A 57,671-nucleotide genomic window follows, 5' to 3' on the forward strand; every position below is an offset into this window, starting at 1 on the left:
AGAATTCCCGGACGACTCACAAGTCGGGAGAAGAACGAAACCGCTATTCCCATCTCCGAAGGAGAGATAGAATTGACTCATGAACAAAATAGTTTTAATCTTACTTTCAACGTACAGGACTATTCACTGGCCAACCAGGTGGAATATGCCTATATGCTGAAAGGACTTGAAAACTCATGGTATACGATCAACGAGCAAAACAGCGTCACCTTCCGTAATATTCCTCCCGGCAAGTATGAGTTTCTGGTAAAAGCCCGCCTGCACAATCAGGACTGGTCGGAGGACATGACCTCTCTCAGGATACATATCAACCCTCCTCTCTGGCTGACATGGTGGGCAAAACTTATTTATATTCTGATCACTATCAGCATTATTTATACTATTATCCATGCCTATAAGAAGAAAATAGACCTCGAAAGTCTCTATACCCTGGAAAAGAAAAACCACGAACAAGAACAAGAATTGAATCAGGAGCGTTTACGATTCTATACCAACATCACTCATGAGCTGCGCACACCACTCACTCTGATTCTCGGTCCGCTGGAAGATATGCAGAAAGACACGTCACTGCCGACCAGACAGGCGCAGAAACTTTCTGTCATCCACCAGAGTGCCCTCCGGCTGCTCAACCTGATCAATCAGATTCTTGAGTTCCGGAAAACGGAAACGCAGAACAAAAAGCTATGTGTTTGCAAAGGCAACATTGCGCCCCTGATTCATGAAATCGGACTCAAATACAAAGAACTCAACCAAAAGAAAGCGATCGACTTTCAGATTCAAATAGAAAAAGAAGAGATGCCTCTGTTCTTTGACAAAGAAATCATCACCATTATCCTCGATAATCTGATTTCTAATGCCATCAAATATACGGAACAGGGAAAAATAACCTTGAGCTTGTATCCCACCACACGAAACGGAGTCACTTATACGGAGATTAAAGTCAGTGATACGGGATACGGAATCTCTGCGGAAGCCTTGCCTCATGTTTTCGACCGTTACTATCAGGAAAGCGGCAAGCATCAGGCATCCGGCACAGGTATCGGACTGGCTTTAGTCCGAAACCTTGTAGAACTGCACGAAGGCGAAATCCGGGTGGAAAGTATACAGAACGAAGGAAGTACTTTCTATATCAGTTTATTAACAGATAATATCTACCCCAACGCTTTGCATGGAGACTCTACGAAGCAAACAGAGGAGGAAATGATATCAGAAGCTGTTCCGGAAGATTCTCAAAATACGGAACCGGAAACGAGCAAGCCTATCCTGCTGATTGTAGAAGACAATGAAGATATACAGAAATACATCGCCGAATCTTTCTCCGACTCTTTCGAAGTAATCACAGGCAGCAACGGTGAGGAAGGGAAACAGCAGGCTCTCAACCGTATTCCCGATATTATAGTGAGCGATATCATGATGCCGGTAATGGATGGCATCACGTTATGCCGTCAACTAAAAGAGGATGTGCGTACCAGCCACATCCCTGTCATCCTATTAACGGCCAAAGATTCATTGCAGGATAAAGAAGAAGGATACGAAGTGGGAGCGGATTCATATCTGACCAAGCCTTTCAGTGCTTCACTGCTGCGAAGCCGCATCAACAATCTGCTTGATTCGAGAAAGAAACTGATTGCTCAATTCCAGCAGACCGGAACGAGTCATAACCCCAATTCTCATTTGGATGAGAAACGTTCCATAATCACCGAGGCGCTCAGCAAACTGGATAACGAATTCATTGAGAAAATCACGCAACTGGTTGAGGATAACCTTTCTTCGGAAAAGATCGATATCACTTACCTGTCCGACAAGATGTGTATGAGCGGCTCTACGCTCTACCGGAAAATGAAAGCGCTGACCGGACTTTCTACGAACGAATACATCCGGAAAGTAAAAATGCAGAATGCGGAACAGTTACTCCTCGAAGGGAAATATAATATCTCGGAAATAGCCTACAAAATAGGAATGAACAGCACAGGCTATTTCCGTCAATGCTTTAAGGATGAGTTTGGTGTCTCTCCTTCGGATTATCTGAAGCAGTTCACCTCCCCAACTCCTCCACCATCGTCTTAAACAACGATCTGCTGTCATTCAGCGGCATATCCGTAGCCAAGTCCCAGCTCATCATTCCCTTCAGTTGCTGGTCCATCGCATAACGTGTCTTGGCACGGATATTATCTTGCCCGTCAAAGACATACACGTCTCCCTTATAGGTTACTTCGTTTTGTGCCGGACCCGTTATCAGCCCGTCCTGCACAAAACTGAAGTAAGCCTCAGTCTTCTTTGAACCATCTTTTGTCACGCCATAAAAAGGAATACCTGCCACTAGCTTCTCCTTCGGAATGCCATAAGCCAATGCCATCTGTATATCCGAACAGTATTTCTCCATCGGGAAGCGAACCGGCGAAGGACCGTAACACTGATAAGAAATGAAGTCGACCGCAGCAATCGCCTCCTTACTAATCTTAAAACACACAGGATGCAGGGATACGCTGAACACATATTTATCTCCCAATACCTCCCTCATCTTCAGAATAGCCAGACTGTAATCTTCATACTCTTTTTTAGTCTCCGCCCATTCAAAATCCAGATCGATGCCATCGAGCTTATTCTTTTCCAGTATCTTCTTTATATTTTTGGCAAATGCAGCACGGGCCGCCTCATCTGCAACCATCGCTTTCCACTCTCCACTGGCAGCGCCCAGACGAAGTTTCGTCTTTGTTCCTTTCACGTCTGCACGGACAGACTTTATCAATTCCTCCCAGCTAGTCACTCCTTTCCCATTCTCAAAAACACGGGGATTTTCAAACGAAAGCGACCCGTCTTTATTGGGACGGACGTTCAGAAAAATCAGATCATCACTCGCCCTTAAACTCTCGGCAGAAATACGTCCGCGATTGTAGAAATTACCCCGTACATACGAACTGATAAAGCAGTTTTGTTGTGCATACAACGATAATCCGACAAATAAAAAAAGGAAAAATACAATTCTTCTTGGTACTAGCATAATGATTGATAATTAGTGGGTTTCGGTCACAAAAGTACGTACAGGCAAGGAGAACCGATGTTCAGAAATCACTATAATACTTCCAAAAATCAACAGAAAGTGCGCTATATGAAACGAAAAAAGAGAATAGTGTCGAAATAAGAGCTAGGAAAAGTAAAATAAAGTATGTTTCTTTGCAGTTCAAACCATAATCTTTTGCTATTATAACAAGAAAGGGGGCTTATGAGCAAAAATCAACGTATAGAAAACGAACAGCAGATACTAAGATTAGTATCGGAAGGCGATTCGCAGGCTTTTCGTACGTTGTATATGCATTATTATGACCGCCTATTCAACTTTGCCATGCTATTCCTCCGTTCGGAAGCAGCGTCGGAAGATGTGATAGGAGATGTTTTCTTTGTTATATGGAAAGAGAGAAGTATGCTGACTTCCATTCCCAATTTTCACCCGTACATCTATCAGGCAGTACGCAACGGATGCCTCAACGTACTGAAAAGCGGATATATCTCTAAGAGAGACGATATCCCCGACACCGAATTGCAGATAAACATATCCAATGAGACTCCTTTGGACGAACTTTCTTACAAGGAACTACATCATGCCGTGAAACAGGCCATCATCTCATTGCCGGAACGATGCCGTATCATCTTTAAAATGGCCAAAGAAGAGGAAATGAATCATCGGGAGATTGCAGAAACACTGAATGTGAAGTTATGTACCGTAGAACGGCAACTTTTACTCGCCAAAGCCAAAATAAAAGAAGCGATTAAGCCATTTCTGGAAAAACTTTAAAAAAAAATGCATTTTCCTTTTAGTAGTTTGGCACCTTGAGTTTTCTATATAGTATAAAGCTTTAGAAAACAGAAAAAAAAGATGCGCACTGAAAAAGAAGAAACAATGAAAATGGATGAGTTGATCAACAGTATCGAACTGCGATCACCAAGTCCAGGCAAAGAACACTCGGCAGAAAAGTCTTTCTCCCGACTGATGGCACGAATTCAAACCGACAACAACTCCACTGACATTTTCCGCCGACGCGCCCGTCAATACCGGGTATGGCTCGCTGCTGCCACAGTAGCCCTGCTGATTGCGATGAGCGGATGGCTATACATGATGCTGGATTCAGATCCTTCGTTCATTATAAAAAGCAATAACAGTGGAATTGTACAGAATGTGCCACTGCCCGATGGAACAGTTATTCAGCTGAATAATCACTCCAAGCTTATCTATCCCGAACGTTTTGCGGGTGATTCGAGGGAAGTGTTTCTGGAAGGGGAAGCGTACTTTGATGTAAAACATGATAAGAAACATCCATTCATTGTACGTGCCGGAGAATTGAAGATCAGAGTATTGGGAACAAAGTTCACAGTCAATGCCAGCTCACAGTCTCCGCAGATTACGGCAACTTTGCTGGAAGGTTCTATCGAGGTCAGCAACGAAAAGAAACAGATGTTGATGAAACCCAGCCAGCAGCTAAGATATGATGTCAACAGCGGTAATATGCTGCTCACGGAACTGAGCAATGCCAGTCGTGAGATACGATGGATACAGAATGTATGGGTATTATCGGAAACGCCGTTGCTCGATATCTGCCAGCGTCTGGAACATCTGTTTAACGTCAAAATCATTATCATGAATGACGAATTGATTGGAAAATCCTTCACCGGAGAGTTTTATACGAATGAGTCGCTTGAGTCGATCTTAAAAACCATGCAGACCAGTACTCCATTCAAGTATGAGCGGAAAGGGAAAAATATAATACTAAAATAAACAGAATTGTAAAACTTAAAAAACAAATAGCCTATGACGTAATACTGTAAAAGACACAGAAAAAGCGAGAAAATAGTACCAGTATCTTCTCGCTTCCAAGACTTTGCAAAATCATGGCGGTATTATATCGCCACAATCCTTAATTTCTAATTTATAAAAGTATGACAAACTTAAGAAAGTACCAAATTTCTTATCAAAAATGTTGCCACACTTCCATGAAAGAGCTTAAAAAAAGCATCTGTATGGCAATATTACTTTTAATGATCCCCTGTTTTGCCTTCGCGCAGACTACAAAGCGAGACATCAAGCTAGATTTCACAAATACTTCCATAACCAAGATTATCGAGAGTATTGAAAAACAAAGCGGATATTCTTTCTTTTACAACAACGACATCAACACCAGTCAGAAGACGTCAATAAAGATGACTTCCAGTGACATCAATCAAATCGTAGGTACGCTGTTGAAAAACACATCCATTGACTACCGGATTGCCGATAAACGCATTGTGTTGTTTCTCAAGAAAACAGCCGATGAACAGAAAAAAGCCTATACCGTCACCGGAGTAATAAATGATGCATCCGGTCCGGTGATCGGTGCCTCTATCGCAACCAAAAGCGGACAGGGAACGATTACTTCCATCGATGGTGATTTCCGTTTGAGTAATGTACATATCGGTGATGTGCTGACTATATCTTATGTCGGTTACCAGACACAGAATATCGTATTCAACGGTCAGGCAAAGCTGAACATCACATTGAACGAAGCAGCTACCGAACTGGATCAGGTGGTAGTCACCGCCCTAGGTATCAAACGTTCGGAAAAGGCGCTGAGCTACAATGTGCAGCAGTTAAGTTCCGATGATATCACTACCGTGAAAGACCCGAACTTCATGAACTCACTGAACGGTAAGGTAGCAGGTGTGACCATCAACTCTTCCGCCTCAGGCGCAGGAGCGGCGACCCGTGTGGTAATGCGTGGTGTGAAGTCAATCACCAAATCGAACAATGCACTTTATGTGATCGACGGTATTCCTATGTTCAACGTTGTGAACGAAGGAGGCGATGCCGGTATCACCGCCGACCAGCCCGGTAGTGACGCCGTGGCGGATATCAATCCGGAAGATATCGAATCAATCAATATGCTGACAGGTCCCGCCGCAGCCGCGCTTTACGGTAATGCCGCCGCTTCGGGTGTGGTACTGATCAATACAAAAAAAGGTACTCAGGACAAGACAAGTTTCAGTGTTTCGAGCAGTACGACTTTCTCCAACCCTACCATGTTGCCCAAAATGCAAAGCAAATACGGCAACAGGGACAATGAGTTCGCAAGCTGGGGAGACATCGTAAACAGCAACTACGACCCTGCCAAGTTTTTCCGTACCGGAGTCAACACGATTAACTCTGTTTCAATGTCAACCGGTACGTCCAAGAACCAGACGTACGTATCTGTATCGGCAACCAATTCGACAGGTATCCTGCCCAATAACAAGTATGACCGATATAATGTCTCCGGACGCAATACCGCAAATTTCCTGAACGACAAACTAGTACTGGACTTCGGTGCCAACCTGATTTTTCAGAACGACAGGAACATGACGGCTCAGGGACGTTATTTCAACCCGATACCTGCCTTGTACCTGTTCCCACGCAGCGGTAACTTTGACGCTATCCGTATGTATGAAACGTATAATACCGGTCTGGGCATCTACAAGCAATACTGGCCTTACGACACACAGAGTATGGAATTGCAGAACCCGTACTGGACCGCTCACCGCATGGTACGCGAGAATACCAAAAAGCGTTTCATGACGAATGCCTCCCTGAAGTGGAACATCATGGACGGCATCGACATCACCGGACGTCTGAAATATGACAAAACCGATATGCGCTCTACCGACAAACGGTACGCATCCACTATCGAGCAGTTTGCCAGCGAATACGGAGGTTATTATGACATTCGCAAGGCGTACAGCAGTTTCTACGGTGACATTATGCTGAACATCAACAAGACGTTCAATGACAATATGTGGTCGTTCAATGCCAATATCGGTACTTCCATCAATGACCAGCGTGAAGAGCAGATCGGTCACGGAGGTAATCTGAGCGGTATCTACAATTTCTTTGCCGTACACAATATAGACACATCCGCCAAATACAGAAGAATACAGTCCGGATATATCCAGCAGTCGCAGGGTGTCTTCGTGAATGCCGAAGTAGGCTATAAGAGCATGCTTTATCTGACGGCGACCGGCCGTAATGACTGGGAATCGCAGCTTGCTTTCTCCGAGGCTTCGTCCTTCTTCTATCCGTCTGTAGGTATGTCCGCCGTTGTTTCGAGTATGGCGAAACTGCCGGAATGGATTTCTTTCCTGAAAGTACGCGGTTCGTATACGGAAGTAGGTAGCTCCTTCGAGCGTTTCATCACCCGTCCGTCTTACCAGTTCAATACTGCTTCCGGTAGCTGGAACTCAACAACGATCTATCCGGCACGCAACCTGAAACCGGAAAAGACTCGTTCGTGGGAACTGGGTATCAACTCCAAATGGCTGAACAACCGGCTTTCATTCGACCTGACCTACTACCGGTCGAACACGATCAACCAGACGTTTACGGCAGACCTTTCCATCTCGTCCGGATATTCCAAAGCGTATATCCAGAGTGGTAGTATCCGCAATGAAGGTATCGAGCTGGCTTTGGGATACAGTGATAAATGGGGGGCTTTCCCCTGGGACAGCAACCTTACATTCTCCTGCAATAACAACGAGATCATGAAACTGACAGAAGGAGCCACCAACCCGATGACCGGAGAACCTATCAATAAGGATAATTACGATATGGGGCAGCTGGGTAATCTCGACGCACGTGTGAAGCTGTACAAGGGCGGTTCTATCGGTGATGTATATGCCACACACCGTATCAAGAGAGATGGCAACGGACATATCTTCGTTTCACAGGACGGAGACATCGAAATTGAATCTGTCGACGAATTCAAGCTGGGCTCTATCCTGCCGAAAGCAAATATGGGCTGGAGCAACAACTTCTCATACAAGGGCATCAATCTGGGAGTCACACTGACCGCCCGTTTCGGAGGTATCGCTCTGTCCGGTACTCAAAGCGTACTCGACCAGTACGGAGTTTCGCAGAAAACTGCCGACTATCGTGACGCAGGAGGCATCGCTGCCAACTATGGATATATCGATACGGAAAAATACTTCGATACCGTCAAAGGTTATGCCGCTTATTATACTTACAGCGCTACCAACATACGTCTGGCAGAACTGAACCTGAGCTATACACTGCCGAAAGAATGGTTCCGTGACAAGCTGAGAATGACCGTCGGACTGGTAGGAAAGAACCTGTGGATGATCTACTGCAAAGCTCCTTTCGATCCGGAAGCTACCGCCTCCACCCAATCGAACTATTACCAGAGCTATGACTACTTTATGCAGCCTACTACTCGCAATATCGGCTTTAGCGTAAAACTTAACTTCTAAAAACAACATTGAATTATGAAGAAAGTAACCCAATCTATATGCTTTGCATTATTAGCACTTCTTTTGTGCAACTGTACAGCAAAGTTCGAAGAATTTAATTCAAATCCGTACGAACCGACGGAGCTGAATCCCCGTCTGTTATTCTCGCAATTAATCACATGTATGTCATCCACCGAAGAGAATCCGGCACAGCGTAACATTACGTTCTGGGCAGGTCCTTTCGGCGGCATGCTGACTCCCTCCAGCAGCTGGAGCCGGTCACAGCACTTCTATACTTATAATGTAGACGACAGCTGGAACAAATGGTCTGTCAACTGGTACTTCGAAAAGTTCTACCCGAACTATTTCTCCATCGAGCGCTTCACTAATGCGTCGGGACACTACTATGCACTGGCCAAGATCATGCGGGTACATATCATGCAGATTATCGCCTCCATGCAGGGTCCTCTCCCTTATAGCAAAATCGAGAGCGGACAGTACAGCGTAGGCTATGACGACGAAGAGACAGCCTGGAAAGCGATGGTCAGCGATTTGGATTACAGCATCGAGACACTGACGTCACTGATGAACTCCGAACCGGGATTCAACCAGCTGACAACGGAAGACCGCATCTACGGCGGTGATTACAAGAAATGGATCAAATTTGCCAATTCATTGAAACTGCGTATTGCCATCCGTATCAGTAACGCAGCTCCCAAGTATGCGCAAGAGATCGCAGAGAAAGCGGTATCACACCCATACGGTGTAATGACCAGCAATGCCGACGACGCCTACGACAATCTGGAAGGAACCAACTACAAGAATGGTCTGGCCAGTGTCAACTCCTGGGGTGAAGTCCGCGCCAATGCTTGTGTCGTTTCCTTTATGAACGGATACGAAGACCCGCGCCGCGACGCTTACTTTACTAAAGTGAAGATAGCCAATCAAGAAGGTTTCTACGGTGTGCGCTCCGGTATCAGAGGTATCTCGACCAGTATGTTCTCCAACTACTCTACCGTCAAAGTAGAGACGAAAAGTCCGATGCTTATTTTCAATGCGTCTGAAGTAGCTTTCTTATGTGCGGAAGGCGCGCTAAAGAAGTGGACAATGGGTAAAACGGCTAAGGAATTCTACGAAGAAGGTATCCGCCTGTCATTTGCAGAACGGGGTGTTTCCGGTGCCGACGCTTACATCTCCAACGCTACCCGCAAACCGGCAGATTATGTTTGCCCGACGAATGCGGCTTACAACTACTCCAACCCCTCTAAAGTGACCGTCGCCTGGAATGAAAGCGCATCGGATAATGAGAAACTGGAACGTATCCTGACACAGAAGATGATTGCCAACTTCCCGATTGGAAACGAGACATGGGCAGACTTCCGCCGTACCGGCTATCCGGCCGTATTCCCTGCATACAATAACCTTTCGACTCAGGGAGTGACCGACGAGCGCCAACAACGCCGTCTCCGTTTCTCTGAAGACGAATACCAAAGCAACGAGGAAAATGTGAAAGAAGCGGTCAGCTTTCTGTCAAACGGACAGGATACGGATGCCACAGACTTATGGTGGGCAAAAAAGAATTAATTTAATTAACTGCTAAAAACAGAAACAGTATGAAAAAAATATTCAATATACTAATCATCGCATTCATAGCTTTCAGTTATTTCAGCTGTGATGACTGGACCGAGATAGAGGCTAAGAACTTCGAACCGGAACCGCTGTCCGAAGAGTACTACGCCGCACTGAGAGCATACAAGAAAAGCGATCATCCGCTTGCGTTCGGCTGGTTTGGAAGCTGGGGTATGCAAGGTGCCTCTTCCTTATACTACAGTCTGAAAAGTGTGCCCGACAGCGTGGATATTATTTCCATCTGGGGACCTTATGCCAATTTAACCCAGTTCCAGATAGATGAGATGAAATACGTTCAGGAAGTATTGGGTACGCGGGTTACATTTACTGTGTTCTCGCACAACATGAGCAATCTTCCGGGCGGCTTTGCCAACAAAGCGGAGAATATTCCTGCCGTGGCGAAAGCCATAGCAGATACTATCCACAAATATGGCTATGACGGAATCGACTTCGACCATGAATGTGGTAGTACAGACTTATTCTACAATCAGGATAACATGACTGCCTTATTGAGAGAAGTGCGCCAGAACATCGGACCGGACAAGTTGATTCTGGTGGATGGATTCGTATACCTCATCACAGAGGAAGGATGGAAATATGCCGACTACGGAGTGGCACAATCGTACGGAGCGTACTCACCGGACAGGTTGCAGGAAAGTTTTGACAATCTGAGGAACCGGCTTCCGTCCAACCGCTTTATCATCACAGAAAACTTCGAAAAGTATTATGCTAATGGGGGAGTCAACTACACCCATCCGGAGTTCGGGGTTATCCGGTCACTGGCCGGAATGGCTTACTGGAATCCGACAGAGGGCCGTAAAGGAGGGATAGGAACTTTCCACATGGAATACGAGTATGGCCTTGGCTACAAGTACTTGCGCGAAGCTATCCAAATCATGAATCCTGCTAAAAAATAATAAGTATAAAGTTATGAAGAAGAACAGATTATATACACTATTTATCGGAATAACACTTCTTGCCACCATCATCGGTTGCAAGGAAGAGTATACCCCGATTGGCAACCGACTCTATATCAGCGAAGCAGCCAGCGAAGCTGCCAAGAAGGTTTCTGTGAGCGTAGGAGTGAATACCCAGACCTCATTTACGGTACGTACGGGTGATAAAGTGTCGCAAGACTTACACGCAACGCTCGTGATCGACCCCAGCATACTGGATGAATACAACGAAAAGAATAAAACTTCTTATACCGTATTGCCTGACGAGAACCTTAAATGGGACAAGAACATCGTCATTCCGAGCGGAAAGGCGGAAGCCGAGCCGACCTCTGTAGTCATTACCCCGTACAGTGCGGAAGAAGGAGTAAGATATGCAATCCCTGTCAGAGTGGTGGGTGACGGAAGCGTTGCAGAAGAAAAAGTCTTCTCGAAATATATATTGCTGCTGGACAAACCTTGGGTACAGTCTACTCCATATATGAAGATGAGGTCTAAGGACAACTCGTTCGTTTGCGAACCGATTGATACGGAATGGAATCTTCCGTTGGACAACTTCACCGTAGAGTTCTGGTTCTGGATGAATGGTTTCGATGTCAACAACCAGTCTGTGATCGATTGTGACGCATTCTATATCCGACTCGGAAATACGCAGATGATTACCAGTGCCCAGATGCAGATCAATATCTGGACTGTGGGCGGCAGCAACAATAAATGTTACCTCACCGCATTTACTTTCCAGAAGAATACATGGACGCACGTAGCCATTTCTTATGACTCTGAAGCCTCGAAATGTATTTTCTACATCAACGGAAGCAAAGCGGGTGAAGCAGACGCTACCGGTGGAGCAGCCAAACCGTTGCAGAGGTTCGCATTCTCCACTACCGACAACGGCTATTCCAAAAATGACCGTATGATGGGACAGCTCCGCCTATGGAACAAAGTATTGTCACAAGCCGAAATACAGGCCAATATGTCCGGTCCTATGGCAGTTCATCCTAATATGGTAGGATACTGGAAGATGGATGAAGGTCAGGGAAATATACTCTATGACGCAACTGCCAACAAGCATCATGCTAAACCGAAGGGAGACGGAGGTTTTGAATGGAGACACGACCAGTGCTTTATGCCATAAATTTAAAGTTATGACCGATTACAGGTTCAAACAATAGGAATTATTCATTATATTTGGGGCTGTCTCCTTGCATTGACAATGAAAGGGAGGCAGCCTTACTTGTACATAAATCTTATAATCATGATAAAATCCCCCGGTTATTTTATAAAACTATCACTGACACTTGCCCCTCTGGCCGCCGGATGCCAGTCGAATACGGAAAGCACACCCGGTCAGCCCAACGTATTATTCATCCTCACGGATGATATGCAAGCCTCTTCCATCCATGCGCTGGGCAACGAAGACGTACATACACCCGCCATCGACAGCCTCATCGCCGAAGGCGTCACCTTTACCAATACATACACCAACGGCGCCCTGTGCGGAGCGCTGTCCATGCCCAGCCGTGCCATGCTGATGACCGGTCGCGGACTATACGATATTCAGGCAGACGGAATGAAGATTCCCGAAGCGCATACCACCTTCCCGCAACAATTCCGAAAGCACGGCTACCGCACCTTCGCCACAGGCAAGTGGCATTCGGACAAGGCTTCCTTTAACCGTTCCTTTCAGGAAGGCGATAATATCTATTTCGGAGGTATGCACCCTTACGAGCTGAACGGACACTGTTCGCCTCATCTCAACCGCTACGACTCCACCGGCGTATACGGGAAGGAGACGGAATTTACAGGAGAAGAGTTTTCTTCGAAGATGTATGCCGATGCCGCCATCCGCTTCCTGCAGTCACAGAAAGACGGGCAACAGCCTTTCCTTGCCTACGTCGCCTTTACTTCTCCGCACGATCCGCGCAATCAGCTCCCTGCCTATGGACAAAAGTACAGTCCGGAGACACTCGGACTGCCGGCTAACTTCCTTCCTCAACACCCGTTCGACAACGGTGAGATGGATGTACGCGACGAATTATTAGTACCCGCTCCACGAACAGGCGAACAGGTACAGAAGGAGCTTGCCGATTATTACGGCATGATCAGCGAAGTAGACGTGCAGATAGGGCGTGTGCTGCAGGCATTGAAGGAAACAGGGCAAGCGGACAATACAATCATCGTCTTTGCCTCCGACAACGGTCTGGCAGTGGGACGTCACGGATTGCTGGGGAAGCAGAACCTGTACGATCATAGTGTGAAAGTACCTCTTACGCTCATTGCACCCAACTACAAAGCGCAAAAAGGAAAAAAGAATCGTGCACTCTGTTATCTGCACGACATCGCTCCGACACTTTGCGAACTGGCACACATCCCTTTGCCCGAAAGCATGACGGCACAATCCCTCTCTCAAGTACTGGATGACTCTGCCGCCATCCACCGCAGCGACCTGTTCCTCGCTTACTCCAACTTGCAACGGGCATTCGTCAGCGAACATCACAAGTATATTATCTATAATGTAGGAGGTACTATCACCGAACAGTTGTTCGACCTTCAGCAAGACCCGCTGGAACAGCATAATCTGTTGCCCGGTCAGGAGAAGACGGCACGCAGCCTGAAAGACCAACTGGCCTTCCGCATGAAAGAAGAAAAAGACTTCTGCAACTTGTCCGATCCGCAGTGGTGGCAGGACGGACACAAACTGACATTTGAAGAAATGCAACATCTATACGTATATGAATAAACTCGTACTTACCGGTCTGCTGGCAGCCGGAGCCATGACACACCTGCAAGGCGCTCAACCTGCCGGACAACGCCCCAACATTCTTTTTATCCTGAGTGACGACCACACCTCCCAAGCCTGGGGCATCTATGGCGGAGTACTGGCAGAATATGCTCACAATGCCAACATCCGCCGACTGGCAAACGAAGGGGTAGTGCTCGACAACTGTTTCTGCACCAACTCTATCTCAGCGCCCAGCCGCGCCAGTATCCTCACCGGACTATACAGTCACCGGAACGGACTGTATACCCTTGCGGACTCACTGGACACCTCCATCCCCACCCTCGCAAAGTTACTGCAAGCCAACGGATACCACACCGGGCTCGTCGGCAAATGGCACATCCAGTCGCAGCCGCAAGGATTCGACTACTACTCCATCTTCTACGATCAAGGCGAATACCGTGACCCGACTTTCATAGAGAGCACCGACCCGTGGCCCGGCAACCGCCGGTTCGGCGAACGGGTGCTCGGCTTCTCCACCGACCTCGTCACCGAGAAAGCCATCCGATGGATGAAACAGCAGGACGGCAACCAGCCCTTCCTGATGTGCTGCCATTTCAAGGCAACGCACGAACCCTACGACTACCCGATACGCATGGAGCATCTCTACGACGGTGTCACCTTCCCCGAACCCGAAAACCTGCTGGACTGGGGACCGGAAACCAACGGCCGTTCTTTCAAAGGACAGACACTGGAAGAACTGGAACGCCGCTGGCGCATCGCATCACAGGACCCCGACAAGTGGTGGTGCCGCTACCCCGGACTGCCGTTCAGCACCGAAGGGATGCAACGGACGGCCGCCAGACGTGCTTCCTACCAAAAGTTTATCCGTGACTACCTCCGTTGCGGCGCTACCGTCGACGACAACATCGGCAAACTCCTGAACGCTCTGGACGAAATGAATATCGCCGACAATACCATCGTCATCTACGTCTCCGACCAAGGCTATTTCCTAGGCGAACACGGCTTCTTCGACAAACGGATGTTTTATGAAGAATCGGCTCGTATGCCTTTCGTTATCCGTTATCCGAAGAAGGTCCCCGCAGGAAAACGCCTGGATGATCTGATACTGAATGTCGATTTTGCACCGACGCTGGCAGAATTTGCCGGAGTAAAGATGGAGAATGTACAAGGAGACAGCTTCGTCAGCAACCTGGAAGGCAACACGCCGACCGACTGGCGAAAAGAAATCTACTATCGCTACTGGACCAATCACGCTATTCGTCCCGCGCACTTCGCCATCCGGTCAGACCGTTACAAGCTGATCTTCTATTATGCCCGAAATCTGGACATGACTGATACAGAGAACTTTGACTTTACTCCGTCATGGGACTTCTATGACTTGCAGAACGATCCGCACGAGAATCATAATGCATACAACGATCCGAAATATGCACCTGTCATCAAACAGATGAAGAAGGACTTATTGAGACTTCGCAAAGAAGCCGGAGATACAGACGAGAAATATCCGGAAATGCAGGAACTGCTTGAAAAATACTATAATAAGTAAGTGACTGGTACGGAAACTGAACTGTCGCATTTATAAATTGAACTTAGGTTCAGCAAGTGCTACAAGTGAAAAAGATAGCAGTTTTGCCCTCATGCTCTCACTATTCGCATATATCCCTTTATTCATCGGCATTTCAAGCATTGCAGCAAGTATGGTTGCAGAGTGAGAGCAAGGGTTTGCCCTCACTTTGCCATCACGGCATATAGGTCATTCATCCTGCATTATACTTTGATTTACTGGGTATTAACATCTGACGTGTCAGCTATTAACGATTGTCATGTCAGCTATTAATAATTGAGAAATCAGGTATTAACAGCTGAGAAGTCATTCATTATTGACTGAAAAATGAGTTAATACCTTCTGAGTGGACAGGTCAATCGGAGCAACTAATGCGGTCAAGTGAATGGACTCTTGCGGTCAAGTGAGCGTGATCGACAGTTTATCCAAGAAGTTTCAAGGCATGAAACATTTTGTTTCACGCCTTGAAACACTTTGTTTCATTGCTTGGAACACTTTGTGCCAACGGTTGGAACTAATGCTGAAACTACTTATTACGAATATATCTTGTAAAGAAATTGGAGAAGGTGCCATGCAAGGAATGTTTCAAGAGTCAATAGTAGGATCATTGGGAGGGGATTAAAAAGTCGGTAGTATCTCGAATCTCCTCCTTCGGGAAGGAGGAGTACCCGTAGGGGGAGGTGGTAGGTGAATACATAACTATATCATTTACAATAAAATAGGAATACACATCATTTTACCTACCACCTCGGTCTTCGACCACTCCTCCTTCCCGAAGGAGGAGATTTAAGATACTACCGACTTTATTCAATTCACCCGTATCTCATCCACAAACAGGAAAGGCGGTTCGCCTTCACCGGAATGTCCTCTAGGCAAGCCTTTGAAGGGCTCTGCCACTACCTTTATATATCGTGCAGGCACGCTGTCAAAGGATAACCGGTTCAAGTCACTTCGCTTCTCTCCCATAGCATCCGTCGGCGCCTGATAGGTCTGCCGGGATACCATTTCATACTTTTCTCCATCCAGAGAAACAAATACGGAGATGGATTGCGGCCCCATGATCCATGCACTCAAATCGGTTAAAGCGGAAACTTCTACCGAAGAAACGTGCTGAAAAGATGCAAGATCAATCACTGCGACCAAGTCAGTAGTATAGTATCCTACCCACAGACCCGTATTATGAAAGTTTATACTTCGAATCCCGTCCACCAGCACTTTTCCGTCTTCTCCCTGATAGCGTTCGGAAGGAGGATTCAACAATTGGACGGGGCGGAAAGTCGCTTTATTGACCACCACTTCCTTCGTCAGTTCATCACTGGAAAGTCCGTTGGGCAGGTAGGAGACAGCTTTCAGCGTGCAACTTTCCTCCACCCGGAGCGGAACTGTATACAAAGAAGAAGATTTCGAAGGCTTACTGCCATCCAGCGTGTAATATATTTCCGTGTCGGGCAAACTTTCCATACTTATTTCGAGGCACTTATCATCGAAAGAATCCTCATGAACGAGTGTAGAAACAGTCTTGTACGCAGCAGAAATGGTAAAGAAATGAGGGGCATACCCGTAACCCAGTTGCCCGTAACAATTCAGCATGGCAGGCAAACGATGCAGGAAGCGGGCATAAGTCCCCCGTCTTTCCTCGCTCCATGCAGCTTCCGCAAAAGCAGCCAGACGGGGCAGCAGCATATAATCCAGCAGCTGATCGCTGTCAATGAACGAAGTCCACAGGCAAGCCTGCACACCCAATATCCTTTCTTTTTCCTGTGCTGTCAGTTCGGGAGAGAAGAAAGGAGTTTCGTAGACCTTCTTCATTTCTACCAGTCCGCCAGTGGCACGGGGTTCCTGTTCGGAGTTTATCGTCTGATAATGGTTCAGATACAAGTGAGAATCAGCCGACACAATCACCGAATGTCCTTTTCGGGCAGCAGTCGTGGCACGTCCCAGTCCACGCCATGACATGATGGTGATGTCCCGGCTCAGGCTATCGGAAAGTACCTCATCCCAGCCGATCATCCGCTTCCCTATACTCCGCAGATAATCCGCTATTTCTTCATTGAAAGTACTTTGCAGATATTCCTCAGCGGTATGTTTGTCTGTGTCCTTCAAGCCTTTGTCTCTGATAGCTTTCTGACACGCATCGCATTGGCTCCACCGTTCTTTCGGCACTTCGTCTCCTCCGATATGGATGAACGGCGCGGGGAACAAGGCGGCTATTTCCTTTAATACATCTTTCACAAAAGGAAGCGTAAAGTCATTGCCTACACACATCACATCTTTATGAACGCCGCCTACTTCCGTGGCTACTTCGTAAGAAGAGCCAAGGCAGCCCAGTTGCGGGTATGCCGCCAGTGCCGCCTGAGTATGTCCCGGCATGTCTATCTCCGGAATCACTGTTATATATCTCTCGGCAGCATAAGCCACCACTTCTTTGATCTCCTCCTGCGTGTAGAAACCGCCGTACTTATCTTCCCCTCTCCAAGCGCCAATCTTTGTCAGATCGGGATACTTTTTAATTTCGATTCTCCAGCCTTGGTCGTCTGTCAGATGCCAATGAAAATGATTCAGCCGATGGAAGGCCAGCAAATCAATGACTCTCTTTACCTGAGCGACCGAGAAGAAATGACGGCTCACATCCAGCATGGCTCCCCGATAAGACAGGGAAGGATAATCTTCCAGTTCCACCGGAGGAATATCCAGCGTCTTTGCCGATGACACCGCAATGGTTTGCTGCGTTTGTATCTGCTCCTTTTTTGTGCGCTCCGTCTGTATCTGTTCCGCCCCCGAAAGGATCAGCTGCCGCAACAACTGGACAGCATAAAAGACTCCCGCTCCGTCCGCTGCCTGAATCACTACACCGTACTTCCCGACGCTTAGCTTAAAGCCATCCTTCCGCATCCGTGAGTCACACTGAAAGCGGATCACATTATCTTCCGACGAAATGACAGGTTCCGACTCGGACGAACGGCACTCTTCAACGGGCAACCGGTAACCGGTCATCCCTTCCACATAGCCAGCCAGAAATTCCGCTGTCCGCTTCCATTGCACATGATCCTGCGGATAGACAATCTTTGTCCGGTCGTTTACCACAAACGGATCACCCTTCTTATCCACCACGGAAACAGGTTCGGGAATCAAATCACGATACGAAACCGCCCCCGCCGCACTTGCCATGAAAAAAGAAAGGAAACTCCACATCCACCACACACGCAATGATTTCCGAGCGAAACCAATGAAACAAGGCACACCGAATCCATCCATATCCCACCAATTGTATTTATTTAGCTGCCTTAACCGACTTACCCGCTTCTCTCCGCGCCTTTCCCTGACGTCCGGTCAGGTCGTCGCCAAGCTCGTCACGCCATACTTCCGCCTCTCTAGTCAGGTCCTTCACCACTTCCGGATGCTGACTGATAACGTTCACCCGTTCGCCCATATCCCGACGGAGGTCGTACAGTTCGCATTCCTTCACTTCACCTTCGCCCAGTTCTCCGGGCAGTCCGTCGTTCCCCGGCACTTGTCCATCATAAGACACATATTTGTGAGGGAACACCAATTTATATCTTCCGTCCGTAATCGCTTCCAAAGAGTTCTTATGATAATAGAAACAGAGATATTTGCGGGCCGCGATAGTGGGGTCTACCGTCAGCGTAGGCAGCATGCTCACTCCGTCTATCTTCAATTTTGGCATCTTCGCTCCCGAAATCTCCACTAAAGTAGGCAGAATATCGATATTGGAATACACATGATTGCAGACACTGGCAGGCTGAATCTTCCCTTTCCAATAAAAGAAGCAAGGTACACGCGTACCCCCGTTGAACGTATTAGCCTTCGCTTCACGCAATCCGCCGGACGAACCCGCATGATTTCCGTAATTAGCCCACGGCCCGTTGTCGGACGTGAGAATGACCAGCGTATTATCCTCTATTCCTTCCTCGCGGATGGTCCGCAAGATTTCCCCTATGCTCCAGTCCAGCTCCATCATCACGTCTCCGTACAGTCCCAGTTCGCTTTTCCCCTTAAACTTATCCGACACCGCCAGCGGAACATGCGGCATGGAATGCGCCAGATAGAGGAAGAACGGTTTATTCACATTCCGGTGGATGAAGTCAACCGCATAATTGGTATAATCGGTCGTCAGCTTTGTCTGATCCGTGTTATAACCGATAATGTCATTCCCTTTGATCAGAGGAAGGTCCGGAAACTTATATTGAGGATGGAAAGGCCACATATCGTTCGAGTAAGGCAATCCGTAATATTCGTCGAAGCCATGCTGGAGCGGAAGGAATTTCTTCTCGTCTCCCAGATGCCACTTGCCGAAAATAGCCGTAGCATATCCCTTATCACGAAGTAACTCCGCTATCGTCTCCTCCTGTTCGCTGATGCCATACGGCGAGCCCGGATTGAGCGCATAGGCGAAGCCGATACGGTTCGGATAACAGCCGGTCATCAGCCCCGCCCGCGAAGCGCCGCTGATAGGCTGCACGGCATAAAAGTTATTCATCGACATTCCGTTAGCGGCCATCCAGTCGATATGGGGAGTCTGATAACCGATCGCTCCGCGGCACGAGAAATCTCCGTTGCCCGAATCATCCAGATTGATCAGAATGATATTCGCAGGCTTTTGGGCCATAGCCCCGGAAGAAAACATAGCCACACCGGCCATACCCAATAATACGTTTTTGCTCTTCATAATATGATTGTGTTTTTAATGATAATATTCTACCCTGTCATAATAAAGACAATCATATCCCCGTTTCTGCTAAAACATAATGGAAGAAAGAATTTTATTTTCACAAAAAACGACTATCTTTGTCCCTGTAGATAACGATTCACGGATAAAACCCATGTCAAAAGACTCACTTTGTGCCCAACATACAGATTGCTCAGGATGTCCCAAAGCGATGGAAAGTACTCTTATTCACAGAAATCTGCTCAGAGGGCAGCATATTCCGAAGGATAAGTGCACGCAAAACTGTATGCTCTTCATGATCGAGGGCGAATTGCTGATCAACAGTGACGAACATCCCGGAACGACACTACACGAGAAACAGTTTATCCTGCAAGCCATCGGCTCAAAATACGAGATACTGGCACTGACGGACGTATCATACATCCTTTTCTGGTTCAACGAGCTGCCGCTGCTATGCGAAGACCGTTACCGTGAAATCATTGACCAGGCAGAAGGCCCGCTGACCTACACCCCAATGGTGATGAACCCGCGTCTGTTCTATCTCATCAACGACGTAGCCGCATACCTTGACGAATCGACACCCGCCTGCGGCAAATATATCGACCTGAAATGTCAGGAAATGGTGTATATGATCACCAATTACTATCCCCTGCCCCAGCTACGGGCCTTCTTCTACCCGATCAGCACCTATACGGAAAGTTTCCAATACTTTGTCATGCAGAATTACAGCAAAGTGAAGAACGTCGAAGAATTTGCACATCTGGGAGGCTATACCACCACCACTTTCCGCCGTCTCTTCCGAAACTTATACGGCGTGCCCGTCTACGAATGGATGCTGGAGAAAAAACGGGAAGGCATCCTCGAAGACCTCCAGCACTCTAAAATGCGGATTACGGAGATTTGCAACCGGTATGGTTTCGACTCGCTGTCCCACCTTGCACACTTCTGCAAAGACTCCTTCGGAGACACCCCGCGCGCCTTGCGCAAGAAAGCGGCCAATGGCGAAAAAATCGGAAAGATCACCGATTAAGGAATTATTTCTTTAATTCTTTGGTCAATCAATCTATTTCCCCTATTTTTGCAGTCTGTAAGAGGTGTAAAACGTCGAAATTTTAGTTCTAACAATTAAATAATTTAAATTCAATCATTTATGTGGTTAAGTAATTCATCTGTAGGAAGGAAAGTGGTGATGAGCGTTACCGGTATCGCCCTTGTCCTGTTTCTAACATTTCACATGGCGATGAACTTAGTTGCAATCATCTCGGCTGATGGTTACAACATGATTTGTGAATTCCTTGGAGCAAACTGGTATGCGCTGGTAGCTACCGCAGCACTGGCTGCTCTTTTCATTATTCACATCATCTACGCGTTCTGGCTGACAATGCAGAATCGCACAGCGCGCGGTAGCGAACGCTATGCAGTGGTCGACAAACCGAAAACTGTAGAGTGGGCTTCTCAAAACATGTTGGTGTTAGGCATTATCGTTATCGTAGGCCTCGGTTTGCACCTCTTCAACTTCTGGGCAAAAATGCAGTTGCCGGAACTGATGCACAACCTGGACATGCACGCTGATACACTGACGCTGGCTTATGCGGCAAACGGTGCATATCACATCCAGCAGACATTCTCTTGTCCGGTTTATGTAGTGCTCTACCTCATTTGGCTGTTTGCTTTGTGGTTCCACCTGACTCACGGTTTCTGGAGCTCCATGCAATCACTGGGATGGAACAACAAGGTATGGATCAATCGTTGGAAATGTATTTCTAACATCTACTCTACGATTGTAGTACTCGGTTTCGCACTCGTAGTAGTGGTATTCTTCGTGAAATCACTCCTTTGTGGCGGTGCTTGCTAAATAGTAAATTGTAAATGATTAAATTGTAAATAATATTATGATCAAGATAGATTCAAAAATTCCAGAAGGCCCGGTGGCTGAGAAATGGACCAACTATAAAGCTCACCAGAAATTGGTGAACCCCGCTAATAAACGCCGTTTGGATATCATCGTTGTGGGTACGGGTCTGGCAGGTGCTTCTGCTGCTGCATCCCTCGGTGAAATGGGTTTCAGAGTATTCAACTTCTGTATTCAGGACTCTCCGCGCCGTGCACACTCTATCGCTGCACAGGGTGGTATCAATGCTGCAAAGAATTATCAGAATGATGGTGACTCCGTTTACCGTCTGTTTTACGATACAGTAAAAGGTGGTGACTATCGTGCACGTGAAGCCAACGTTTACCGTCTGGCCGAAGTGTCCAACGCTATCATCGACCAATGCGTGGCACAAGGTGTTCCTTTCGCACGCGAATACGGCGGTACACTGGACAACCGTTCTTTCGGTGGCGCACAGGTATCACGTACATTCTACGCTAAAGGCCAGACCGGTCAGCAACTCTTGCTGGGTGCTTACTCCGCACTGAGCCGTCAGGTAAACGTAGGTACGGTGAAGTTGTTCACCCGTTATGAAATGCAGGACGTTGTGATCATCGACGGACGTGCACGCGGTATCATCGCCAAGAACTTAATCACCGGCGAACTGGAACGTTTCGCTGCCCACGCCGTAGTGATCGCTACCGGTGGTTACGGTAACGCTTACTTCCTGTCTACCAACGCTATGGGTTGTAACTGTACAGCTGCTATCTCTTGCTACCGCAAGGGTGCTGTATTCGCTAACCCTGCTTACGTTCAGATTCACCCGACTTGTATCCCGGTACACGGTGACCAGCAGTCCAAACTGACTCTGATGTCCGAATCTCTGCGTAACGACGGTCGTATCTGGGTTCCGAAGAAAAAAGAAGACGCTATCAAATTGCAGAAAGGCGAAATCAAGGGAAGCGATATTCCTGAAGAAGACCGCGACTACTACCTGGAACGCCGCTATCCGGCATTCGGTAACCTGGTTCCGCGTGACGTTGCCAGCCGTGCGGCTAAAGAACGTTGCGACGCAGGTTTCGGTGTGAACAACACAGGTCTGGCCGTATTCCTCGATTTCTCTGAAGCTATCAACCGCCTGGGCATTGATGTAGTGCTCCAGCGTTATGGCAACCTCTTCGATATGTATGAAGAAATCACTGACGTTAATCCGGGCGAACTGGCAAAAGAAATCAGTGGTGTGAAATATTATAATCCGATGATGATTTATCCGGCTATCCACTACACAATGGGTGGTATCTGGGTAGACTACGAACTGCAAACTACCATCAAGGGTCTGTTCGCTATCGGTGAATGTAACTTCTCCGACCACGGTGCAAACCGCCTCGGTGCTTCCGCATTGATGCAAGGTCTGGCCGACGGTTACTTCGTATTGCCTTACACTATCCAGAACTATCTGGCAGATCAGATTACTGTTCCTCGTTTCTCTACCGATCTTCCCGAATTTGCCGAAGCAGAAAAGGCAGTTCAGGCTAAGATTGACAAGTTCATGAGCATCCAGGGTAAAGAATCAGTTGATTCTATCCACAAGAAACTGGGTCACATCATGTGGGAATACGTAGGTATGGGACGTACGGCAGAAGGCCTGAAGAAAGGTATCGCCGAACTGAAAGCAGTCCGCAAGGAATTCGAAACCAATCTGTTTATCCCCGGTTCTAAGGAAGGTATGAACGTAGAGCTCGACAAGGCTATCCGTCTGTACGACTTCATCACGATGGGCGAGCTCGTTGCTTACGATGCATTGAACCGTAACGAAAGTTGTGGTGGTCACTTCCGTGAAGAATACCAGACTGAAGAAGGAGAAGCAAAACGTGATGACGAAAACTTCTTCTACGTAGCTTGCTGGGAATATCAGGGTGACGATGAAAAGGCTCCTGTATTGATCAAAGAACCGCTGGTATACGAAGCTATCAAGGTTCAGACCCGTAACTACAAGAGCTAATCGGTGAAGTTAAACATTTAAAAGAATTAGACGAAAATGGATAAAAATATATCATTTACACTGAAGGTATGGCGTCAAGCAGGCCCGAAGGCTAAAGGCGCTTTTGAAACCTACCAAATGAAAGATATCCCCGGTGATACTTCCTTCCTCGAAATGCTGGATATTCTGAACGAACAGCTGATCAGCGAAAGAAAAGAACCGGTTGTATTCGACCACGACTGCCGCGAAGGTATCTGCGGTATGTGTTCTCTTTACATCAACGGACATCCGCACGGTCCTGCTACAGGTGCTACTACTTGCCAGATTTACATGCGCCGTTTCAACGATGGTGACACCATCACTGTTGAACCTTGGCGTTCGGCCGGTTTCCCTGTCATCAAGGACTTGATGGTAGACCGTACTGCTTATGACAAGATCATGCAGGCCGGTGGTTACGTAAGCGTTCGTACAGGTGCTCCGCAGGATGCCAACGCTATCCTGATCCCGAAGCCCATCGCTGACGAAGCTATGGATGCCGCTTCTTGTATCGGTTGCGGTGCTTGTGTAGCTGCTTGTAAGAATGGTTCTGCCATGTTGTTCGTTTCGGCAAAGGTCAGCCAGCTGAACTTGCTTCCGCAAGGTAAACCGGAAGCTCTGCGCCGTGCAAAAGCTATGTTGTCTAAGATGGACGAACTCGGATTCGGTAACTGTACCAACACCCGCGCTTGCGAGGCTGAATGTCCGAAGAACATCTCTATCAGCAACATCGCCCGCCTGAACCGCGACTTCATCATCGCTAAACTGAAAGACTAAGCGTGAGCTTGATTTGATTAATAGCATAAATCCCCCGTTGGCTAACGCCACGGGGGATTTTCTTTTTACTGACCAATTATTTATAGACTATTTGTTAGTATCTTATTCCGACCTAAATCGACATTTATTAAAAGTAAACAAAAGGCTTTAACTCATTTCCTTGTTTATCCACCGGATAAAGAGCTCCTTCCTTTTCCAGCTGGGCAGACATTTCCCGAATCATCTCTCTGCATTTATCCGGATGGGCCGCAGACAGTTCGTTTCTTTCTTCCGGATCATCTTTCAGATTGTAAAGCAAAGCTTTGGGTTGCTTCGGAGTCTGGGGAAGATAATAATAAATCAACTTCCAGTCGCCTACGCGATAGGATGTGAAGTAGCTGCCGCGGTGTGCGTGAGGGAAGTGCATCAGGAAAGACTCGGGGCGCTTCTTGTCCACCTTACCGCTCAGTTGCTTTTTCAGATTGAATCCGTCTATCACGTAGTTTTGAGGAACTTCACATCCTGCCACAGACAGAACTGTCGGATAGATATCCATGATTGTAGCCAGTTGTGTCTGCATACCTCCTATTTCAATAGGCAGATGCTTCTGTACTTTGCTCTTCTTCTCAGGCTTTGCCCAGGCTGCAATGAAAGGAACACGCATACCGCCTTCGAACTCCGTCCCCTTTTTTCCTCTCAGCGGAGCGGAAGAACCATAGCCGCGTTCATCTCCCAATGGAGCATCACCACCGTTATCCCCTAAAAAGATAATCAGCGTGTTTTCGGCAATTCCCAGCTTTTCGAGTTGATCCATGATGTCGCCTAATGATTTGTCCATGCCTTCTATCAACGTAGCAAAAGCTCTTGCCTGCTCGTTCTTGTCCGGATCAGTGTAGCGTGACAAAAAACGTTTGTCTGCCTGGAAAGGTGAATGAACTGCGTAATGAGCCATATTCAGATAGAAAGGCCGTTTTTCTTCAACGGCTTTGGTGATTTCCCGATTCGCTTCGATAGTCAGCGCTTCACTCAGGAAAGTGTCTGTGCCGTGATATTTCTTCAAACCCGGAACTGCTCTTCCTCTTTCTCCTTTGATATGGCCATAGCCCCATTCGCCATAATAGCTGCCGGGATGTCCGATGCCGGAACCTGCAATGTTTACATCAAAGCCGATATTCTGCGGATTCTCTCCTTCGCTGCCCATGCAGCCGAAATGTGCTTTTCCTACATGAATGGTTTTATATCCAGCTTGTTGCAGGACTTTCGGCATGGTAGGCATGTCTTTTCTAAGCCCTTTCCAGTTCCATTGGAGCGGTCCGAAAGGATTCCGGTTGTTGCTCTCGGCATTAATCCAGTTAGTGACTCCATGCCTGGTCGCATTCTGTCCGGTCATGATGGAGGCTCTGGAAGGGGAGCTCACGCTCTGCGCATAAAAGGTAGAAAAACAAATACCCTGTTTGGCCAGTCTCTCCATATTCGGAGTATGATACCAGTCATTCAGAGGATGACGCACCGGCTGGCCGCTCTCATCAGCGAGAAAGGGGACCGAAGTATCCATAAGTCCCATGTCATCTACAAGGAAGACAACAATATTCGGCCGCTCCTGAGCTACTCCGCAAACAGAAGATGCCAAACCACCCAACACACAAAATTCTTTAAATGCTCGATTCGTTCTCATTACATACTTTTTTAAATTAATACTATAGTTTTACGTGTTATTATAAGACTCAAACTGTTGTTACCCTCAGGCTGGGGAAAATCGTCCACCATCATTTAAGGAAGCTATCTTATCCACTCTGTCAAGGAGATATCTTACATGTTTTCTGCGATACCGCATCCGCTTTCAACAAAGTGAAAGGTGCTTTACCGGAATATAGATTATCTTCGATCCGGACATTCCGGCAGTTAACAAGTTCATAAACAGGGTCGCGGGGAAAGATCGGCTCCTTCTCCGTATTGCGGATGATGCGGTTACCTTTCACCAACAATCCCTCAACACGATCTGCCCAGATGACTCTTGGATTAAAACTATTTATTGTATTGTTTATAAATCGTATGTTACGGTCATAAGTTTGTGTCGGGTCGAACTGTTTACCCAGTCGCGGGGTAACATACAGAACAGCGTGTCTGGTACCGCAATCGGCACAATTCTCAAATGTATTGTTCTGTATCAGGACGTCTTCCACCGCTCCGGACTCAAACCAGAAATGAGTCTCTCCACGGAGCAGGATAGCCGACATCATCGAAGAGAAATAGTTATTCTCGATGACTGTCTTTAAGGGAGTTTTCAGAATAACGCTGCGTGCCCTGTGATTCCGGATGGTGCATCCCCGCATCGTGAAAGCAGGGTTCCATGTCTTGTTTTCCAGCATATCACCTTTCTTCAATCCGGCAGGGAGTGGTTTGGTAAAAGACAACCGGATAAAACGCTCGTTCAAGGTGAATACACTGTCCACGGTGTTTACCGCCTGACGTTGCGGAGAGGGATGGAGAATAAACCAGACGTCATCCCCCTTTCCTGCAAATTTAAAGCCTGACTGTTCGAAATGTTTCAAAACAACACGAACCGTATGGTCATCTATAACCTTATCCACTTCAACATACGTACCGTGCACATTCGTTCCATCATCGAGCATATTCTCAAAGCGACAATTTTCAATCAATATATCTCCCTTACAGTTGACAAAATGGGTAGCATCGGCGGTTGTGGAGATAACTCTCTGAGTATGTTCAGGAAGAACGACCTGAGAGTTCAGTATCCGGATATTTTCCGATCGTTCAAACAAGAAGCCCATCCCCAAGGCATGATGGATGGTGATACTATCCAGGCTGATACTCCTGCATTCTTTAAAATCAAAAGCCGGCGCATAGCGGTCATGATCACGATCTCCCTTCGAACTGAGCAAAGAGCCTACGGGAGGATAATAATGAAGTTTCTCATAAATGCGAAGATTGCCGTTCTCGGCCCGCTCTACTCTGGACGGTTCGCTATCGATGTCGATAGCACCATGCACCACCCGTTTGGTTCCTTTCTCAAAAGGAAGCGTGCTTCCCAAACATGTATAATTAAATCCGTCGATACAAGGAAATTTGATCTCGCCTTTCTCCAACTTCCAGGAAAATCCTTCCTTGAAAGGCTTGATCTCTCTCCATCCTTCTTTGGAATTAACGCTGACTACTTCACCTAAGAAAGTAAACGGAATATCCCAGTCAATGGTCAGTCCTTTCACGCTTACCGACTGGCAGTTCTCGAACAGAAAAGGCATTATCTGACCGTGAAACAACAGAGTTGCTCCATTCCCGACAATTTCCACACTCTTGTAATTTTCTAAAGAGAACAATATCTTTTTGCTCCCGTTCCCATGATTGGAGATAGCGCAATATTTCTCAACGGCATAATCCGGCAAGCAATAATAGACTCCTTTTTGAAATACGATTTTAATCTGATCCGACCGGGATCTCATGACGGCTTCTCTGATTTTGCATGTGGCATCTTCTCCGTCACAAAGGGAAATGTTTATGATCTCCTGCGCACGCAGCATGAGTGTATGACACAGAAAAAGTATTATACATAGAAACACACTCTTATTTTTCACCCATTTCAGCATAATCTACTAATGGTATTCTTCTTTTTTTCAGGAAGCTCGATTAAAATTCGTTGAAATAAAAAATAAAATTTCCGTGTCCGCCTTGTCATGGCTTTATTTGAAGTGATCGGACTTTAAAATAAAGATGTATTAGACTGGTTTTAAGGGAAACAGCTAGCAATATACAACAAATGTGTTATACCCACAAAGAAAAAAAAGATTATTTGACTTTCTCTCTAAAAAATTTTCAGACAGGCTTTTTACTCGTTCTAAGCATGCGTGGAGAGGCTCCAAAGAACTTTTTACAAAAATTGGAGAAGTGTGGCAAAGATTCAAAGCCGTATTTATAGCATATTTCGGAGATACTGCTGTCTGTATTAAGCAACTCGTCCAAAATACCTTCCTTACGTCGTGCCTGCATCCATTCGTATACCGGTTCGTGGAACACGTTATTGAAGATACGCCGCAGGGTGCTGACGGTATAGCCGCCAAGTTGGGCCAGTTCTTCTACCGTTTTTACTTTCTTATAGTTCTGAAGGACGAAATATTCAAAAGTGGTAGTGTATTTCGAGAGTGGATGCACTAAGCTGGCCAAGTCATAATCCGAATAATAGTAGCTTAGCACAAACGCCAGTTCTTTGCGCTTTAAAGACAGCAGATCCCGGCAAACCTTACTTTCACTCAAATAGGATTTGGAACCATCCAAAAAGTATTTCAATTCAGGAATTATCTTTAAAGGAGAATAGATAAGCGGAGAAGGTACATCCTTCATGATATGATTGAAACGGAAGTCACAGAATAGTTCCGGCTGGATAAAACGATAATAGATACATTCGCACTCGGTCATCGCAAGCATCTCGTATTTTGAACCAATAGCCTGAAGAATAAATTCACCTGCTTTCAACATCGTACCTGCATACTCCTGACTATTAACCAAGAGCTCTCCCTTTATCAAAAAAAGGATGAAATTATCTTCACACCTCCGGGCTGGTTGATGGTAACCCCTTGTATGAGTAGTGTGAATAATAGCATTGTCTACGGCTTTCGGACAGTTCTGACAATCCCAAGTACCCTGACAGATTGATGACATATATTTGTGTTGGCGTTTGATTTGTTCCTGTTTGCAACAAAAATATATGAAATCTTTTAGATGGCAATAAAAAAGAAGAAGAAAAGTGAAAAAGAGGTTATATAGAGATATAAGATATTGTATTCAAACATATATTCATAAGATACAAATTTACAAAGTATACAACCGTAGATTTCGCTAAGCTAAACCTACGGTTGTTACACTTTCATCTTTACGAGACTTGTAATATTTTAAATTTAAGCTATTGGAGAATCTATATTAGGCGTTTCAGGTGTCTCATCCTCCCAGTCTTTTACATCTGTAGCAATACCTATCTGCTCTGCTCCAACAGGCAAAGTTAGTTTATAACGTATGCTCTGACCTACACCCCATTTAGAATTCTCAGGAAGAGTTACTGTCTTCGTATCATTGAAGAATGTTTCTTCAACACCATTGATTGTTTTAGTCGTTTTATATGTAATATTAATTATCGCACCCGCAACATCTTGAGGTAATAACATTAACGATCCATCTGTCGAGTCTAAATTATAAAAACCATCCTTTGCAGTTTCTGCTACAGATATTGGATAAATATATCCATCTGTTACAGTTTCACCAACACTCCAAGTTCCATCAGTAACATTTTTGGCATAAGTATATATAGCTGCTCCACCCTTTACACCAGTAATTTTTATACTAGTAATATTATAGATGTAATCCACATCTTCCGGCTTATAAGAGAAATTAATTTTGGCAAGAATATGCTTAAAATTCAAGGTGGCTGTGTTACCTTCTGGTTTAGCCATATTTTCAGATGCAACTACTAAATCTGTTTGTGCTGAAGAAGTTGCTCCAATAGTAAAAGCAAGAGTTGGATATCCTTTAGTTGCTTCAGTCGGAAGGGCCAACGCTAAATCATTTGGATATCCGAAGAACTGCACATTCTTACCTGTAGGCCAATAATACTTATTAGAATCTGTAGTAGTCCAACTATTTTGCCCTCCTGTATATTCAACTCCATCCATATATGGAGAACCAAGAAACGTTGTTACAAAATTAAAGTCACTCGCTACAATAAAAGAACTTACTTTGAAGGATTGAAATGTTGTGTTATTCGTTACTACGGCTCTTGATGCCGTTTTAACAACTGTACCCAAATTAATCTCCGCCTTCTGTCCCGGATTCTCAAACTCTTCATTCTGTGAGCAGCTTGTAATTGTTGCAACTGCTGCAATCGCCAATAATACCTTTTTCATAATCGTATTTTTTAAGTTTATAATATTGTTATATTTTGCTTATGCTTTATCTCAAACTACAGGTAAAGGCACCTCCTCCTCTTCCCCCCAATCACCAACATCACCACCAATACCGCCATCACCACCAGGCGGATTCTCCGGCTTATCAACCTTCACCTCATCATCGTCAAGCGGTAACTCTATATCTTTAGAAGGCTCATCGTTGCCTCCCCCTTCACCACTCTCCGAATTGACAATCACATCCGTTATATCAACCTCTATCTTCTGTACCGTATTATCCACTTTCACAAACGCCAGCGTCAACTTTATAGCAAGACCTGCCCGACTCATCGCCCCTTCCGGTAACCCAAAAGCAGTAAAACTACCCGTTACTTCGCCCGAACGTCCTTGCGCTTCAAAGTAAATAGGAGCATCGTTCATTATCCCGCAACATCTGCCCAAACAGTAACAACCCGCCATACCTTCCACACAGCCAACGATTGAAGAAACATATTCCAGCCCTTCCACCTTGATCTTGAAAGAATAGGTCTTTACCACTAATTTCGGTTTCCAATCCAGTAGAAGCTCTTCTTCACTGTTCGCTATATGTAAATCATCGATCTGCACTACGCATAAGGGATCAGGTCCCCATACCATTTTTTCCGTTCCCGCTATTCCCAGACCATTGCAATAGCCTGTAAATGCTTCAATCGTCTCATAGGCTTCCTCTCCTCTGATCTGCACCGTTTCAGTGTCGTAGTTGTAAGCCACTACCGAGTAACGCCCCGGCGGCACCTTTACTTTTCCACCTCTTACTGAAAGGTATGTATCAATCTTTCTGCCTTCCGCACTCTTCGGATAAAAAATCACCCGAACCCCTTCCGGCAACTTATCGGTAATACCGTTCCAATCTAACTTTATATCTACCCCGCTTACGGGATAATCATCCAATAGTTCGCGACGGCTACATCCGGTCAGCATCAGCAGCGAGGACAGAAGCACAAGAAGTATGTATCTTGTATCTTGCATAACGTCCTTATCTCCCTCTTTTTATCAGCCATACCAGAGAGACTTTCGCCTTGGTAGGACCTATAAAGTTATAACGTCCACTAGTTGTCCACACGATATCCCCCTCATAAGGAGTATATTTCTTATATTCTGTTGTCAGATACCCGATGCCGAAGCTAAATTCGAGCGACAGATGGCGAGCCAGTTGCCGCGCATACCCGTAGGTCACTCCCGCAGCTCCGTAATAATCGCCCCGATAACCGTCTCCCTTCCACTGGAAATCGTAAATTCCACCTTCAGCATAAAGCCCAACAAAATGTCCTGTCAACCGGTTGCGCTTCTGACGATTGCCCAACCAGCAACGTCCTTCCACTCCTCCCGAAAGAAGCTGATAACAGAAATCATGTTTACTGTTCAGCCACCACGGACATTTGTATTCAGCATTTAAAGACCACCTTTTGCCTACCGGAATCTCTACTTCTAGATTCGGCGCCAACGCCAAATCGTACAACAGATTATTCTTCACTGCAAGCACCGTTTTACTTTCAACCGGCCCTTCTGCCTCCGACACTACCACCTCATAAGCCATACTCTCTTTACTTTCTCCCTCCGGCTTATCAGGTTGATCGCTCGGAAGCGCCTCTTCCTGCTTTGAAACAAACAATCCGGAGACAGAAGATACCGGTTCAAAAGTATTCTTTTCCATTTCCGGAACCTCCCGGACAACCGTAATCTCAGCGCGTCTCAACTTAGGCAACACATTGCGGACAATGTATCGGTAAGCCATTCCCTGATTCAACTTCTGCAACAGTTCTTTTCGCTTCACAGTGTTATCCCGATGATAATCTATCAACATCAAGACTTCTTCCCGGTCCGGCAAGTCTGAATCCGACGCCACCAACTTACGAAGTTCAGACCAATCTTCTCCTTCCGAAGTAAGTTTAATCTTTTCGGCATCAACATACGGATAACGTTGCCTTAAGAACTCTCTCATCGAATTGTTTCTTCGGACAGATAATGCGGCATTGTAAACCGAATCTCCGTCAGGCGATACAAAAGTGACCACATTGAGCGCAGTGATATATCTTGAATTTATTCTTTCTTCAAGCAAAGAATCTAAAACATTAATTTCGTGACTATTAGTTTTATAACTGAAATCAACATCTGTTTCTTCCTTATCGAAATATATCACCACCCGCCTGATAGTGTCACTCGCAACCGTGAGAACCGGAATCGCTGCATACACACTTTCTGATAAAGCAAGAAATGCCATGAGAATAACGCATGTATAGATTCCGTTTTTCATAATTGTTCGTTTCTGTGAACAAATATAGAAGTTATAATATAAACTAAATCATGCTAGCAGAACAAAAAACAGGACATGGAAGGTTCTGTGAAACGATTGGAACGAATTTGCAAGTTTAGAAGACGATAAGGAGGAAACAATAGATGCGCCAAGGCGTTATATAAAGAAAAAATGCACAGAAAATCGAGTATAACCGATCATCTGTGCATTTACTACTTCTCAATAAGCCTTTCCCGCTCTGACTAATATCTAAAAGGAAAGTACAAAAGACTTATACAGTCGGGTCCGGGGCTTCTTCGTCATCTTTGCCTCCGTCCCCACCGGGATTAGGTTTCTCACTGCCGCTGCCATTGTTACTGCTTCCGTCCGTATAATCCGTATCCAATTCCGCACGACGGGTAATACTCATATCATCCAACGTGGTCTTGAATATTTTTCCAGGATAGAAGAGGATCTTTCTTTGGACGATTGACTTAGACGATACTTCCTTCTCATCATCCGCACTCTTAGTACGAATGGTAGGGCTGAAGATGCCAAACTCACCCATCTGAACGCTCTTTCCGTCGTCAATGTCCTCTGCCATCATATCGACCAGACCGCTGACGACCAGATCCACTACTTTGCGGTGAACTCCGCAAAGACGGCTCACCTTGCCGCACATCTTGGAAAAACTTACTCTGCCGGAACGAACCGACTTTGCTACATACTTTTCGTTTTTGTCCTTGTCAAAGCCGAACACTCTTTTTGTTACTACATACTCTAAAGCCATAATGGTTAAAGGTTAAATGGTTAAAAAAATAAAGGTTATCTGTTTGCCATTCCGTTTTGTCTGAATGACTCTGCAAAGATATAACAGGGCGCAAACCGTCCAGTCCCCTTTAGTCCCCCTTGTGTCTCCTTTCAATGGCTTTAAAACAGTAAATATCCTAAAGTAATTCTCTTATTTTCAATCGACTATACAGATGAATCTTTTTTTTCGGAAGTGCGTTCATTGCTGTTTCTCCCAATAGGTATCCATCACATTCCCCCGCATATTCTGTATATGCACCGAACCTTTTACGGGAATGATCTCTTTACGTTCATATAATACTTCCCATCTGACTTTACTCAGTTCATCACGACACCTCTTTATATAAGGATGGTTAGGGTCAGTAATCCGATCATCCACAATCCGGGACTGATCGCCCTTAGCCGGACCGCTTATATCCAACTCCACATGAATTTGTTGAATTGTCCCATCCATATCAGGCAGAATGGTATAATCCACCACAATCCTTCTTCCGTCAAGCTCAGAATCCTTATTCCAGTCCAATGCTTCCAGTATCTTCTTACAAGCTGCATACCCCCTGTCATCACGGGGAGTTATATAATTGCGATAAACATCCATATGGAGAACTTTCCCTTTTTCTATTTCACTGTCAATTTCTATGGGATAGTACTCTCTGAACTTTTTCAGCTTCTCACCATATATCAACAGCGGACGACCGCTATACCATGTCGCTTCTATCCGCTCACCGGGCTTCATATCCGGAAAGATACGCTCTAAAGGAAACGGTTGCTTATCATTCAAACGCCGGATACTTTTCAGGAACAAACGATTGTCGGAAAGTTCCCATGTGGCAACATATCCCCGCTTGCATTTGTAGTCGAAGCATTTATTGACATAGGGACGCAGCCGGGCATACAGACGAGTATCATATTGAAGTGGAAACTCTCTGATTGCATAAAGCGTATCTTTTAAATAGACAAGATCCGGAATTTGATGTTCTGTAAATCCAGCTTTACACCCTTTTCCACCCCATATGTTTTCATAAATTATTCTCCATTCCTTTTTTCCATATAGATGGGTGACATCCCAGTCGGGAATGAGGTCAAGGCATCTTTTCAATTCCTTTACATACGGATGATCAGGTTCATAGGTCTTCAGATCGCCTTCGTCTATTCGCAGAGAAATACTAAGGCTATCTATTTTCCCATTATCATGAGGCAACAACTCAATACGGGCATATAACTTCCGGTCGGCTAACTCTGGAAATAAATCGCCGTTGAAGTTCTCTAAAATACTACAGATGGCATGTCCCCCGCTTATGGATGCTTCTTTTATCATATTGTGATAAGTCTGCTTTTCTGTTACTACGCCATTCTTTAACTGATATACCGTTTCATGTTCAAAGATTCGTCCAAATTCTCCATAGGTGAGGAACTTTCCTTTAATAGTCCGCATCTCTCCACTAAACCACGAAGCCTCGATTCGTCCTTGTTTGTCTTTGTAACCGTCAAACACACTTCCTATATTCGCATAAGTGTAAGGTTCATTACCACAATGATCTATAATTTTCTCCAAATAGAGTCTGTCGGCTTCCAGCCTCCATATACCGACATACCCCCGCCCGCAATCAGTAGAAAAGGAGCGCTTCGAAATACAGTTCTTTATCTGCTTACTCAGAGTCTCACTATCTCCCAATGGCCAAGTAAGCATTTCCAATGTATCTTTACCTATGACGAGATATTCCCCTCTTTGATCTGTTGCCTTAACCTGTATGCAGGTGCCAACATACAAAAAGATAATAAATAGAAAAGTGTGCTTTCTCATAGCTTTATAATTTTAGAAAACCGGATATACATATATATAATAGAGCAATAATACTCATTTCGGTATTTATCATATGCAAATAAACGAATTATTCTGTTTGCTCAAATAGAATTACGTACAAATTAGCTGTATTATAGTATAACCAATGAAAAATCAACATGATACTTTGTCATACAAAACGGTCAATGAGAGAAAGACAGGAATCGTCATGCAAATTTACCTATAGACTAATCCAAGGAATACGATGCTGCCTTCTCCCGATTCACCCATAATGAAAAACATAGACACTTTATACTAAAACCGTATTTGAGTTTCTAATAAATTCTTTCATCGTTTATTAGAAACGGTTCCTAAGTTTATTAAAAACGTCCATACGCCTTTCCAATCTCTTTTTCTTGAATTTATGCAACAAAAAAGGCTGCAAACTCCGTAAAAGTTTGCAGCCTTTTGCTCATTGGCGGGTTACTTATACCCTAATCCTCATAAGGATCTCCTAGATGTTTTGTTATGATCTTATACTGTTTTGATGTCAAAAACCGGTGATTGTACGGCAAGTAACCTGTCGGTATAAGTTCTTTGACCAACGGGTTACAACCTTTAATCCATCGGCTGAGACAATGCACCGCATTTTTACTCGTTGTACATCCGGGGAAGTACATCGCAGCCAGTGCAGCAAAAGATAAGATTCCTCTCATTCGTTTCTAAATTTTAATTTGAGTTTTATTGTTGTTATTACAACTACAAATATACAACATAAAAAAGCCTTTGTCAAGCCCTCAAGCCCTTCGAGCGTTAATAACAAATTAAATAACTGGAGGACTGATACATAGGCAAGGATTGCATCGTCAATGACTAACAAGTTTGTTACTAACAACTTTGTTAGTAACAAACTTGTTAGTTAATAAAAAGCCTGAGATTCCTCAATTCAGACCCATTGTGTGCGATAACAGTGAAAATCCGTGAAAGAAATCAAAAGAGACGCAAATACAAGAATATTATTTGGAAGGAATAGTCAGAAGGCTTACATTTGTCATGTGATTTTTTTCATAGTATTAGATTTAAGGTTAACAAAGGTTGGAGCAAGGCGTTGCTCCTTTTTTTATGCCCCAACCTTTCTTTATTTATCCTACCTCTGAGATTTATTACTGTCATTCCAGTACTGTCATTGGCTATTTTTTCGGCTTTCCACAGATATAAACCTTGCATTGGTAAGGCGCCAAATCCACCATTATGTTATTCACTGCATTTTCCATAGAACGGCTGTCAAGACTATACACCTGTTCCAAAGACAGGCCTTCCACCGTTTTTGAATTCAATTCTATAGTACGCGGAGCATCCGCCCGGTTAAAACAAGCGACCGCTTTGCGACCGTCAGCCAACGGCTTTACCCAAATATCATAATGATCTGCACGGATGCTGCGCTCCGCCTGCTTGCCCAGCACATCCTGATTGATAGCAATCAGGTCCCTATCCAACAGAACCTGCAATGTACTGTCATTCATACTTCGTACGTCATTTCCGCAAAGTAATGGAGAAGCCATCATACACCATAATGCAAAATGAGACTTATACTGTTCGTGAGTGCAACCTTCCGATTCATATCCGATACTCATACTCTTCCCACCGATACCAACTACCAGCATATCCGGATCATTCCAACCGGAAGGACCGCCATATTCACTCAAAGGAGCATTAATTTCAAGAATATCCAAGATACCACGAAGTCCGCCCAACTTGTTGCCGTCACGGCTCCACACATCGCCTATATCTCCCGAAACGCGCCACAAATGTCCGCCTACCTGCTTTGCCCATTTCCAAGGTTCGCGCTGCCCCCACTCACAAATGGAGAACACGATAGAACGCCCTGTAGCACGCAACGCCTTTCCCATCTTAGCATAGCGCTCCATAGCCTCCACCCGGTCGACAGGAGCATTGCAATAATCATACTTCAACAAATCGACACCCCACGAAGCGAAATCTTTCGCATCCACTTCTTCGTAGCCGTAACTGCCGCATACACCGCCACAAGTCTTATCGGCCGCATCCGAATAAATTCCGAGTTTGAAACCGCGCTCGTGCAGATAATCTGCCACATACTTTATTCCACGCGGGAACTTATCTTTATTAATCTGCAAATGTCCGTCAGCTCCCCGTTCGGGCAACTGCCAGAAGTCGTCGATGTTAATATAGGAATAGCCTAAATCCCGCATTCCGTTAGCTACCAGCGCATCCGCAGTTTGCAAAACCAACTCTTCGGTGAGATGTCGCCCGAAAGTATTCCAACTGTTCCAACCCATAGGAGGGGTCAGCAGCAAGTCATCACCAATGCGGATCACGAGCTTTTCCGTACTGGTCCCCAATGCGTTCTTAGCTTTTAGAGTGACGGTATATTCACCTTTAGAAGCTACTGATCCTGTGATAATCCCTGTTTTCGAATCCAGTTTCAATCCTTTCGGAAGTTTCTCCGCACTCCATTCCATCGGCCGCTGACCGGTAGTAGGAATATAAAAGAGGAAAGGACTGGCAGGATAATTGCCAACCGTCCGGGGAGAGTTAATACACGGTTTTCCTTCAAAAACCTTTTGAGAAGCATCCGGCAAAGAGATATTTCCGGCAACAGATACGCTTGCTACAAAAAGAACAAGAATAGACAAAATTACGATACAACGTGTTTGATTCATAGTTGTTTGTTTTTTATTATGCCACTAAGATAAGAGAAAAAAAGCAGGATAAGTAAGGATAAACATATTTTTTATACCTTCGCCGCCCGCAAACAAAGTATTCAGTTTTTCTCTTTTGATTTTCTCAGTTTCTCTGCCACCTGTAGCAACTGTCCTTTATGGTCTACCATAGAAACAGCCGGAATAGCTCCGGGAGGCAAGTTCTTTTTGATCTCCTCATTCTTCTTTATCAATTCTTCGCAGGCTTTATCACACCACTGAGCAGCTTTCTCACGCAATGACATATCTGCACACTCCTTGTTGAGCCAATTCACCCATTGCAATAAATGCCCTTCGTCACCCAAAATGGTGTGCGAGGCAAGTATCTTATCGCCACGTTTTACAAATGAATCCCATTGCTTCATTATACCGTCTCTGCTGAGGCGTAGACTCTCACCTATCATATCAGCTTCCGCCACATTCATCTGTTTCATCTGCCCCACGTAGGCATCCAAACCCTGTTCGTCAAACGTACAGTGACCGGACTCGTCCACTTTCAGATAAGCATACGAACCGACTATCCAGTCTTCGAGCAGTCTGCGGTCGAGAGAAGCGGCCTGACGGGGAAATTTGTCAGCAATTTCTTTCTGATGGTCTACCGCATACTGAAATGCGGAAGAGTTAACATCATGCACATAGTAATAGAATATCAAGAAGTAATCTTCATCTTCCAGCATTTTCTGTTCACTTCCCTGCAAGAAATCAGCTGCCACCTGTCCTGCCTCCAGTTCACGGTTGGCAGCAAAAAGCGCATTGATGTATCCGCAGATAAAAGCCAAGTCACGGTCACCTGCTTCATAACGTTTCTTAAGTCCCGAAAGTCCACCGGACTCTACACCCAGTTTCACTTTCTTCAGCAATTCAGGAGCGTCCTCAGCACCCACCAGCCGGTATACGACCTCACCGCTTGAATTAATGAAAAGAAGAGTAGGATACGCATGTACCCCATATTTCTTTTTGAGTTCCACTCCTTCACCTTTCTCCATGTCCATCTTCAGATTCACAAAATGACGGTTAAAATAATCGGCAACCAGGGAATCTTTAAAAACGACCTTGGATAACCTCTTGCAAGGACCGCACCAAGTCGTGAAGCAGTCAACAAAAAGTAGTTTGTCTTCCACCTCCGCTCTTTTTAAAGCCTCCGGGAAAGAAAGTTCACGAAAAGCAATTCCATCGGATTGCGCAAGAGTCATTTGTACACCTGCAACGGGTGCTGCGGAGATTTTCTGTGCAGGAACCATTTGTTGTCCATGTGTGTTCTGAACGGATAACAGGCATGCTGCTGCCATGAATGCCCAAAAATGTCGTTTCATTTTAAATTGTTTTAGGTTGGTTATTAGATTTATAGTAATTGATAAATTCCTCCTGCCAATACCCGTACGGCTCCCTTCATTTCCAGTTCAAAGAGAATTGCACTCATTTTATGTACGGGAATATCTGTCTCTACCACTAAGGTATTAATCTGTAAGTTTCCTTGTTTTTCCAACGTATGGACTACCTTTTGCTCCTCTTCTGTCAGTTCCAGAAACAGGCTGCGCTGTACATTCTCTACCTTTACCGGATGCGAATCCAACGTCCATCCCATCGCTTCCACCAAGTCTTCGGCAGACAACAGGAGGGATGCTTTACTGTCACGGATCAGTTGGTTACACCCTTTTGAATATTCGTCGGTCGCACGACCAGGGAAGGCGAAACAGTCGCGATGATAGCTTTCCGCAAGCTCGGCTGTGATCAGAGAGCCGCCTTTGGCAGCCGATTCTACCACAATCGTAGCATCACACATACCGGCCACAATACGGTTGCGACTGATAAAATTGTGTTTATCCGGTGTTGTACCGACAGGAAATTCTGTCAGCAATCCGCCTTTATCAAGCATTTCAACGGCTGTCTTACGATGAAGAGAAGGATAAATACGGTCCAGTCCGTGAGCTAACACGCCGACCGTAGGCAAGTCATTGTCCAATGCACTCCGGTGGGCATTGATATCAATGCCGTAAGCAAGGCCGCTGACAACTAATACGTCAGGACACAAAGTTTTTAAATCACGGAGGAAAGTAGTACAGAGTTGCGTACCGTAATCAGTAGCGTGGCGGGTGCCCACCATATTAATGATATGGAGAGCATTCAAATCGGCATTTCCCTTATAAAACAATACAACAGGAGCGTCTTCACACTCTCGCAAGCGGGAAGGGTATGCCTCATCGTGAAATGTCAGGCACTGGATATGATTCTTTTGCAGGAATACGAGTTCCTGTTCGGCACGGGCAATAATTGGCGGACAGTCCAGTGCACCCGACACCCGTTCATGTACTCCAGATAATCGCTGCGCCAGTTCTTTCCGGAAGCGGAACACATCGGTGGCACTCTTCATGCCCTCTACCAGACGTTTCGCCCCAATGTGCCCGATACCGGGCACCATTGTCAGAGCGATGCTATATATTTGTTCTTGTTCGTTATCGGTCATTTCAGGTATGGTGCAAAGACATTGTCGAACAATTCGCTGTTACTTAAACGTCCGTTTACCACACATACCGTCTCAACAGTGGATTTCACTACTACTTTCTGATCGCTTTTGCGGAAGATATCCTGATAGAATACGTATTTGATGCCTTCTTTCTTCATATACAGTTTGGAGACAAACTCGTCCCCACTCTTCAACGGAGTCTTGAAAGCCATATTGATACGTGCCACTACCGGATCGACTCCCTGTTCATGAAGCGCCGCAAAGCTAACACCTACCGAGGTCAGAAACTCATGACGGGTATGCTCCAGATAATGCTGATAATTGGCATTGTTGACAATCCCCTGAAGGTCACATTCGTAATCACGCACCTTCATCTCCAATTCGTAGATATACTGGCTCATTGTTTATCCTCTTTTCTGTTCTACATCAAGTCCCTTGAATTTCTTCAATTCTTCGGTAGACACCAATTTATATAATTTGTCGCTGGGACGTATCTTCTCTGATTTCATTGAGAAACGCTGCCCTTTCTTCACCGTCTCTACCGGCTTCAGATCGACACGCGCTTCGTCCAGTGTCATAAAGACTGCGCCGGTGGTAGGTCCCGTTATCAGCAGCTTGTCGCCTACGCTGACTTCGGCAGCTTCTACCAAAAATTCAGAGACGCCAATATTGGAGAAGTATTTGATACCTTTGCCCACATAGATTTTACGTTCAGTAGCGGCCGAACCATAATTCCGCGTCCATTCGCCCAAGCGTTGTCCCAGATAGTAGCCATCCCAAAAGCCACGGTTGAAGACTGCTTTCAGACGTTCATCCCAAGCGACAATCTTTTCGTCTGTAAACGTATCATCCAGATAGGCCTTTATCGCTTCTTTATAACATTCCACCACCGTACGCACATACTCAGGACCGCGGGCACGTCCCTCAATCTTGAATACACGCACACCCGCATCCATCATCTTATTCATAAAATGAATGGTCTTCAAGTCTTTCGGTGACATGATATATTCATTGTCGATATCCAGTTCCACATCCGTCTCCTTATCGCGAACCGTATAAGAACGGCGGCATACCTGCATACAGGCACCCCGATTGGCCGAGTGATTCATTTCGTGCAGAGACAGATAGCACTTACCGGAGACTGCCATGCACAAGGCACCGTGACAGAACATTTCAATACGAATCTGCTCTCCGCTCGGACCGCAGATATTCTCTTCCCGAATCTGACGATAAATCTCGGCCACCTGTTCCAGATTCAACTCACGGGCCAGCACTACGACATCGGCAAACTGGGCGTAGAACTTCAAGGCTTCCGCATTCGATATATTCAATTGAGTAGACAGGTGTACCTCCTGACCGATCTGACGGGCATAGTTCATTACCGCTACATCGGCAGCAATCACCGCTGATATTCCTGCCGCTTTAGCCGCATCAACGATCGTACGCATCAAAGGGATATCCTTATCATAGATAATGGTATTAACGGTCAGATAGCTTTTCATTCCATGTTCATCACACGTCTGAGCTATCTCACGCAAGTCATCAACGGTAAACGTATTGGCAGAACGGGCACGCATGTTAAGGTTTTCTATACCAAAATAGATAGAATCGGCTCCAGCCTGAATGGCTGCCGCAAGGGATTCACGCGAACCGACAGGCGCCATTATTTCAAAATCTTTTATATTCATTTTACTATCTGATAATCATTTAAATGTGATAGGAGAATGCAAAGGTACGAATTAATCCGTATCCGTGAAACTTACCTCAACAAATAGTTCTTTCAGTTTTTATCCGTACCTTTGCACCGCAAAAAGAAGTATCGATTATGAAAATAAGCCATATAGACCTGGGAGAACACCCTATACTACTCGCCCCGATGGAGGACGTGACAGATCCTGCTTTCCGCCTGATGTGCAAAAAGTTCGGAGCTGACATGGTATATACTGAATTTGTATCGAGCGATGCACTGATACGCGCTGTCAGCAAGACTGCACAGAAACTGAGTATCAGCGATGAAGAACGCCCTGTAGCCATTCAGATTTATGGTAAAGATACGGAAACGATGGTCGAAGCTGCGAAGATCGTAGAGCAGGCGCAGCCCGATATTCTCGACATAAACTTCGGCTGCCCCGTGAAGAGAGTAGCAGGAAAAGGAGCAGGAGCAGGAATGCTGCAGAATATTCCGAAGATGCTGGAAATTACCCGTGCCGTAGTGGACGCAGTCAAAATACCTGTGACAGTGAAAACCCGTTTAGGATGGGACGCCAACAATAAAATCATTGTAGACCTGGCAGAACAACTACAGGATTGCGGCATTGCCGCACTAACCATTCACGGTAGAACCCGTGCGCAAATGTACACCGGAGAAGCAGACTGGACACTGATCGGAGAAGTGAAGAACAATCAAAGGATGCACATTCCTATCATTGGCAACGGAGACGTGACAACACCTCAACGCTGCAAGGAGTGCTTTGACCGTCACGGAGTAGATGCAGTCATGATCGGTCGTGCCAGCTTCGGACGTCCCTGGATATTCAAGGAAGTAAAGCATTATCTGGAAACGGGAGAGGAATTGCCGCCACTCAGCTTTGAATGGTGTATGGAGGTACTTCGCCAGGAAGTGATTGACAGTGTGAATCTGCTTGATGAACGCAGGGGCATCTTGCACGTGCGCCGCCACTTGGCTGCCAGTCCGTTATTCAAAGGGATTCCTAATTTTAAAGAGACTCGTATTGCCATGTTGCGGGCAGAAACAAAAGAAGAGTTGTTCCGGATATTCGAAACAATTCCTGAAAAAGTAAATTCTCTTTTAGATTAGTTTTACTTGAACATCGGCTGCGCAAACCATTTCTTGAACATCCAGGTTGCTACAACATACAACAAGAATGCAGAGAAGAAACCTACGATCGCATCGATAACGTAGTGTGCCTGAATATATACAGTAGCCCCGCAAAGCAGCATATAAAAAGGAATCAGGCAGGCAAAGAGTTTCTTACTGCCACGCCATGCCATAATCATAAGAATGGTAGAAATACCGACATGCGAACTGGGGAAAGCTGCCGTAGGACGCTCTCCTACCTGCTGCGAACCTTCTACCAAATTATAGAAAAACCCATGCTGATATCCCGGACCGGGCAACAGTTCCTGATGCTGGTTGAAATAGTCGCCAATAGCCGGGAAAATTCCTTTAGATACATTGTCAAACCCTATAGCCGGGAAGTAGAACTGCGGCCCTGCTACCGGAACAAAGATATAAATCAGATAATAGATAAAGAAAGAAGTCACCAGTACAAACGACATCTTCTCAAACCATTCAAATTTATAGATAAAATAAAACACCGTCACAATGAGCATCATCGGATAATAAAAGAAATATCCCATATTGAATGCTTCACTGACCAGAAGATGCGGGAATGTGTGGCAGAACCAGATAGCAGGCTGTCCGTTAAAGATAAACTGCTCGGTTATGGCAAATACATGATCGAGATTCGGAAAGAACCGGTTAAACTCAAACGTATCCGGATACCAGTAGGAAAGCAGACTCATCTGAATGGCAACACGTACAAACGCCGAAAACTTGCAAGGAGCCAGCCGATAAAGATACATCAGCAAAAAAGTCATTGCGGCGATCATCGCCCTATCCAGCAACATGTGCCATGGATGATCCATTCGCTGAAACAGGAACAGAATCAAAATGGAGGTCAACAGATTATAAATCAATGTAATCTTCTCCACAGCAAACAACCCCTTCCGGGTTTCCACTCGCTTAAATAAGTCTAAAGCCATCCTTCGTTTTTATACCAGTCAATGGTTTCACGGACTCCCTTCTCCAAGTCATATTCGGGAGCATACCCTAACTCATTAATGGCAGGGGTTATATCACATTGCCAGTTACGTTGTTTCATTATTTTATATTTATCAGAATTCAGCGTACTGCTCTTGCCGGAACGTGTTGCAATGAATTCAGCGAGCAAAGATATAACTTTTAGCACAATTAATGGACATTTCACATGAATAACAAACGGATTACCCAGTTCTTTTTGTATTAAGTCCGAAAATACACGACTATTATACACCTTCCCGTCAGTCAGAAAATAGGCTCTTCTCGTCACTTTTTTTTCTATTCCAAGGAAGATGGCCTGCACAATGTCTTTTACATAAACAAAAGTCAGGTCCTGCCGCCGGAAGCCGACAGAGAAGTCAACATGCTGCCGGATGGACTTCGCCATCAGGAAATAATCCAGTTCACGAGGGCCGTAAACTCCTGTAGGGCGATAAATAACATAAGGGAAACCGGGAATACTCTGAATATAGAGTTCAGCCTTGAGCTTACTAAAACCGTAGGCAGTATTAGGCATCGGGGCATCATCGGCTTCTATCGGCGAATAGTCTTTTTCGCGTACAGGCCCGAATACGCTCAGCGTACTGATATAGATGAATTGCTTCGGAACCATATTCAGCGCTTTCAGTGTATCAATAAAGTATTTGGTCTGTAGATAATTCACATAATCAAAGGTTTTCTTATCCGGACATTTCGTGACTCCCGCACAATGGATGATATAGTCAAACTTATTATAGGTCCCTTTATGTCCGGAGAGTTGGGCACGTAATTCATTGGGATGGGCAAAGTCCAGTTCCAGAAAGTGGATCTTCCGGTTCTTCAAGTACTTTTTGCTGCTGGTAGGACGAATCCCTGCCCACACACCAAACTTTCGTTTTAATGCCTCTTCGACAATAAAACTCCCTATAAATCCGCTTGCTCCTGTTATTAAGATACTCTCCATTAATTATAACCTCAATGTATAAGAAAAGAATGATGCTACAAAGATACAATAAATATAAAATAAAAGCCATTTTGCATTTCTCAATTATTCTCTCTTATAAACATTCCTCCTAAATCACCGGAGGGATGCTTTTTATTTTAATAAGGACGAAATTATCGAAGTCAGTGAAAGTTTTATCCAATTCATAACTATCAAATTCAAATATTTGTTTACTTTGTACTCCCATCAAAGAATTTTCAAATAAATCAATTCTATACATTATGGCGAAAAAGAAAGAAAAGAAAGAGAAAAAGGCCGGCAAAAGAATGAGTAAGAAAGAGCTGGCAGCGTTATTGATAGACTTTTTCCATGCCAAACCCAGCGAAACGCTTAGTATGAAGTATATTTTCTCGGAGTTGCATCTCACTACCCATCCGCAGAAAATGCTATGCGCTGACCTGTTACACGACCTTTCAGATGACGATTATATTTCCGAAATTGAAAAAGGAAAGTTCCGCCTCAACAATCACGGAACGGAGATGATCGGTACCTTCCAACGCAAGAGCAACGGAAAGAACTCCTTTATCCCCGAAGGTGGAGGCGATCCGATCTTTGTTGCCGAACGCAATTCGGCACATGCCATGAACAATGACAAAGTAAAGATCACTTTCTACGCCAAACGGAAGAATAAAGACGCGGAAGGAGAAGTCATCGAAATTCTGGAACGTGCCAATGATACCTTTGTAGGTACACTGGAAGTAGCCAAGTCGTATGCCTTCTTAGTTACGGAAAACCGTACACTTGCCAACGACATCTTCATCCCGAAAGAGAAGCTGAAAGGAGGAAAAACCGGCGACAAGGCAATCGTGAAAGTAACCGAATGGCCCGACAAGGCAAAGAATCCTATCGGACAAGTGATCGACATCCTCGGTGTAGCAGGAGACAATACAACAGAAATGCATGCCATTCTCGCTGAGTTCGGCCTGCCCTACGTATATCCGAAAGCGGTAGAAACAGCAGCCGATAAGATCCCCGCAGAAATTACTCCGGAAGAGATAGCCAGACGCGAAGACTTCCGTAAGGTAACGACTTTCACCATCGACCCGAAAGACGCCAAGGACTTCGACGACGCACTTTCGATCCGCCCCATCAAAGACGGATTGTGGGAAGTAGGCGTACATATCGCCGATGTGACTCACTATGTAAAAGAAGGCGGCATCATCGACAAAGAAGCAGAAAAGCGGGCGACTTCCGTTTATCTGGTGGACCGCACCATCCCGATGCTTCCCGAACGCTTGTGTAACTTCATCTGTTCCTTGCGTCCGAATGAAGAGAAACTCGCATTCTCCGTCATCTTCGACATCACCGAGAAAGGAGAAGTTAGAGACTCCCGCATCGTACATACCGTCATCAACTCCGACCGTCGCTTCACTTACGAAGAGGCGCAGCAGATCATCGAAACGAAAACAGGCGATTTTAAAGAAGAAGTTCTCATGCTGGACACCATCGCCAAAGCACTTCGTGAGAAACGTTTCGCAGCAGGAGCCATCAACTTCGACCGCTACGAGGTAAAGTTTGAAATCGACGAAAAGGGAAAACCTATCAGCGTATACTTCAAAGAATCCAAAGATGCCAACAAGCTGGTAGAAGAATTCATGCTGCTTGCCAACAGGACAGTAGCAGAGAAAGTGGGACGTGTACCCAAGAACAAAAAAGCAAAAGTTCTTCCTTATCGTATCCACGATCTGCCCGATCCGGAAAAACTGGAAAACCTGTCACAGTTCATCGCCCGCTTCGGCTATAAGGTACGTACAAGCGGAACGAAAACAGATATATCAAAGTCTATCAACCATTTGCTGGATGACATTCATGGCAAGAAGGAAGAAAACCTGATTGAAACCGTATCCATCCGTGCCATGCAGAAAGCGCGTTATTCTACGCACAATATCGGCCATTACGGACTGGCATTCGACTATTACACCCACTTCACTTCACCCATCCGCCGATTCCCGGATATGATGGTACACCGCTTGGTTACGAAGTATATGGACGGCGGTCGTAGCGTATCCGAAAGCAAATACGAGGACCTCTGCGACCATAGTTCGAACATGGAACAGATTGCAGCCAATGCCGAACGTGCTTCTATCAAATACAAACAGGTAGAATTCATGAGCGAACGTCTCGGACAAGTTTATGACGGTGTGATCTCCGGTGTAACGGAATGGGGGCTTTACGTTGAACTCAACGAGAACAAATGCGAAGGTATGGTTCCGATCCGTGACCTGGATGATGACTATTATGAATTCGACGAAAAGAATTATTGCCTCCGGGGACGCCGTAAGAACAAGATATACAGCCTGGGAGATGCCATCACCATTCGCGTGGCACGTGCCAATCTGGAGAAGAAGCAATTAGACTTTGCGCTGATTGAGAAATAGAAACAAGTACTGTAAAAACGGATTAATAGTATACTCTTCTGTGCCACCCTATTGGCACGCTTGTGCCAAGGGCTTGGCATAGTAGTGCCAATGCGGTGGCACAACTGTGCCAGAGGCTTGGCACAAACCTGTAAAAACCGACATTAGAATGAAAACAATCGTTATCGAAGACAAGCAACGAATCGAATCCATTATCCTTCAAGCTGATGCCTGCTTTGTAGGCATAACAGACTTAGAAGGCAATCCATACGTAGTTCCTATGAACTTCGGTTATGAGAACGATACTCTTTACCTCCATTCCGGTCCCGAAGGGGGAAAGATAGAAATGCTGCAACGTAATAACAACGTGTGTATCACGTTTAGCCTCGGACACAAACTTGTCTATCAGCACAAGCAGGTAGCTTGCAGCTACAGTATGCGCTCGGAGAGTGCCATGTGCCGTGGGAAAGTAGAATTCATAGAAGATATGGAGGAAAAACGTCATGCACTGGACATTATCATGCGCCATTACACAAAGGATCAGTTCAGCTATTCCGATCCTGCCGTACGGAATGTCAAAGTATGGAAAGTACCTGTAGATCAGATGACAGGAAAAGTTTTCGGTCTGCGGGCAGACGAAAAACCATGAGATGTACAAACCTCATGGAATCACTTGCAAAATCATGTATTTTCATGATGTTATAAGTCAGTCTATCAGGCAGGGAGTGACTAAAAAGTCGGGAGTATCTACACTCTCCTCCTTCCGGAAGGAGGAGTGGTCGAAGACCGAGGTGGTAGGAAAAATGATGTATATTCCTATTTTATTGTAAATGACAGAGTTATGTATTCACCTACCACCTCCCCCTACGGGTACTCCTCCTTCTCGAAGGAGGAGAATGAAGATACAACCGACTTTTTAGTCAGCCTCTATCTGAGAAGTCAAGTGTCAACGAAAGTCAAGTGTCAATGACTGAGAAGTGAAATGCTAATATATGAAACTCTATCAGTATTGATTTACTTCACCATCTATATACTCTGCCCTATTCGTTAACCAATTCTTCAACTCTATCACTTTCGCATCAAAGGAACGGGTGTTTTCCCATAATTCACTATTTCTCGTTACAGATGGTTTAATAAGCTTGGCCTGATCATCTATATACTGCAACAACTCATTCAATTTATTTGACTTAAAGTCTTGCCAAAAGTTTTTATAGAGTTTCCTTACCCGGCTATCTTGCAGGAAACGTCGGAAAAAAGCGGTTCCCACCCCATTCATATCATCAGAAAAGAGCGGAGTTTCATAACTCCCGAAATGTGTCTCTTTACCTTCGTAATCATACGCCCAGTCAAAGTCCCAAATCGGTCCCATAACATACTTACCCTTCCCCTCTTTATGAATAAAGATACTTTTCGGATGGTTAATCTCCATATTGTGTACTAAATTAAAGGTAATCAGATATTTTGCAACCGATTCGATATCAATCATATCCACATACATATTTCCTTCTAACGGCTCCTTTGCAAACTGCACGGTAAATGCATTAAAATCTTTCTTCCAATACTCAAACTGCTCTGTAGTCAAATCAGGGTCTTTCACCATCACCGGAAGATTGAATGCTTCGGACTTGAATTTCGGATCTTCATCAAAATAGGAATCAAGCTCCCACATCACGCTGTTATTCTCATCCAAATCCACACGGTTTTCTTTGATTTCTATCTGTTCCGTCAGCAGATAGGAGCCTTTGTATTTGCCATTCAGAACCACATCCACCGGAATGGCATGATTGGTGAAAGGAATATCCAGCAATTGCCCGACTTTGAAGGCAACTGAGTTAAGCATCAAGGTAGGATCGATATGATTAGCCAGTAATACATAATTCTTCGCTTTTCCCAAACCACAAATCTCAGATTTCTTATCAAGCTTTAACCGGTAAGGTTTCTTCGGATATCCCCATGTAGAGTTTCCCCTTCCTTTCACCTCTGTCTTGCCTGTATAATTCTCATAAATCCCTTTGCCATCCACGGTGAGAGTCGCATTCAAATAATAATCCTTACTTGGTATTTCCGTTATACTAGGGTCTTCTGTCGTGATCGTAAACTGAGGAATCAGGATAAAGTCCAGCGTCAGGATGTATCGGACTACTTCTCCATTCCGCATCACAAACTGATAAGTGACCGGAGAGGCGAAATCATTCTCCGTCACACCGCTGACCTGTTCTACATCATCTACCATTACTTTCACGGCATCAGTCGTAAAGACAGGAATCAGTTTCGATTGTGGAAATGTGTAGGAAGATACAATAGTCTCATCTTCAATCGTACATGAGACATCAGCAGTCAGCAAAGCATTATCTTTTCTCAAAAAGCGAAATTCGGATAAGACCTGCGCATCTTTCAAGACAACTTCGACTGTATATTGTTCCCTGCTGCCGTCTTCTGCTTCTACGAGAATCATCAGCGGCCGGGAAAAATCATTCGAAGTAATGCCGGATTCCTGCCCGACTCCATTCACGCTTACAGACGTTCCTTCATACTTGAATGTAGCAATCAATGACTTCAGGTCATCATATTGATCCATCGATAGCGTTATCACATTCCCTTTAATGGAACCTCTCACGTCATTCTTAATTTTACCTTGATTGTCACTCTTCTGAATCGAATAGCTGATTAATTGCTTCGTTGAAGAGAGAGGAGTTTCTTCATCTTTACAGGCAGAAAACAGCAGGAGAATAATCATCAGAATCCCTAACGTCTTGTTTTGCATAGTATTAAATAAAAATGGTTACTTGGCAAATATACGGTTTTGCCAAGTAACCACAGGATTATTCTCTATATTTCTTTCAAAAAAAACGTTCCTTTACAAAGGATACTCTTCGAACGCGTACAGGATAGTAGATAAATAACGCTCTCCCGTATCGGGCAATAAGGCTACGATCATCTTCCCTTCGTTTTCGGGACGTTTCGCCAGTTCGGTAGCCGCATAGACGGCTGCTCCCGAAGATATGCCGACCAACAGCCCTTCTTTCTCCGCCAGCGCACGACTGGTACGGATAGCGTCGTCATTCTGCACCTGAATAATTTCATCTACGACAGAAGCATTATAAGTCTTCGGTACGAAACCGGCACCGATTCCCTGGATCTTGTGAGGTCCGGGCTTTCCGCCGGACAGTACCGGAGAGTCGGCAGGTTCTACCGCCACCGCCTTCACACTGGGATCGCGCATCTTCAATGCTTCTCCTACTCCGCTAATTGTCCCGCCAGTACCTACACCGGCAACGAAGATATCGACTTTCCCCTCGGTATCTCTCCATATTTCCAGTCCGGTAGTGCGTAGATGCATAGCGGGATTAGCAGGATTTTCAAATTGCTGTAAGATAACGCTGCCCGGAGTGGCAGCTTTCAACTCTTCCGCTTTGGCAATCGCCCCTTTCATTCCGTCGGCACCGGGAGTGAGCACGAGTTCCGCTCCCAGAGCTTTCAAAAGGTTACGACGTTCGACGCTCATCGTATCGGGCATCGTCAAAATCAGTTTGTACCCCTTGGCGGCAGCAACGAATGCCAATCCTACTCCCGTATTTCCACTGGTAGGCTCGATGATCGTTGCGCCGGGAGTCAAGACTCCTTTCACTTCGGCATCTTCAATCATTGCCAATGCCACGCGGTCTTTTACACTGCCCGCGGGATTGAATGATTCGATTTTCACGATCAGACGAGCCTTCAAGCCGTTACTCTTATTATAATTACTTAGTTCCAACAACGGAGTGTTACCTATCAAATCCGTCAATTTCCTTGCAATCTTTTCCATATATATCTGTTTTTAATTTCCTTTGTTTTAAGATATTACAAAGATAGTGCAGTTTTTGTTGACAGGAAATACCATATATGTGGTAAATTTATACCATCATTATCCGGTAACCTACCATTCATCAGGAACTATTCCAGAAAATCCGCCCGCATGGGACTGAATGTGTCTATCAATACTCCCGCTTCCAGACAGACGCATCCATGCGGTTCGTCGGGTGCTACATAGTAGCCATCACCGGTCGACAGTATCTCTTTCCGGTCGCCGATGGTCAGTTCAAACTTTCCACTTGCCACGTAGGTAGCCTGACTGTGGTAATGTTCATGCAACGTACCGACCGCTCCTTTCTCAAATTCTACCTTGACCATCATCAACTGTCCGTCGTATCCCATTATCTGACGACGGATTCCCGGAGCGGGGTGCTCCCATTTCAACTCTTTCTCAAACTGAAAAACTTCACTACGCGTTTTCATATTCTCTTTCCTATTTAAATAACTGAAAACAAAGATAGCTTTTGATTTCCGTCTACCAAATGGATTCTACGGAAAAGACTTGCAGGTCTTTCACTTCGATACGGTTTCCCCAGAAGTGGAGTCCTTCTCTGTTGTTAGTGTCAGGGCGGCGTTCCATGGAATAAGAATACAGTCCGCCGTCGATAAATACTTCGATAGAGGTGCGGTCAATGTAAATATCGGCACTCAATTCCATGCTGGTCGGGTCTTGGGGAGAGTAGAAACGGCCGTTCAAAGTATTGGAGTTCATGTCGTAGCCGATCATGCGCTGGCCGAAAAGGTTGAATCCGGCATCCGTGGCATGAGAGAGTTTGATCGTTGTCTTAATGCGGAGACAGTCGGCATCATAAAACTCTTTCAAGTGGCGGTTGGCCTCATCCGAAGAAAGAGATTTCCAGGAACGAAGAGGCTTACACAAAGATTCGACCTCCTTTACGGGAACGTTGACAAGGCGGATGCCGTCTTTGGTGGTACGCAAAGTCAGTTCAGTGGGGAGCATCATCATTCCGTTGAAAGGCATACCGGGGTGGGAGATTCTTCCCCAGCCTATCTGGATGCGTCTGCCGTCGCTTGCCGGAATATTGGTAAAGGTCTGGGCTGCATAGATACTTCCGGTGGTATAGCAGTATTTTCCGGCTTCGGGAGTAAATACTTTGCCGTCGAAAGAGCCTAGCATATACGTACCGGTAGCACCGTACATCACCCACTTCGTGTGGTTCTTGTCACCGTCAACCGGCAGTTCGAACAATTCGGGACATTCCCAGAAGCCTGTAACATGGCTCTCGTATTTCCAGTCTTTGAGATTGGAAGAGGTATAAATGGAGTGTCCGTCGCGCTCGTTCAGTACCAGTACCCAATGTTTGGAGGGCGCATACCAGAACACTTTCGGGTCGCGTGTGTCCTGAGAGTTCCATTTCTCCTTGGAGTTGATCACCGGATTCTTGTCGTACTTCGTGAATGTACGTCCTTTATCAAGACTGTAGGCTATCCCCTGCACTTGTCTGTCACTGCTGGCGGCAGTGAAGGCGGCAACCATGGCTGGAGTCTTGCCTTTATTGAATCCGGCGGTATTATCATAGTCGATGACTGCCGAACCGGAGAACATCGTTCCTAAATGGTCGGGATACAGAGCGTCCGGTAATTCTGTCCAGTGTATCAGGTCCTTGCTGACCGCATGACCCCAGTGCATATTCTCCCAGTCTCTTTCGAAAGGATTGTGCTGGTAGAACAGGTGGTATTCGCCCTCATAATAGATCAATCCGTTAGGGTCATTGATCCAGCCTCTCCGGGTAGTGAAGTGGAATTGCGGACGGTTCTTTTCCTTATACAGTTCAGCTTGTCCTTCGATTTCGTCGGACTGGTATATTTTACTCAATCCCTTCTCATTGCCGTCGTAGGTTATCTTGATCGTCTTTCCTTTGAAAGCCGACACATCTTTAAACACCCAGTACTCCGCTTCATCCGGTGCCAGACGGATAACGACGGATAAATCTTGCTTGCCGTTTACTTCAAAAGTCATTCTTCCTCTGTTCTCTTTATGGGAGATGGGGAAGTTCAGATATTGCCTGGTTATTTTAAAAGATACTTCTCCGGCTATCGCTGCCAAACAGGAGAAGGACAAAACAAAAAGAGTAAGTACAGTTCTGCTTAATGTCTTCATAGCTATTTTATTTATTAGTTTGTAAAATCGGAGTGAATGTAGCCAATACGACCGATTTCTGATATAATAAATGATTCACAGACTATGAGAAACGTTACATTTCACAGATATTTTCCTTAAATGACCTGTATTTTTCATTTGAACCTCTTCACATAATTAACAATTAGATAGCAGGCAGGACCGAGTACCTGTCCGTGGTCAAATCCTTGCAGTTCATATAAAGAGACTTTCCGATTGCCGATATTCTTCAATACCGATGCCAGCAGTGCATTCTCTTCGTACCGGTCAGCCATTTCCAGATTCTTATCCCCCGTAATCAGCACAACAGGGGCGGTATCCTTGCGGGCCTTGTTTACCGGAGCAAATTCGTCAATGATGGGGATTCCGTTGGGCAGGCCACGTTCTTTGCGGATGGTAAAATGAGTGACAGTCTGTCCACTGACCGGAAGATAGGCAGCTACACTATCCGCATCGGCTCCATATGCAGCCATATATTTCTTATCCATTGCCAGAATCAACGTAAGGTAACCTCCCGCCGAATGGCCGGAAACAAAGATACGATCCTTGCGACCGCCATACTTTTCGATATTCTTGAATGTCCATGCCACAGCTTCGGCGGCATCTTCTATATAAGCCGGGTTCTTTGCTTTCGGGCTCAGACGATAATTAACCGCCACTACTGCAAAGCCTTGATCCGTCAGTTCCTTGGGAACAAATTTACTTCCTCCTTCCATACCACCGCCATGAAACCATACAATGGTGGAAAAATCTTTTTTATTCTCGGGATAATAAACATCCAGTTTACAACGTTCCAGACGATAAGCATCTGTTTCGGAGCCGGAAATGTAAGGTACATCCTTGTCGGTACGATACGTATCCTGTGCCTGAACGAGGCAGGTACAAAGCAAAAAGAGAAGGAGAAAACAATTCTTTTTCATGGTTTTATTCTTTTTCATTCTTAAACAAGGACAAATATAAAACCTTATTTTTAGAATCACGGTCAAAAAAAGAAGATATTAATATCTCCCGTCACAAACATTAATATATGCCACGACAGGTCACTTTATCTGACTTCTCTGGTATTAATACTTGATACCGCATCTGTTTTATTCCTATATTTGCAATATTCTTTTATTGCATTTTAGTGGAAAATCGCATTTCAGAAGTCTATTTTAATATAACCATGATAAAATAAACTATAATGAGAAAACTATTACTCAACCTTTTTCTATCCACAGTAGGTCTCCTGTTTGCCGGGCAAGCATCCGCTCAAGAAGAAATTGCTCCGGGAATCATCAAGCTGCAAGCAGGAGAAATTGACACTTTTACCCCTTATTCCTTATTCGGCGGGAAACCTGCCGTAGAAGCAATGAAACAACTTCCGGCTGCAAAGCCGCCCTTCAGCCCCGACGAAGTACAAATAAAGATAACCGACCGTGGCTGTCTGATCGAAGTCCCTCTGGAGGACAACGAACAAATATACGGTTTCGGACTGCAATTCGAAACTTTCGGTCAGCGTGGTCTGCGCAAGCGCCCGATAGTAAACGACAATCCGCTGAACGGACTCGGATATACACATGCTCCGCAGACATTCTACGTCTCTACCAAAGGGTACGGTATTCTGGTCAACACGGCACGGTATACCACTTTCCTGTGCGGCTCCAATCAGAAAACCGAGCATAGTCGTCAACTGCAAGCGGAAGAAAGAAAACACATTGCTACCACCACAGAAGACTTGTATAAGAACAGAAGCAACGGAAATAAAGTCCATATCGACGTACCCGGCGCCAAAGGCATTGAGGTATTTATCATCACCGGACCGGAAGTGCTGGATGTAGTCAAGAGATACAACCTCCTCTCCGGCGGCGGATGTCTTCCTCCGATGTGGGGACTCGGATTCAAATACCGTGTCAAAGGAGATGCGACGCAAGACTCCGTCATGCGTTTTGCCAACTATTTCCGCGAGAAACAGATTCCGTGCGACGTACTGGGACTCGAACCGGGATGGCAGACGGCCACTTACTCCTGTTCTTATCGCTGGAGCGACGACCGTTTTCCAAGGCACAAAGAAATGCTGGACCAGTTACAGCAGAAAGGATACAAAGTAAACCTGTGGGAACACGCGTATGTTCATCCTTCTTCCCCCATCCGGAAGGCGCTGGAGCCCTACTCAGGCGATTTCCTTGTATGGAACGGACTGGTACCGGACTTCATCCAGCCGGAAGCACACAAAATATTTACCGATTACCACCGCACACTGATAGAAGAAGGCATCTCCGGCTTCAAACTGGACGAATGTGACAACTCGAACATATCTTTTGCTTCCGCCACATGGTGCTTCCCGGATATGGCACAGTTCCCTTCGGGCATCGACGGAGAAAAGATGCACCAGGTATTCGGTTCCCTCTATGTGAATGCGATGGACAGTATCTACCGTGAAAAGAATACCCGCACCTATCAGGATTACCGGTCGTCCGGTATGTTCATGTCTTCACGCAACGCCGTACTTTATAGTGATACATACGATCCAAAGGAGTACATTCAGGCACTTTGCAACTCGGCATTCGGAGGACTGTTGTGGTGTCCCGAAGTGCGTGAGGCACATTCTGCCGAAGATTTCTTCCATCGTCTGCAAACGGTGATTCTTTCTCCGCAGGCTATGGTCAATGCATGGTATCTGCAATACGCTCCGTGGCTGCAATTCGACCGTGGAAAGAACGAACGTGGCGAGTTCCTGCCGGAAGCAAAGAGGTATGAAGAATATGCCCGCACACTGATTAATCTGCGTATGCAGCTGATTCCTTATCTGTACAGTGCTTTTTATACATATTATAAAAAAGGTGTACCTCCTTTCCGTCCGTTATTGATGGATTATCCCAAAGATGAACGTTTGCGCACTATCAGTGACCAGTATATGATGGGAGACGGATTGATGGCTGCTCCTTTATACCAGAACAAGAAAACGAGAACGGTCTACTTCCCCGAAGGAACATGGTACAACTTCAATACCAATGAGAAATATGAAGGCAACCGTGAATACGAGATTACGACGGAATTAGATCAGTTGCCACTCTACGTCCGCCAGGGAACGTTATTGCCATTGGCCGCACCTGTCCCCTATGTGGATGCTCAAACTGTATTCAATTTGCATTGCAAAGTATACGGCGCTCCTTCGGCAACGTTCCTCCTTCTCGAAGATGACGGTATAAGTTACGATTTCCAAAAAGGACAATTCAACGAAGTAACGCTGGAAGCTGCAAAAGGAAAGGTAAAACTGAAAAGGACAAAAGAATACAAGCAAAAAAGATATCAACTGACGGATTACGAGTTCATCAATTGATTTCTTAATTAGTTTCACTGCTTGAAACCAGAGTTTCATCAGTGAGAAACTGTAGTTCCAAAGGCTTGAAACCAAAAGTTCCAAGCGTATGAAACTAGAGTTTCAAGTAATGGGAACCAAAGTTTCAAGCAATGGGAACTGTAGTTTCATACCTTAAAACAAACTCGGCTTATTAATAGCTGAAATGAATGGCAGCGTGACGGCAAATCTTTCCGTCACGCTGCTGTCACAGGTTGCTGTCACGGTCTTATGATTTAATTATCAGACTATTGTCACAGGTTTAGTGACAGATGACAGCAATTTTTCAAATTTATATCTTTATGTAGGCGTTGAGTTCAAGTCATAAACGCAGGGAAATCCGACTTTCTTCCCCTCGGTCCGGCATACGAAGGCTGCAAATACCGGTCGCCTTATCCCAGCTCCACACCATACTTTCAGTGTCATCGTCCGGATTCTCTTCCAGACGTTCCGGCTTCACCTTCTTTACTTTCTTGCCTTGCACGGTAATTCCTTTGGGAGCCGTCTTCAGATACATACGGAAAATAAAGTTTCGGGGAGCGGGCACTGCATACCCTTTTCCTTCACGGGCACCAACCGAAAGAAGATAACCGCCCTCCTCCGTCCGGAAGCGAACGGGAGTTTTGGCAAACTCATCCCGTTGATAGCCGAGGTCTTCTCCCTCATCTTCGTACAAAGTGAATGAAGCCTCTTCTCCGTTCCTTGCCGGAAATACTT

Annotated in this window: 44 protein-coding genes (2 of these 44 running past the window's edge); 19 read left to right on the forward strand and 25 right to left on the reverse strand. The window is 45.4% G+C overall.

Going from position 1 to position 57,671, the window contains the following annotated elements:
- On the forward strand, window positions 1-2,067 hold the 3' portion of the coding sequence (locus tag ACHLI0_RS12945) for a two-component regulator propeller domain-containing protein (RefSeq protein ID WP_178309817.1). It extends 2,064 nt beyond the left edge of the window; the window shows 2,067 of its 4,131 coding nt (coding positions 2,065-4,131); its start codon lies off the left edge, out of view; its stop codon occupies window positions 2,065-2,067.
- Here the strand turns inward: ACHLI0_RS12945 and ACHLI0_RS12950 are convergent.
- Window positions 2,036-3,001, reverse strand: a complete 966-nt coding sequence (locus ACHLI0_RS12950; protein WP_178309816.1) for a glycosyl hydrolase family 18 protein — start codon at window positions 2,999-3,001, stop codon at window positions 2,036-2,038. The two genes, ACHLI0_RS12945 and ACHLI0_RS12950, sit on opposite strands and share 32 nt — an antisense overlap.
- 222 nt (window positions 3,002-3,223) lie before the next feature.
- Here ACHLI0_RS12950 and ACHLI0_RS12955 point away from each other — a divergent pair, with 222 nt between their 5' ends.
- From ACHLI0_RS12955 to ACHLI0_RS12995, 9 genes are all read left to right on the forward strand, one after another.
- Entirely contained in the window at window positions 3,224-3,793 is a 570-nt protein-coding gene (locus ACHLI0_RS12955; RefSeq protein WP_055218971.1) for an RNA polymerase sigma-70 factor, read from the forward strand.
- Between the two features lie 81 nt (window positions 3,794-3,874).
- Window positions 3,875-4,771, forward strand: a complete 897-nt coding sequence (locus tag ACHLI0_RS12960; RefSeq protein WP_178309815.1) for a FecR family protein — start codon at window positions 3,875-3,877, stop codon at window positions 4,769-4,771.
- Between the two features lie 242 nt (window positions 4,772-5,013).
- Window positions 5,014-8,265 (forward strand): SusC/RagA family TonB-linked outer membrane protein, encoded by a 3,252-nt coding sequence (locus tag ACHLI0_RS12965; RefSeq protein WP_490749328.1) that lies wholly within the window; start codon window positions 5,014-5,016, stop codon window positions 8,263-8,265.
- A gap of 15 nt (window positions 8,266-8,280) precedes the next feature.
- Window positions 8,281-9,828 (forward strand): SusD/RagB family nutrient-binding outer membrane lipoprotein, encoded by a 1,548-nt coding sequence (locus tag ACHLI0_RS12970; RefSeq protein ID WP_055218977.1) that lies wholly within the window; start codon window positions 8,281-8,283, stop codon window positions 9,826-9,828.
- Between the two features lie 29 nt (window positions 9,829-9,857).
- Entirely contained in the window at window positions 9,858-10,790 is a 933-nt protein-coding gene (locus ACHLI0_RS12975) for a glycoside hydrolase family 18 (RefSeq protein WP_490749329.1), read from the forward strand.
- Window positions 10,791-10,803: 13 nt separating this feature from the next.
- Window positions 10,804-11,961: a DUF1735 and LamG domain-containing protein gene (locus tag ACHLI0_RS12980; RefSeq protein ID WP_413555116.1), complete on the forward strand. Its 1,158-nt coding sequence runs from the start codon at window positions 10,804-10,806 to the stop codon at window positions 11,959-11,961.
- Window positions 11,962-12,081: 120 nt separating this feature from the next.
- A complete protein-coding gene (locus tag ACHLI0_RS12985) occupies window positions 12,082-13,566 on the forward strand; it encodes a sulfatase family protein (RefSeq protein WP_490749330.1) in 1,485 nt (494 codons plus the stop codon).
- Entirely contained in the window at window positions 13,559-15,115 is a 1,557-nt protein-coding gene (locus tag ACHLI0_RS12990) for a sulfatase family protein (protein WP_490749331.1), read from the forward strand. Before ACHLI0_RS12985 ends, ACHLI0_RS12990 begins: the two co-directional genes overlap by 8 nt.
- 403 nt (window positions 15,116-15,518) lie before the next feature.
- Window positions 15,519-15,755, forward strand: a complete 237-nt coding sequence (locus tag ACHLI0_RS12995; RefSeq protein WP_490749332.1) for a hypothetical protein — start codon at window positions 15,519-15,521, stop codon at window positions 15,753-15,755.
- A 185-nt stretch (window positions 15,756-15,940) separates the two neighbouring features.
- Here ACHLI0_RS12995 and ACHLI0_RS13000 read toward each other — a convergent pair whose 3' ends face one another.
- Window positions 15,941-18,388, reverse strand: coding sequence for a glycoside hydrolase family 20 protein (locus ACHLI0_RS13000; RefSeq protein WP_490749333.1), 2,448 nt, complete (start codon window positions 18,386-18,388; stop codon window positions 15,941-15,943).
- A 16-nt stretch (window positions 18,389-18,404) separates the two neighbouring features.
- Window positions 18,405-19,820 (reverse strand): sulfatase family protein, encoded by a 1,416-nt coding sequence (locus tag ACHLI0_RS13005; RefSeq protein ID WP_055218987.1) that lies wholly within the window; start codon window positions 19,818-19,820, stop codon window positions 18,405-18,407.
- 154 nt (window positions 19,821-19,974) lie between these two features.
- On the opposite strand from ACHLI0_RS13005, the gene ACHLI0_RS13010 reads away from it, so the two are divergent.
- The 4 genes from ACHLI0_RS13010 to ACHLI0_RS13025 all read left to right on the forward strand — a co-directional run bounded on the left by ACHLI0_RS13010 (window position 19,975) and on the right by ACHLI0_RS13025 (window position 24,484).
- Window positions 19,975-20,850: a helix-turn-helix domain-containing protein gene (locus ACHLI0_RS13010; protein ID WP_490749582.1), complete on the forward strand. Its 876-nt coding sequence runs from the start codon at window positions 19,975-19,977 to the stop codon at window positions 20,848-20,850.
- Window positions 20,851-20,970: 120 nt separating this feature from the next.
- A complete protein-coding gene (locus ACHLI0_RS13015; RefSeq protein WP_008761733.1) occupies window positions 20,971-21,675 on the forward strand; it encodes a succinate dehydrogenase/fumarate reductase cytochrome b subunit in 705 nt (234 codons plus the stop codon).
- 37 nt (window positions 21,676-21,712) lie between these two features.
- Window positions 21,713-23,692, forward strand: coding sequence for a fumarate reductase/succinate dehydrogenase flavoprotein subunit (locus ACHLI0_RS13020; protein WP_490749334.1), 1,980 nt, complete (start codon window positions 21,713-21,715; stop codon window positions 23,690-23,692).
- Window positions 23,693-23,728: 36 nt separating this feature from the next.
- The gene (locus ACHLI0_RS13025; protein WP_008761731.1) at window positions 23,729-24,484 is read left to right on the forward strand and encodes a succinate dehydrogenase/fumarate reductase iron-sulfur subunit; all 756 of its coding nucleotides are present in this window, start codon (window positions 23,729-23,731) and stop codon (window positions 24,482-24,484) included.
- 127 nt (window positions 24,485-24,611) lie between these two features.
- Here ACHLI0_RS13025 and ACHLI0_RS13030 read toward each other — a convergent pair whose 3' ends face one another.
- The 14 genes from ACHLI0_RS13030 to ACHLI0_RS13095 all read right to left on the reverse strand — a co-directional run bounded on the left by ACHLI0_RS13030 (window position 24,612) and on the right by ACHLI0_RS13095 (window position 42,130).
- Window positions 24,612-26,138 carry a sulfatase gene (locus ACHLI0_RS13030; RefSeq protein WP_258970662.1) on the reverse strand — a complete coding sequence of 509 codons (1,527 nt, stop codon included), beginning with the start codon at window positions 26,136-26,138 and terminating at the stop codon, window positions 24,612-24,614.
- Window positions 26,139-26,259: 121 nt separating this feature from the next.
- The gene (locus tag ACHLI0_RS13035; RefSeq protein WP_258970664.1) at window positions 26,260-28,002 is read right to left on the reverse strand and encodes an alpha-1,3-galactosidase-related protein; all 1,743 of its coding nucleotides are present in this window, start codon (window positions 28,000-28,002) and stop codon (window positions 26,260-26,262) included.
- Window positions 28,003-28,294: 292 nt separating this feature from the next.
- Window positions 28,295-29,137: a helix-turn-helix transcriptional regulator gene (locus ACHLI0_RS13040; protein ID WP_055218992.1), complete on the reverse strand. Its 843-nt coding sequence runs from the start codon at window positions 29,135-29,137 to the stop codon at window positions 28,295-28,297.
- A gap of 236 nt (window positions 29,138-29,373) precedes the next feature.
- Complete coding sequence (locus tag ACHLI0_RS13045; RefSeq protein ID WP_490749335.1) at window positions 29,374-30,372, reverse strand: fimbrillin family protein; 999 nt, start codon at window positions 30,370-30,372, stop codon at window positions 29,374-29,376.
- A gap of 51 nt (window positions 30,373-30,423) precedes the next feature.
- Window positions 30,424-31,380 (reverse strand): DUF5119 domain-containing protein, encoded by a 957-nt coding sequence (locus ACHLI0_RS13050; protein ID WP_490749336.1) that lies wholly within the window; start codon window positions 31,378-31,380, stop codon window positions 30,424-30,426.
- A gap of 7 nt (window positions 31,381-31,387) precedes the next feature.
- Entirely contained in the window at window positions 31,388-32,665 is a 1,278-nt protein-coding gene (locus tag ACHLI0_RS13055; RefSeq protein ID WP_490749337.1) for a DUF3575 domain-containing protein, read from the reverse strand.
- A gap of 271 nt (window positions 32,666-32,936) precedes the next feature.
- The gene (locus tag ACHLI0_RS13060) at window positions 32,937-33,434 is read right to left on the reverse strand and encodes an HU family DNA-binding protein (protein WP_490749338.1); all 498 of its coding nucleotides are present in this window, start codon (window positions 33,432-33,434) and stop codon (window positions 32,937-32,939) included.
- A 219-nt stretch (window positions 33,435-33,653) separates the two neighbouring features.
- On the reverse strand, window positions 33,654-35,258 hold the full coding sequence (locus tag ACHLI0_RS13065; RefSeq protein ID WP_490749339.1) for a hypothetical protein: 1,605 nt from the start codon (window positions 35,256-35,258) through the stop codon (window positions 33,654-33,656).
- 473 nt (window positions 35,259-35,731) lie between these two features.
- Window positions 35,732-35,953, reverse strand: a complete 222-nt coding sequence (locus ACHLI0_RS13070) for a DUF4248 domain-containing protein (protein WP_008761724.1) — start codon at window positions 35,951-35,953, stop codon at window positions 35,732-35,734.
- Between the two features lie 474 nt (window positions 35,954-36,427).
- Entirely contained in the window at window positions 36,428-37,939 is a 1,512-nt protein-coding gene (locus tag ACHLI0_RS13075) for a putative Ig domain-containing protein (protein ID WP_490749340.1), read from the reverse strand.
- A gap of 101 nt (window positions 37,940-38,040) precedes the next feature.
- Window positions 38,041-39,291, reverse strand: coding sequence for a thioredoxin family protein (locus tag ACHLI0_RS13080; RefSeq protein ID WP_490749341.1), 1,251 nt, complete (start codon window positions 39,289-39,291; stop codon window positions 38,041-38,043).
- Window positions 39,292-39,320: 29 nt separating this feature from the next.
- Complete coding sequence (dprA, locus tag ACHLI0_RS13085) at window positions 39,321-40,442, reverse strand: DNA-processing protein DprA (protein ID WP_234119186.1); 1,122 nt, start codon at window positions 40,440-40,442, stop codon at window positions 39,321-39,323.
- Entirely contained in the window at window positions 40,439-40,843 is a 405-nt protein-coding gene (locus ACHLI0_RS13090; protein ID WP_008761720.1) for an acyl-CoA thioesterase, read from the reverse strand. The genes dprA and ACHLI0_RS13090 overlap by 4 nt, the downstream gene beginning before the upstream one ends.
- A gap of 3 nt (window positions 40,844-40,846) precedes the next feature.
- The gene (locus ACHLI0_RS13095) at window positions 40,847-42,130 is read right to left on the reverse strand and encodes a peptidase U32 family protein (RefSeq protein WP_490749342.1); all 1,284 of its coding nucleotides are present in this window, start codon (window positions 42,128-42,130) and stop codon (window positions 40,847-40,849) included.
- A gap of 137 nt (window positions 42,131-42,267) precedes the next feature.
- Between ACHLI0_RS13095 and dusB the strand changes: the two genes are divergently transcribed.
- Complete coding sequence (gene dusB, locus ACHLI0_RS13100; protein ID WP_490749343.1) at window positions 42,268-43,260, forward strand: tRNA dihydrouridine synthase DusB; 993 nt, start codon at window positions 42,268-42,270, stop codon at window positions 43,258-43,260.
- A gap of 2 nt (window positions 43,261-43,262) precedes the next feature.
- Here dusB and ACHLI0_RS13105 read toward each other — a convergent pair whose 3' ends face one another.
- Both ACHLI0_RS13105 and ACHLI0_RS13110 read right to left on the reverse strand, forming a co-directional pair.
- A complete protein-coding gene (locus tag ACHLI0_RS13105) occupies window positions 43,263-44,228 on the reverse strand; it encodes a phosphatase PAP2 family protein (protein WP_234119188.1) in 966 nt (321 codons plus the stop codon).
- Window positions 44,219-45,226: an NAD-dependent epimerase/dehydratase family protein gene (locus ACHLI0_RS13110; protein ID WP_055219015.1), complete on the reverse strand. Its 1,008-nt coding sequence runs from the start codon at window positions 45,224-45,226 to the stop codon at window positions 44,219-44,221. Before ACHLI0_RS13110 ends, ACHLI0_RS13105 begins: the two co-directional genes overlap by 10 nt.
- A gap of 260 nt (window positions 45,227-45,486) precedes the next feature.
- Here ACHLI0_RS13110 and rnr point away from each other — a divergent pair, with 260 nt between their 5' ends.
- The 3 genes from rnr to ACHLI0_RS13125 all read left to right on the forward strand — a co-directional run bounded on the left by rnr (window position 45,487) and on the right by ACHLI0_RS13125 (window position 48,452).
- Window positions 45,487-47,643, forward strand: a complete 2,157-nt coding sequence (rnr, locus tag ACHLI0_RS13115) for a ribonuclease R (RefSeq protein WP_048698551.1) — start codon at window positions 45,487-45,489, stop codon at window positions 47,641-47,643.
- A gap of 148 nt (window positions 47,644-47,791) precedes the next feature.
- Complete coding sequence (locus ACHLI0_RS13120; RefSeq protein WP_008767342.1) at window positions 47,792-48,271, forward strand: pyridoxamine 5'-phosphate oxidase family protein; 480 nt, start codon at window positions 47,792-47,794, stop codon at window positions 48,269-48,271.
- 1 nt (window position 48,272) lies between these two features.
- On the forward strand, window positions 48,273-48,452 hold the full coding sequence (locus tag ACHLI0_RS13125; RefSeq protein ID WP_490749344.1) for a hypothetical protein: 180 nt from the start codon (window positions 48,273-48,275) through the stop codon (window positions 48,450-48,452).
- Window positions 48,453-48,625: 173 nt separating this feature from the next.
- Here ACHLI0_RS13125 and ACHLI0_RS13130 read toward each other — a convergent pair whose 3' ends face one another.
- The 5 genes from ACHLI0_RS13130 to ACHLI0_RS13150 all read right to left on the reverse strand — a co-directional run bounded on the left by ACHLI0_RS13130 (window position 48,626) and on the right by ACHLI0_RS13150 (window position 54,534).
- The gene (locus ACHLI0_RS13130; RefSeq protein WP_490749345.1) at window positions 48,626-50,386 is read right to left on the reverse strand and encodes a CotH kinase family protein; all 1,761 of its coding nucleotides are present in this window, start codon (window positions 50,384-50,386) and stop codon (window positions 48,626-48,628) included.
- A 93-nt stretch (window positions 50,387-50,479) separates the two neighbouring features.
- The gene (gene cysK / locus ACHLI0_RS13135; RefSeq protein WP_008761704.1) at window positions 50,480-51,427 is read right to left on the reverse strand and encodes a cysteine synthase A; all 948 of its coding nucleotides are present in this window, start codon (window positions 51,425-51,427) and stop codon (window positions 50,480-50,482) included.
- Between the two features lie 128 nt (window positions 51,428-51,555).
- Window positions 51,556-51,897, reverse strand: coding sequence for a cupin domain-containing protein (locus ACHLI0_RS13140; RefSeq protein ID WP_011108621.1), 342 nt, complete (start codon window positions 51,895-51,897; stop codon window positions 51,556-51,558).
- A 52-nt stretch (window positions 51,898-51,949) separates the two neighbouring features.
- Window positions 51,950-53,596 carry a glycoside hydrolase family 32 protein gene (locus ACHLI0_RS13145; protein WP_258970695.1) on the reverse strand — a complete coding sequence of 549 codons (1,647 nt, stop codon included), beginning with the start codon at window positions 53,594-53,596 and terminating at the stop codon, window positions 51,950-51,952.
- A 134-nt stretch (window positions 53,597-53,730) separates the two neighbouring features.
- Window positions 53,731-54,534, reverse strand: a complete 804-nt coding sequence (locus ACHLI0_RS13150) for an alpha/beta hydrolase (protein ID WP_185981466.1) — start codon at window positions 54,532-54,534, stop codon at window positions 53,731-53,733.
- A gap of 263 nt (window positions 54,535-54,797) precedes the next feature.
- Here ACHLI0_RS13150 and ACHLI0_RS13155 point away from each other — a divergent pair, with 263 nt between their 5' ends.
- Window positions 54,798-56,936 carry a glycoside hydrolase family 31 protein gene (locus tag ACHLI0_RS13155; protein ID WP_490749346.1) on the forward strand — a complete coding sequence of 713 codons (2,139 nt, stop codon included), beginning with the start codon at window positions 54,798-54,800 and terminating at the stop codon, window positions 56,934-56,936.
- Window positions 56,937-57,276: 340 nt separating this feature from the next.
- Here ACHLI0_RS13155 and ACHLI0_RS13160 read toward each other — a convergent pair whose 3' ends face one another.
- Window positions 57,277-57,671, reverse strand: partial view of a glycoside hydrolase family 31 protein gene (locus ACHLI0_RS13160; RefSeq protein WP_490749347.1) — the final stretch only. 2,110 nt of this gene lie beyond the right edge of the window; 395 of the gene's 2,505 nt are visible here — the last part of the coding sequence; the start codon falls outside the window, past its right edge — the gene reads right to left on this strand; the stop codon is at window positions 57,277-57,279.

Source organism: Bacteroides sp. RCH18, from assembly GCF_058231005.1.

What these genes read in the sequence shown, in the direction of transcription:
- ACHLI0_RS12950 (WP_178309816.1), bottom strand. Translation starts at nt 3,001, where the DNA reads ATGCTAGTACCAAGAAGAATTGTATTTTTCCTTTTTTTATTTGTCGGA.
- ACHLI0_RS12955 (WP_055218971.1), top strand. Translation starts at nt 3,224, where the DNA reads ATGAGCAAAAATCAACGTATAGAAAACGAACAGCAGATACTAAGATTA.
- ACHLI0_RS12960 (WP_178309815.1), top strand. Translation starts at nt 3,875, where the DNA reads ATGCGCACTGAAAAAGAAGAAACAATGAAAATGGATGAGTTGATCAAC.
- ACHLI0_RS12965 (WP_490749328.1), top strand. Translation starts at nt 5,014, where the DNA reads ATGGCAATATTACTTTTAATGATCCCCTGTTTTGCCTTCGCGCAGACT.
- ACHLI0_RS12970 (WP_055218977.1), top strand. Translation starts at nt 8,281, where the DNA reads ATGAAGAAAGTAACCCAATCTATATGCTTTGCATTATTAGCACTTCTT.
- ACHLI0_RS12975 (WP_490749329.1), top strand. Translation starts at nt 9,858, where the DNA reads ATGAAAAAAATATTCAATATACTAATCATCGCATTCATAGCTTTCAGT.
- ACHLI0_RS12980 (WP_413555116.1), top strand. Translation starts at nt 10,804, where the DNA reads ATGAAGAAGAACAGATTATATACACTATTTATCGGAATAACACTTCTT.
- ACHLI0_RS12985 (WP_490749330.1), top strand. Translation starts at nt 12,082, where the DNA reads ATGATAAAATCCCCCGGTTATTTTATAAAACTATCACTGACACTTGCC.
- ACHLI0_RS12990 (WP_490749331.1), top strand. Translation starts at nt 13,559, where the DNA reads ATGAATAAACTCGTACTTACCGGTCTGCTGGCAGCCGGAGCCATGACA.
- ACHLI0_RS12995 (WP_490749332.1), top strand. Translation starts at nt 15,519, where the DNA reads ATGGACTCTTGCGGTCAAGTGAGCGTGATCGACAGTTTATCCAAGAAG.
- ACHLI0_RS13000 (WP_490749333.1), bottom strand. Translation starts at nt 18,388, where the DNA reads ATGGATGGATTCGGTGTGCCTTGTTTCATTGGTTTCGCTCGGAAATCA.
- ACHLI0_RS13005 (WP_055218987.1), bottom strand. Translation starts at nt 19,820, where the DNA reads ATGAAGAGCAAAAACGTATTATTGGGTATGGCCGGTGTGGCTATGTTT.
- ACHLI0_RS13010 (WP_490749582.1), top strand. Translation starts at nt 19,975, where the DNA reads ATGTCAAAAGACTCACTTTGTGCCCAACATACAGATTGCTCAGGATGT.
- ACHLI0_RS13015 (WP_008761733.1), top strand. Translation starts at nt 20,971, where the DNA reads ATGTGGTTAAGTAATTCATCTGTAGGAAGGAAAGTGGTGATGAGCGTT.
- ACHLI0_RS13020 (WP_490749334.1), top strand. Translation starts at nt 21,713, where the DNA reads ATGATCAAGATAGATTCAAAAATTCCAGAAGGCCCGGTGGCTGAGAAA.
- ACHLI0_RS13025 (WP_008761731.1), top strand. Translation starts at nt 23,729, where the DNA reads ATGGATAAAAATATATCATTTACACTGAAGGTATGGCGTCAAGCAGGC.
- ACHLI0_RS13030 (WP_258970662.1), bottom strand. Translation starts at nt 26,138, where the DNA reads ATGAGAACGAATCGAGCATTTAAAGAATTTTGTGTGTTGGGTGGTTTG.
- ACHLI0_RS13035 (WP_258970664.1), bottom strand. Translation starts at nt 28,002, where the DNA reads ATGCTGCGTGCGCAGGAGATCATAAACATTTCCCTTTGTGACGGAGAA.
- ACHLI0_RS13040 (WP_055218992.1), bottom strand. Translation starts at nt 29,137, where the DNA reads ATGTCATCAATCTGTCAGGGTACTTGGGATTGTCAGAACTGTCCGAAA.
- ACHLI0_RS13045 (WP_490749335.1), bottom strand. Translation starts at nt 30,372, where the DNA reads ATGAAAAAGGTATTATTGGCGATTGCAGCAGTTGCAACAATTACAAGC.
- ACHLI0_RS13050 (WP_490749336.1), bottom strand. Translation starts at nt 31,380, where the DNA reads ATGCAAGATACAAGATACATACTTCTTGTGCTTCTGTCCTCGCTGCTG.
- ACHLI0_RS13055 (WP_490749337.1), bottom strand. Translation starts at nt 32,665, where the DNA reads ATGAAAAACGGAATCTATACATGCGTTATTCTCATGGCATTTCTTGCT.
- ACHLI0_RS13060 (WP_490749338.1), bottom strand. Translation starts at nt 33,434, where the DNA reads ATGGCTTTAGAGTATGTAGTAACAAAAAGAGTGTTCGGCTTTGACAAG.
- ACHLI0_RS13065 (WP_490749339.1), bottom strand. Translation starts at nt 35,258, where the DNA reads ATGAGAAAGCACACTTTTCTATTTATTATCTTTTTGTATGTTGGCACC.
- ACHLI0_RS13070 (WP_008761724.1), bottom strand. Translation starts at nt 35,953, where the DNA reads ATGAGAGGAATCTTATCTTTTGCTGCACTGGCTGCGATGTACTTCCCC.
- ACHLI0_RS13075 (WP_490749340.1), bottom strand. Translation starts at nt 37,939, where the DNA reads ATGAATCAAACACGTTGTATCGTAATTTTGTCTATTCTTGTTCTTTTT.
- ACHLI0_RS13080 (WP_490749341.1), bottom strand. Translation starts at nt 39,291, where the DNA reads ATGAAACGACATTTTTGGGCATTCATGGCAGCAGCATGCCTGTTATCC.
- dprA (WP_234119186.1), bottom strand. Translation starts at nt 40,442, where the DNA reads ATGACCGATAACGAACAAGAACAAATATATAGCATCGCTCTGACAATG.
- ACHLI0_RS13090 (WP_008761720.1), bottom strand. Translation starts at nt 40,843, where the DNA reads ATGAGCCAGTATATCTACGAATTGGAGATGAAGGTGCGTGATTACGAA.
- ACHLI0_RS13095 (WP_490749342.1), bottom strand. Translation starts at nt 42,130, where the DNA reads ATGAATATAAAAGATTTTGAAATAATGGCGCCTGTCGGTTCGCGTGAA.
- dusB (WP_490749343.1), top strand. Translation starts at nt 42,268, where the DNA reads ATGAAAATAAGCCATATAGACCTGGGAGAACACCCTATACTACTCGCC.
- ACHLI0_RS13105 (WP_234119188.1), bottom strand. Translation starts at nt 44,228, where the DNA reads ATGGCTTTAGACTTATTTAAGCGAGTGGAAACCCGGAAGGGGTTGTTT.
- ACHLI0_RS13110 (WP_055219015.1), bottom strand. Translation starts at nt 45,226, where the DNA reads ATGGAGAGTATCTTAATAACAGGAGCAAGCGGATTTATAGGGAGTTTT.
- rnr (WP_048698551.1), top strand. Translation starts at nt 45,487, where the DNA reads ATGGCGAAAAAGAAAGAAAAGAAAGAGAAAAAGGCCGGCAAAAGAATG.
- ACHLI0_RS13120 (WP_008767342.1), top strand. Translation starts at nt 47,792, where the DNA reads ATGAAAACAATCGTTATCGAAGACAAGCAACGAATCGAATCCATTATC.
- ACHLI0_RS13125 (WP_490749344.1), top strand. Translation starts at nt 48,273, where the DNA reads ATGTACAAACCTCATGGAATCACTTGCAAAATCATGTATTTTCATGAT.
- ACHLI0_RS13130 (WP_490749345.1), bottom strand. Translation starts at nt 50,386, where the DNA reads ATGCAAAACAAGACGTTAGGGATTCTGATGATTATTCTCCTGCTGTTT.
- cysK (WP_008761704.1), bottom strand. Translation starts at nt 51,427, where the DNA reads ATGGAAAAGATTGCAAGGAAATTGACGGATTTGATAGGTAACACTCCG.
- ACHLI0_RS13140 (WP_011108621.1), bottom strand. Translation starts at nt 51,897, where the DNA reads ATGAAAACGCGTAGTGAAGTTTTTCAGTTTGAGAAAGAGTTGAAATGG.
- ACHLI0_RS13145 (WP_258970695.1), bottom strand. Translation starts at nt 53,596, where the DNA reads ATGAAGACATTAAGCAGAACTGTACTTACTCTTTTTGTTTTGTCCTTC.
- ACHLI0_RS13150 (WP_185981466.1), bottom strand. Translation starts at nt 54,534, where the DNA reads ATGAAAAAGAATTGTTTTCTCCTTCTCTTTTTGCTTTGTACCTGCCTC.
- ACHLI0_RS13155 (WP_490749346.1), top strand. Translation starts at nt 54,798, where the DNA reads ATGAGAAAACTATTACTCAACCTTTTTCTATCCACAGTAGGTCTCCTG.